At 40.7% G+C, this 57,671-nt stretch carries 49 protein-coding genes and 6 pseudogenes (1 of these 55 running past the window's edge); 22 read left to right on the top strand and 33 right to left on the bottom strand.

Annotated elements, in window-relative coordinates; genetic code table 11:
* From H8S52_RS12480 to mce, 6 genes are all read right to left on the bottom strand, one after another.
* Nucleotides 1-1,478, bottom strand: partial view of a glycoside hydrolase family 13 protein gene (locus tag H8S52_RS12480; RefSeq protein WP_118939827.1) — the 5' portion only. The gene continues 373 nt to the left of window position 1, outside the view; only the first 1,478 of its 1,851 coding nucleotides appear in the window; its start codon is at nt 1,476-1,478; its stop codon lies beyond the left edge, outside the window.
* A 108-nt stretch (nt 1,479-1,586) separates the two neighbouring features.
* The gene (locus H8S52_RS12475) at nt 1,587-2,747 is read right to left on the bottom strand and encodes a sodium ion-translocating decarboxylase subunit beta (RefSeq protein ID WP_005652056.1); all 1,161 of its coding nucleotides are present in this window, start codon (nt 2,745-2,747) and stop codon (nt 1,587-1,589) included.
* A gap of 1 nt (nt 2,748) precedes the next feature.
* Entirely contained in the window at nt 2,749-3,180 is a 432-nt protein-coding gene (locus H8S52_RS12470; RefSeq protein ID WP_016662445.1) for a biotin/lipoyl-containing protein, read from the bottom strand.
* Nucleotides 3,181-3,205: 25 nt separating this feature from the next.
* Nucleotides 3,206-4,138, bottom strand: a complete 933-nt coding sequence (locus tag H8S52_RS12465) for an OadG family transporter subunit (protein ID WP_005652052.1) — start codon at nt 4,136-4,138, stop codon at nt 3,206-3,208.
* Between the two features lie 47 nt (nt 4,139-4,185).
* Complete coding sequence (locus H8S52_RS12460) at nt 4,186-5,739, bottom strand: acyl-CoA carboxylase subunit beta (protein WP_005652050.1); 1,554 nt, start codon at nt 5,737-5,739, stop codon at nt 4,186-4,188.
* Between the two features lie 67 nt (nt 5,740-5,806).
* Entirely contained in the window at nt 5,807-6,223 is a 417-nt protein-coding gene (gene mce / locus H8S52_RS12455; protein WP_117986121.1) for a methylmalonyl-CoA epimerase, read from the bottom strand.
* Between the two features lie 251 nt (nt 6,224-6,474).
* On the opposite strand from mce, the gene H8S52_RS12450 reads away from it, so the two are divergent.
* Nucleotides 6,475-8,742 (top strand): cation:proton antiporter, encoded by a 2,268-nt coding sequence (locus tag H8S52_RS12450; RefSeq protein ID WP_117917901.1) that lies wholly within the window; start codon nt 6,475-6,477, stop codon nt 8,740-8,742.
* A gap of 56 nt (nt 8,743-8,798) precedes the next feature.
* Entirely contained in the window at nt 8,799-9,224 is a 426-nt protein-coding gene (locus H8S52_RS12445) for an HIT family protein (protein WP_005652045.1), read from the top strand.
* 105 nt (nt 9,225-9,329) lie between these two features.
* Here H8S52_RS12445 and H8S52_RS12440 read toward each other — a convergent pair whose 3' ends face one another.
* The 5 genes from H8S52_RS12440 to H8S52_RS12420 all read right to left on the bottom strand — a co-directional run bounded on the left by H8S52_RS12440 (nt 9,330) and on the right by H8S52_RS12420 (nt 12,578).
* Nucleotides 9,330-10,316 (bottom strand): Gfo/Idh/MocA family protein, encoded by a 987-nt coding sequence (locus H8S52_RS12440; protein ID WP_005652043.1) that lies wholly within the window; start codon nt 10,314-10,316, stop codon nt 9,330-9,332.
* Between the two features lie 9 nt (nt 10,317-10,325).
* Complete coding sequence (locus H8S52_RS12435; protein ID WP_186909930.1) at nt 10,326-10,742, bottom strand: RNA-binding S4 domain-containing protein; 417 nt, start codon at nt 10,740-10,742, stop codon at nt 10,326-10,328.
* Nucleotides 10,739-11,302, bottom strand: a complete 564-nt coding sequence (gene pth, locus H8S52_RS12430; RefSeq protein WP_186909929.1) for an aminoacyl-tRNA hydrolase — start codon at nt 11,300-11,302, stop codon at nt 10,739-10,741. Before pth ends, H8S52_RS12435 begins: the two co-directional genes overlap by 4 nt.
* 142 nt (nt 11,303-11,444) lie before the next feature.
* Nucleotides 11,445-12,038, bottom strand: coding sequence for a 50S ribosomal protein L25/general stress protein Ctc (locus H8S52_RS12425; RefSeq protein ID WP_186909928.1), 594 nt, complete (start codon nt 12,036-12,038; stop codon nt 11,445-11,447).
* Between the two features lie 138 nt (nt 12,039-12,176).
* Complete coding sequence (locus H8S52_RS12420; protein WP_005652036.1) at nt 12,177-12,578, bottom strand: PUR family DNA/RNA-binding protein; 402 nt, start codon at nt 12,576-12,578, stop codon at nt 12,177-12,179.
* Between the two features lie 171 nt (nt 12,579-12,749).
* Here H8S52_RS12420 and nusB point away from each other — a divergent pair, with 171 nt between their 5' ends.
* From nusB to H8S52_RS12395, 5 genes are read left to right on the top strand one after another with little or no spacing between them, the layout of a single operon-like run.
* On the top strand, nt 12,750-13,676 hold the full coding sequence (gene nusB, locus H8S52_RS12415; protein ID WP_005652034.1) for a transcription antitermination factor NusB: 927 nt from the start codon (nt 12,750-12,752) through the stop codon (nt 13,674-13,676).
* Nucleotides 13,677-13,714: 38 nt separating this feature from the next.
* Nucleotides 13,715-14,044, top strand: a complete 330-nt coding sequence (yajC, locus tag H8S52_RS12410; RefSeq protein ID WP_005652032.1) for a preprotein translocase subunit YajC — start codon at nt 13,715-13,717, stop codon at nt 14,042-14,044.
* 14 nt (nt 14,045-14,058) lie between these two features.
* Nucleotides 14,059-15,069, top strand: a complete 1,011-nt coding sequence (locus H8S52_RS12405) for a CdaR family protein (RefSeq protein WP_005652030.1) — start codon at nt 14,059-14,061, stop codon at nt 15,067-15,069.
* Nucleotides 15,066-15,680, top strand: coding sequence for a dephospho-CoA kinase (gene coaE / locus H8S52_RS12400; protein ID WP_060385825.1), 615 nt, complete (start codon nt 15,066-15,068; stop codon nt 15,678-15,680). The genes H8S52_RS12405 and coaE overlap by 4 nt, the downstream gene beginning before the upstream one ends.
* Before the next feature lie 28 nt (nt 15,681-15,708).
* Complete coding sequence (locus H8S52_RS12395; protein WP_117906895.1) at nt 15,709-16,152, top strand: DUF5606 domain-containing protein; 444 nt, start codon at nt 15,709-15,711, stop codon at nt 16,150-16,152.
* 80 nt (nt 16,153-16,232) lie between these two features.
* Here H8S52_RS12395 and clpB read toward each other — a convergent pair whose 3' ends face one another.
* Nucleotides 16,233-18,827: an ATP-dependent chaperone ClpB gene (clpB, locus tag H8S52_RS12390; RefSeq protein ID WP_118939828.1), complete on the bottom strand. Its 2,595-nt coding sequence runs from the start codon at nt 18,825-18,827 to the stop codon at nt 16,233-16,235.
* A 192-nt stretch (nt 18,828-19,019) separates the two neighbouring features.
* Between clpB and H8S52_RS12385 the strand changes: the two genes are divergently transcribed.
* The 3 genes from H8S52_RS12385 (at nt 19,020) to H8S52_RS12375 (ending at nt 21,659) form a co-directional block, all read left to right on the top strand.
* Nucleotides 19,020-19,637 carry a DUF6621 family protein gene (locus H8S52_RS12385; RefSeq protein ID WP_022103569.1) on the top strand — a complete coding sequence of 206 codons (618 nt, stop codon included), beginning with the start codon at nt 19,020-19,022 and terminating at the stop codon, nt 19,635-19,637.
* A 20-nt stretch (nt 19,638-19,657) separates the two neighbouring features.
* The gene (locus tag H8S52_RS12380; protein WP_005652020.1) at nt 19,658-20,554 is read left to right on the top strand and encodes a LysR family transcriptional regulator; all 897 of its coding nucleotides are present in this window, start codon (nt 19,658-19,660) and stop codon (nt 20,552-20,554) included.
* A gap of 82 nt (nt 20,555-20,636) precedes the next feature.
* Complete coding sequence (locus H8S52_RS12375) at nt 20,637-21,659, top strand: YeiH family protein (protein WP_117899426.1); 1,023 nt, start codon at nt 20,637-20,639, stop codon at nt 21,657-21,659.
* Here the strand turns inward: H8S52_RS12375 and H8S52_RS12370 are convergent.
* Entirely contained in the window at nt 21,647-21,943 is a 297-nt protein-coding gene (locus tag H8S52_RS12370; RefSeq protein WP_118939831.1) for a transcription termination/antitermination NusG family protein, read from the bottom strand. The genes H8S52_RS12375 and H8S52_RS12370 overlap by 13 nt on opposite strands.
* Before the next feature lie 2 nt (nt 21,944-21,945).
* On the bottom strand, nt 21,946-22,542 hold the full coding sequence (locus H8S52_RS12365; RefSeq protein WP_186909927.1) for a hypothetical protein: 597 nt from the start codon (nt 22,540-22,542) through the stop codon (nt 21,946-21,948).
* 161 nt (nt 22,543-22,703) lie between these two features.
* Here H8S52_RS12365 and H8S52_RS12360 point away from each other — a divergent pair, with 161 nt between their 5' ends.
* Nucleotides 22,704-23,048: a helix-turn-helix transcriptional regulator gene (locus H8S52_RS12360; RefSeq protein WP_186909926.1), complete on the top strand. Its 345-nt coding sequence runs from the start codon at nt 22,704-22,706 to the stop codon at nt 23,046-23,048.
* 38 nt (nt 23,049-23,086) lie between these two features.
* Here H8S52_RS12360 and H8S52_RS12355 read toward each other — a convergent pair whose 3' ends face one another.
* The 5 genes from H8S52_RS12355 to H8S52_RS12335 all read right to left on the bottom strand — a co-directional run bounded on the left by H8S52_RS12355 (nt 23,087) and on the right by H8S52_RS12335 (nt 27,505).
* Nucleotides 23,087-23,383, bottom strand: coding sequence for a transcription termination/antitermination NusG family protein (locus H8S52_RS12355; RefSeq protein WP_118086748.1), 297 nt, complete (start codon nt 23,381-23,383; stop codon nt 23,087-23,089).
* 2 nt (nt 23,384-23,385) lie between these two features.
* Nucleotides 23,386-23,979 carry a hypothetical protein gene (locus H8S52_RS19975; protein ID WP_255470054.1) on the bottom strand — a complete coding sequence of 198 codons (594 nt, stop codon included), beginning with the start codon at nt 23,977-23,979 and terminating at the stop codon, nt 23,386-23,388.
* 746 nt (nt 23,980-24,725) lie between these two features.
* Nucleotides 24,726-25,763 (bottom strand): recombinase RecA, encoded by a 1,038-nt coding sequence (gene recA, locus H8S52_RS12345; protein ID WP_005652006.1) that lies wholly within the window; start codon nt 25,761-25,763, stop codon nt 24,726-24,728.
* A gap of 49 nt (nt 25,764-25,812) precedes the next feature.
* Complete coding sequence (gene bcp / locus H8S52_RS12340; RefSeq protein WP_005652005.1) at nt 25,813-26,259, bottom strand: thioredoxin-dependent thiol peroxidase; 447 nt, start codon at nt 26,257-26,259, stop codon at nt 25,813-25,815.
* Between the two features lie 52 nt (nt 26,260-26,311).
* On the bottom strand, nt 26,312-27,505 hold the full coding sequence (locus tag H8S52_RS12335; protein ID WP_005652003.1) for a saccharopine dehydrogenase family protein: 1,194 nt from the start codon (nt 27,503-27,505) through the stop codon (nt 26,312-26,314).
* Nucleotides 27,506-27,696: 191 nt separating this feature from the next.
* Between H8S52_RS12335 and H8S52_RS12330 the strand changes: the two genes are divergently transcribed.
* Nucleotides 27,697-28,488 (top strand): META domain-containing protein, encoded by a 792-nt coding sequence (locus tag H8S52_RS12330; RefSeq protein ID WP_117985990.1) that lies wholly within the window; start codon nt 27,697-27,699, stop codon nt 28,486-28,488.
* 117 nt (nt 28,489-28,605) lie between these two features.
* Here H8S52_RS12330 and H8S52_RS12325 read toward each other — a convergent pair whose 3' ends face one another.
* Both H8S52_RS12325 and H8S52_RS12320 read right to left on the bottom strand, forming a co-directional pair.
* Complete coding sequence (locus H8S52_RS12325) at nt 28,606-29,196, bottom strand: Crp/Fnr family transcriptional regulator (protein ID WP_022104217.1); 591 nt, start codon at nt 29,194-29,196, stop codon at nt 28,606-28,608.
* Complete coding sequence (locus H8S52_RS12320; RefSeq protein WP_186909924.1) at nt 29,159-30,574, bottom strand: MATE family efflux transporter; 1,416 nt, start codon at nt 30,572-30,574, stop codon at nt 29,159-29,161. Before H8S52_RS12320 ends, H8S52_RS12325 begins: the two co-directional genes overlap by 38 nt.
* A 511-nt stretch (nt 30,575-31,085) precedes the next feature.
* On the opposite strand from H8S52_RS12320, the gene dnaK reads away from it, so the two are divergent.
* From dnaK to H8S52_RS12305, 3 genes and pseudogenes are all read left to right on the top strand, one after another.
* Nucleotides 31,086-33,005, top strand: coding sequence for a molecular chaperone DnaK (dnaK, locus tag H8S52_RS12315; RefSeq protein WP_022104219.1), 1,920 nt, complete (start codon nt 31,086-31,088; stop codon nt 33,003-33,005).
* Nucleotides 33,006-33,218: 213 nt separating this feature from the next.
* Nucleotides 33,219-33,782, top strand: a complete 564-nt coding sequence (locus tag H8S52_RS12310) for a helix-turn-helix domain-containing protein (RefSeq protein ID WP_186909923.1) — start codon at nt 33,219-33,221, stop codon at nt 33,780-33,782.
* Nucleotides 33,779-35,041: pseudogene (locus H8S52_RS12305) on the top strand (site-specific integrase). The gene H8S52_RS12310 and the pseudogene H8S52_RS12305 overlap by 4 nt, the downstream one beginning before the upstream one ends.
* Before the next feature lie 249 nt (nt 35,042-35,290).
* Here the strand turns inward: H8S52_RS12305 and H8S52_RS12300 are convergent.
* The 3 genes from H8S52_RS12300 to H8S52_RS12290 are packed head-to-tail and all read right to left on the bottom strand — an operon-like array spanning nt 35,291 to nt 39,533.
* A complete protein-coding gene (locus H8S52_RS12300) occupies nt 35,291-38,185 on the bottom strand; it encodes a DEAD/DEAH box helicase family protein (RefSeq protein WP_186909922.1) in 2,895 nt (964 codons plus the stop codon).
* 3 nt (nt 38,186-38,188) lie between these two features.
* Nucleotides 38,189-38,881 (bottom strand): DUF3307 domain-containing protein, encoded by a 693-nt coding sequence (locus tag H8S52_RS12295; RefSeq protein WP_186909921.1) that lies wholly within the window; start codon nt 38,879-38,881, stop codon nt 38,189-38,191.
* On the bottom strand, nt 38,874-39,533 hold the full coding sequence (locus H8S52_RS12290; protein WP_186909920.1) for a sigma factor-like helix-turn-helix DNA-binding protein: 660 nt from the start codon (nt 39,531-39,533) through the stop codon (nt 38,874-38,876). Before H8S52_RS12290 ends, H8S52_RS12295 begins: the two co-directional genes overlap by 8 nt.
* A 207-nt stretch (nt 39,534-39,740) precedes the next feature.
* On the opposite strand from H8S52_RS12290, the pseudogene H8S52_RS20170 reads away from it, so the two are divergent.
* From H8S52_RS20170 to H8S52_RS12260, 7 genes and pseudogenes are all read left to right on the top strand, one after another.
* Nucleotides 39,741-39,852 (top strand): annotated as a pseudogene (locus tag H8S52_RS20170) (site-specific integrase); the annotation flags it as partial.
* A gap of 300 nt (nt 39,853-40,152) precedes the next feature.
* Nucleotides 40,153-40,506, top strand: a complete 354-nt coding sequence (locus H8S52_RS12285; RefSeq protein WP_186909919.1) for a helix-turn-helix domain-containing protein — start codon at nt 40,153-40,155, stop codon at nt 40,504-40,506.
* Nucleotides 40,506-41,102, top strand: a pseudogene (locus H8S52_RS12280) (BT4734/BF3469 family protein). The gene H8S52_RS12285 and the pseudogene H8S52_RS12280 overlap by 1 nt, the downstream one beginning before the upstream one ends.
* A pseudogene (locus tag H8S52_RS12275) lies at nt 41,053-42,854 on the top strand (DUF3987 domain-containing protein). The pseudogenes H8S52_RS12280 and H8S52_RS12275 overlap by 50 nt, the downstream one beginning before the upstream one ends.
* 102 nt (nt 42,855-42,956) lie before the next feature.
* A pseudogene (locus tag H8S52_RS12270) lies at nt 42,957-43,325 on the top strand (MobC family plasmid mobilization relaxosome protein).
* On the top strand, nt 43,309-44,208 hold the full coding sequence (locus H8S52_RS12265) for a relaxase/mobilization nuclease domain-containing protein (RefSeq protein ID WP_186909918.1): 900 nt from the start codon (nt 43,309-43,311) through the stop codon (nt 44,206-44,208). The pseudogene H8S52_RS12270 and the gene H8S52_RS12265 overlap by 17 nt, the downstream one beginning before the upstream one ends.
* Nucleotides 44,208-44,862, top strand: a pseudogene (locus H8S52_RS12260) (hypothetical protein). Before H8S52_RS12265 ends, H8S52_RS12260 begins: the two are co-directional and overlap by 1 nt.
* 27 nt (nt 44,863-44,889) lie before the next feature.
* On the opposite strand, the gene H8S52_RS12255 reads toward H8S52_RS12260, so the two are convergent.
* The 9 genes from H8S52_RS12255 to H8S52_RS12215 all read right to left on the bottom strand — a co-directional run bounded on the left by H8S52_RS12255 (nt 44,890) and on the right by H8S52_RS12215 (nt 57,123).
* On the bottom strand, nt 44,890-45,408 hold the full coding sequence (locus H8S52_RS12255) for a very short patch repair endonuclease (RefSeq protein ID WP_186909917.1): 519 nt from the start codon (nt 45,406-45,408) through the stop codon (nt 44,890-44,892).
* Nucleotides 45,409-45,552: 144 nt separating this feature from the next.
* Complete coding sequence (locus tag H8S52_RS12250) at nt 45,553-47,907, bottom strand: AIPR family protein (RefSeq protein WP_186909916.1); 2,355 nt, start codon at nt 47,905-47,907, stop codon at nt 45,553-45,555.
* A 1-nt stretch (nt 47,908) separates the two neighbouring features.
* Nucleotides 47,909-48,916 carry a PD-(D/E)XK motif protein gene (locus tag H8S52_RS12245; protein WP_255470052.1) on the bottom strand — a complete coding sequence of 336 codons (1,008 nt, stop codon included), beginning with the start codon at nt 48,914-48,916 and terminating at the stop codon, nt 47,909-47,911.
* On the bottom strand, nt 48,906-51,686 hold the full coding sequence (locus tag H8S52_RS12240) for a Z1 domain-containing protein (RefSeq protein WP_186909914.1): 2,781 nt from the start codon (nt 51,684-51,686) through the stop codon (nt 48,906-48,908). The genes H8S52_RS12245 and H8S52_RS12240 overlap by 11 nt, the downstream gene beginning before the upstream one ends.
* A 2-nt stretch (nt 51,687-51,688) precedes the next feature.
* A complete protein-coding gene (locus tag H8S52_RS12235) occupies nt 51,689-53,161 on the bottom strand; it encodes an ATP-binding protein (protein ID WP_186909913.1) in 1,473 nt (490 codons plus the stop codon).
* Entirely contained in the window at nt 53,127-54,437 is a 1,311-nt protein-coding gene (locus tag H8S52_RS12230) for a DNA cytosine methyltransferase (protein ID WP_186909912.1), read from the bottom strand. Before H8S52_RS12230 ends, H8S52_RS12235 begins: the two co-directional genes overlap by 35 nt.
* A 7-nt stretch (nt 54,438-54,444) precedes the next feature.
* The gene (locus tag H8S52_RS12225; protein ID WP_186909911.1) at nt 54,445-54,654 is read right to left on the bottom strand and encodes a helix-turn-helix transcriptional regulator; all 210 of its coding nucleotides are present in this window, start codon (nt 54,652-54,654) and stop codon (nt 54,445-54,447) included.
* 251 nt (nt 54,655-54,905) lie between these two features.
* The gene (locus tag H8S52_RS12220; protein WP_186909910.1) at nt 54,906-55,607 is read right to left on the bottom strand and encodes a hypothetical protein; all 702 of its coding nucleotides are present in this window, start codon (nt 55,605-55,607) and stop codon (nt 54,906-54,908) included.
* A gap of 16 nt (nt 55,608-55,623) precedes the next feature.
* Nucleotides 55,624-57,123 carry an RNA-binding domain-containing protein gene (locus H8S52_RS12215; protein WP_186909909.1) on the bottom strand — a complete coding sequence of 500 codons (1,500 nt, stop codon included), beginning with the start codon at nt 57,121-57,123 and terminating at the stop codon, nt 55,624-55,626.
* Between the last annotated feature and the right edge of the window lie 548 nt (nt 57,124-57,671).

The raw sequence follows: 57,671 nt of genomic DNA, 5'->3' as shown, positions 1-57,671 counted from the left end.
TCTTTACGAACATAACCGTCGCTCTTGCTCTTTACGCCGTTCATCATAATCTCCGTTCCGTAGTATAATTGCGGAATGCGTCGGGTGGTGAGCAACAGGGTAGAGGCTTGTTTCAGCATCGGAAGGTTTTCTCCTTCACCCAAAAAGCGGTCGGTGTCGTGATTCTCGATGAAAGCGAGTACCGATTCCGGATTCGGATAAAGAAAATCATATACGAAACTGTTATACACTCGGTCTAATCCTTTAAACCAAGTTTCTGTTTCCTCCGTTTTGGCAATGTTGATTTTATCATAGAAACTGAAATCCATTACCGTCTTCAGATTGCTGTTTTTAGGAGCGGACAGTTTGGAGTCCTTTTGCCACCATGCGGTATATGCCGGTTCGGTTACCCATGTTTCGCCTACGGTGTTATAGTTAGGGTATTCTTCATTCAACTCTTTCATCCAATTGCTCATGGCATCATAGTCGGCATAGGGGTAAGTATCCATACGGATGCCGTCTATGTCGGCATATTCAATCCACCAGAAACTGTTCTGAACGAGATAACGGTATACATGCGGATTCTTTTGGTTGAGGTCGGGCATGGCGGTTACGAACCAACCGTCATTCATCTGGCTGAAATCGTATTTCGAAGCATAAGGGTCTACGTGGGGAGTCAGTTTGAAGGATGTCTGCACAAAGTTATTTTCATGGTCGGGGTTGTTGAACCAATCTTTGCAAGGCATGTCTTTTATCCATATATGCTCTACACCGCAGTGGTTGAAAATCATATCCATTACGATTTTAATGCCGCGTGTATGAGATTTTTCGATGAGCTGCTTATACTCTTCATTGCTGCCAAAGCGGGGATCTACTTTATAATAATCGGTGGTGGCATAGCCGTGGTAGGAACCGCCGGTCATGTTGTTTTCCAATACCGGAGTAAACCACAAGGCGGTTACGCCCAAATCGGAAAAGTAATCAAGGTGCTGTTCGATACCTGCGAGGTCGCCGCCATGACGAGCATTTGGGTCGTTGCGGTCTACCTTGTATTCTGCCATGCCTGCTATTTGGTCGTTGTCCGGGTTGCCGTTGGCAAAACGGTCGGGCATTAACAGATAGAGTGCATCGGATGCATCGAAACCTTTGTGCTCGCAGCCTTTTTTGGCACGTGCCTTTAACTCATATTCTTTGACGAACTTTTTCTTGCCTTGCGTGAAGGTGAGTGGCATTTTACCGGGTTTCACATTTTTATCCAGTCTGAGGTAGACCAGCAGGTAATTATTGCTTTCCAATTTGACTGTGCTGCTCAGTGAGACGCCGGGATAGTTGACAGATACCGTTGCATTGCCGATGCCTTCACCATATACCATTAGCTGAAGTTCGGGGTTTTGCATACCAGTGTACCAAAATGGTGGATCGATTTTGTTTACGTTCATAGCTGCGTACGTACTGAGGGAAAGTAGGAGTGTTCCTAAAATGAAGAATACTTTTTTCATGATATTAGCTTTTCGTTATTTTCTCCGCTAAATTAAAAAAAATAGCGGAGAAGGCTGTTACCTCTCCGCTATTATCCTTTATGCAGGTTATGCAAACGTTTTCACTGCTTACATCAGGAATCCCAACAGAATACCGGCAGCTACTGCTGAGCCGATAACGCCCGCTACGTTCGGACCCATGGCATGCATCAACAGGTAGTTGGTTGGATCATATTCCAAACCTACTACTTGAGAGATACGTGCGGAGTCAGGCACTGCAGATACGCCTGCATTACCAATCAGCGGATTAATCTTGTTGCCTTTCTTCAGGAAGATATTGAATATCTTCACAAAGATTACACCGGAAGCGGTTGCGATGATGAATGAGAATGCACCCAGACCAAAAATCCACAATGAGTCTGTAGTCAGGAATTCGGATGCTTGTGTGGAAGCACCTACAGTCAGACCAAGCAGAATCGTGATGGTATCAATCAGCGGACCGCTGGCTGTGTTAGCCAGACGGCGGGTTACACCACTCTCTTTTAGTAAGTTACCGAAAAATAGCATACCTAACAAAGGCAAACCGGACGGAACAAGGAAACAGGTAAGTAACAGACCGATAATCGGGAACATTACTTTTTCCGTATGAGAAACTGCACGTGGCGGTTTCATGCGGATAAGGCGCTCGTTCTTGCTGGTCAGCAGACGCATGATAGGCGGTTGGATTACCGGTACTAATGCCATATAGGAATAGGCGGACACGGCAATTGCACCCATCAGGTTGGGAGCCAGTTTGGACGAAAGGAAAATGGCTGTCGGACCATCGGCACCACCGATGATACCGATAGCACCAGCTTGCATCGGATCGAATCCGATAGCCAAAGCAGTCATATATGCACCGAAAATACCGAATTGTGCGGCAGCACCGACTAGCATCAGCTTCGGGTTAGAGATTAGAGCGGAGAAATCCGTCATAGCTCCGATACCCAGGAAAATAAGTGGCGGATACCAACCGGAAGTTACCCCTTGATACAGAATGTTAAGTACAGACCCTTCCTCATAGATACCGACTTTTAATCCGGCTTCCATATTGAAAGGGATATTACCGATCAGCATACCGAAACCGATAGGAATCAGCAACATCGGCTCAAATTCCTTGGCAACAGCCAAGTATATGAAGAATAAACCTACCAGAATCATTACCAGATGTCCGCCTGTTGCATTGGCAAAACCTGTATAAGTCCAGAAGTCTGCAAGGTTATTTCCTAAAAATGTGATAAATTCTCCCATATTATTCAATAATTACAAGGTCAGTACCTTCGAGTACGGATTCTCCTTTACTAACATTAATAGCGGTAATTTTACCGTCTTTGTCGGCATTGATATTGTTCTCCATTTTCATGGCCTCCAGGATAATGATAACCTGGCCTTTCTTCACGGTATCACCCACATTGACTTTGATGTCAAGGATAACACCTGGCAGCGGAGATTTTACACCTGACTTGCCGGTTGAAGCAGCAGCCGGTTTTACAACTGGAGCAGTCGGGGCAGCTGGGGCTGCACTAACAGGGCGTACTACCGGTTTGACTGCAACTTTCGGAGCTTTTTCCATTTCTACTTTGTAGGGAGTACCGTTCACTTCTACGTGAGCGATGTTGTCTTCAATATCTCCAATAGTAACTTTATATGCGTTACCGTTGATTTTGTATTTATATTCTTTCATCGTTTTATCTTTATTAAAGGTGACTTTACTTTCTCTGAGGGGTTTCACGCAACGTGTAAATCTTTGAACTCCAAGGTGAATAGCTGCGCTTTACGCGGGTAATGGTGAGTACGGTGTCTTCTACATCGTGTACATCACTCTGCATTTCGTGCAATGCCAGGGAAATGGCTGCGAATACTTCACCCGGTGCTTCTCCCAGTTGTTTTTCTTTAGCCTCTTTTTTATCGGTAATGCCCTTAGCGCGCATTGCGTTACGTTTGCTGAGGTTTACAGAAATCTTGCCTATAATCTTGAAAGAGATATAAAGAAGGAGTAATCCGGAAAATACTACACTCATGGCGGAAATAGCCATACCGATACCTATACTGTCATGCTCTTCAAACTTCTCCATTTTAGCATTGCTGTCAATGGTTTTGTTATTGGTGCTTGGAGTTACATACTTATCGGACGCATCTCCTTTTACTTCCCATTCCGGAGTGGCATCACTGACACGTGCATAAGATTGGTTGGCTTGTAATGTTCCGGCGGGTACCACAATCTGGTCCAGTAATTTCTTGCCGGAATCGTATAAGCCGATCCAATTGGCGTTCTGGCTGTCTAACTTAAAGTTGGTATGGAAAGTACCGCGATTAGGTTCTCCGTCTGCCCAAAACAGCGCGTGCTGACGAGGTTTTACCAAAGTTAGGACATCACCTTTCGGGATGAAATAGGTAGCGGTGTCACCCGGTTGGCTGCTGAATTTCAGATAGCAACCTGCAAGGTCGGCGCTGCCATATGATTTGTTGAATATCTCAATCCATGCGCTGTGAACACCGTAATCATCCTGAAAGTTGCTTTCGTTGGTGATAAGCACTTCATTCAGCAACAGTTTAGAGTTTGACTCCTTTTCTCCACAAGAAGAACAGAACCCCAGCACCAGCATCAATGAAAGGAATATTCCGATTTTTGTTTTATTCATAAATTTGAGTTTTTATTTTTTAATTCTCAACTGTTAATTCTCAATTCTTAAAGAGGAATATTACCATGTTTCTTGGCCGGGTTGGTCAATTTCTTGGTTTGCAGTTGTTGCAGGGCGCGGATAATGCGGAAACGCGTGTTGCGCGGTTCTATAACATCATCGATATAGCCATACTTGGCTGCATTGTAAGGATTGGCAAACAGTTTGGTATATTCAGCTTCTTTTTCAGCCAGGAACTGAGCCGGATTTTCTTGTTCTTTAGCCTCGCGTGCATACAGAACTTCTACCGCACCTGCACCACCCATAACTGCGATTTCAGCAGTAGGCCATGCATAGTTCATGTCACCACGAAGTTGCTTACAGCTCATTACGATGTGCGAACCGCCATAGGATTTGCGTAGGGTGATAGTAACTTTAGGTACGGTAGCTTCACCGTAGGCATACAGCAATTTGGCACCGTGCAGGATAACACCGTTGTACTCCTGACCGGTTCCGGGAAGGAAGCCCGGTACATCTACCAAAGATACGATAGGAATATTGAAAGCATCGCAGAAACGGACGAAACGTGCGCCCTTACGAGAAGCGTTGCTATCAAGTACACCTGCCAGATATTTGGGCTGGTTGGCTACAATGCCGACTGATTGTCCGTTGAAACGGGCAAAACCGATAATGATATTCTTGGAATAGTCTTTCTGAATTTCAAGGAACTCTCCGTTGTCAACGATAGCACCGATAACTTCGTACATATCGTAAGGCTTGTTCGGATTGTCAGGGATAATATCGTTCAGAGAATCTTCCAGACGGTCGATGGGATCTGTACAATCTGTGTAAGGAGCTTCTTCCAAATTATTTTGAGGAATGTAGCTCAGTAGCTTGCGGATAAGTGCAAGACCTTCCTCTTCGGTTTTTGCAGTGAAGTGAGTTACACCGGATTTGGTAGAGTGTACGCTTGCACCACCCAAATTTTCCTGGCTGACATCTTCTCCGGTTACGGTCTTTACCACTTTCGGACCAGTAAGGAACATGTAGGACGTTCCTTCCATCATTAGTGTAAAGTCAGTCAGGGCAGGAGAATAAACCGCACCACCGGCACAAGGACCGAAGATACCGGAAATTTGGGGAATAACGCCGGAAGCAAGAATATTGCGTTGGAAAATCTCGGCATATCCGGCTAAAGCATTGATACCTTCTTGAATACGTGCACCACCTGAGTCATTGATACCGATACAGGGAGCACCCATCTTCATTGCTTGATCCATGATTTTGCAAATCTTCAAAGACATGGTTTCCGACAATGAACCGGCAGAAACAGTGAAATCCTGTGCGAAAATGTAGACCAAGCGACCATCGATGGTACCGCAACCGGTAACTACACCGTCGCCGGGATAGTGTTTCTTTTCCATACCGAAATTCGTACATCTGTGCTCAACAAACATGTCCATTTCTTCGAAACTTCCTTCATCGAGTAACATTGCTATACGCTCGCGAGCTGTATATTTCCCTTTCTCATGTTGCTTTGCAATCGCTTTTTCACCACCACCAAGACGCGCAGCCGTACGGCGGTCAATAAGCTCTTTAATTTTCTCAAGTTGATTACTCATATTCTTTATTTATGATTTATGATTTCAGATTTATGTTTTCGGATTTATGATTTCAAACCATAAATCTTTATTCTCCTTTTTCGCAAAGTTCCGTCAATACGCCGAGTGTGGATTTCGGATGCAGGAATGCGATGTTCAAGCCTTCCGCACCTTTACGGGGAGCTTTGTCAATCAGGCGGATGCCTTTCCCTTCAACTTCTGCGAGAGCGTTTGCCACTCCGTCTTCCACAGCAAATGCCAAATGGTGCATACCGCCGTTACCGTTGTTCTTTTCGATGAATTTGGCAATGGTGCTTTCGGGAGAAGTGGGTTCGAGCAACTCAATTTTCACCTCACCTACTTTCAAGAAAGCGGTTCTTACCTTTTGATCTTCTACGGTTTCAATGTTGTAGCATTTTAAACCTAATACATTTTCGTAGTACGGAAGGGCTTCTTCAATGCTTTTTACAGCAATGCCTAAATGTTCAATGTGCGAAATTTTCATAACAGTTTTTATTAATGTTGGTATTCAATTCCAAATTTTTAAAATCAGCAGTACAAAGAAAGATATTTCTACTTGAATAAAGAAATTTTTCGCCAATTAATTATAAAGGTATTTCTTCTTAAAATGATTTTATAATTGAGACAACCGGTCGTTGTTTAATCTATTGATGGTATTCGTTTTTTGTTATAAAAGAGATTCAAAAGCTTTTTTTGTTATATCTTTGTCAGTGGAAATTCAATCGGACAAATATTATGTCACATTTAGCTCCCTTGATCGCCGATTTGGCATTGATACTGATTTGCGCCGGAATAATGACGCTATTATTTAAAAAACTGAAACAACCGTTAGTCTTGGGGTATGTCGTTGCAGGCTTCTTGGCCAGTCCTCACATGGCTTATACCCCTTCGGTGATGGATACGGCAAACATACAGACTTGGGCGGACATCGGCGTTATTTTCTTGCTGTTTGCTTTGGGGCTGGAGTTTAGCTTTAAGAAAATAGTCAAGGTGGGGGGAGCCGCTATAATCGCTGCTTGTACAATTATATTCTGTATGATATTATTGGGTGTGGCAGTTGGCACGGCTTTCGGATGGAAACGGATGGATTGCATTTTCTTGGGCGGTATGATAGCCATGTCTTCCACTACTATTATCTATAAGGCATTTGATGATTTGGGCATGCGCAAGAAAAAGTTTACCGGGCTGGTGCTCAGTGTGTTGATTTTGGAAGATATTCTTGCCATTGTCCTGATGGTTATGCTGTCTACCATGGCAGTCAGTCATAATTTTGAAGGGACGGAAATGCTGGGCAGTATAGCAAAACTGTTATTCTTTCTTATATTGTGGTTTGTGGTCGGCATCTATTTGATTCCTGTTCTGTTGAAAAAATGTCGGAAGCTGATGAGTGAGGAGACTTTGCTGATTGTATCGCTCGGGCTTTGTTTCGGTATGGTTGTGCTTGCTGCCCATACGGGATTTTCAGCAGCGTTCGGCGCTTTTATCATGGGGTCTATTCTGGCTGAAACGGTAGAAGCGGAAAGTATTGAACGTCTGGTTAAGCCGGTAAAAGATTTATTCGGCGCCATATTCTTTGTTTCTGTAGGTATGATGGTAGACCCTTTGATGATAGTAGAATATGCGGGTCCTATTGTTGTCATCACATTGGCGGTTATTGTCGGGCAATCGTTGTTCGGCACATTGGGAGTATTGCTTGCAGGGCAGCCGCTTAAGACGGCTATGCAATGCGGATTCAGTTTGACGCAGATTGGAGAATTTGCTTTTATCATCGCTTCTTTGGGAGTGTCTTTGCATGTAACAAGTCATTTTCTGTATCCTATAGTGGTGGCTGTATCTGTCATTACTACCTTTCTTACCCCTTATATGATTCGTTTTGCAGAACCGGCTTCCAATTTTGTCGATACGCATTTGCCGGAACGGTGGCAGAAATTTTTGCTGCATTATGCTTCCGGTTCGCAGACTGTGAATCATGAGAGTTTATGGAAGAAACTGATATTTGCTTTGTTGCGTATTACGGTGGTTTATTCCATTGTAAGTGTGGCGGTGATTGCTATCGCATTCCGCTTCCTTGTACCGTTTTTCAAGGGAAACTTGCCTGGGATTTGGGGCTCTTTATTGTCTGCTTTGGTCATTGTTCTGTTTATTTCTCCTTTTCTGCGAGCCATCATGATTAAGAAAAACCATTCGGTAGAATTCGTAACATTGTGGCGCGACAGTCGGGGAAATCGTGCTCCACTGGTAGCTACTATCGTGCTGCGAATTCTGTTGGCAGTTTCTTTTGTGATGTTTGTAATAGCCGGACTGTTTAAACTGTCGGTTGGTCTTGTCTTTGGAGTTGCGGTACTGCTGGTTATAGTGATGATACTTTCCAGACAGTTGAAGCGGCAGTCTATAATGATTGAACGTACTTTTTTTCAGAATTTGCGGTCGCGGGATATGCGTGCGGAATATTTGGGCGAGAAGAAGCCTGAATATGCAGGCCGTCTGCTTTCGCGTGATTTGCATTTGACGGATTATGAGATTCCTGGGGAATCGGCTTGGGCAGGCAAGACGCTGGCAGAGTTGAATTTTGGCAAGCGTTATGGGGTGCATGTCGTTTCTATTCTTCGTGGACGCAGGCGGATAAATATTCCCGGTGCTTCTGTGCGTCTTTTTCCTTTAGATAAGATACAGGTTATTGCTACTGATGAAGAATTGAATGTGTTTGGTGAGGAAATGGATAAGCTCTCAACGATAGCTGCGGACGCCGTGGAAAAAAGTGAGATGATACTGCGTCAGTTGCGTATCGATGCAAATTCTCCGTTCTTGGGTAAAACATTGAAAGATGCAGGCATACGCGAGAAATACCACTGCCTGATTGTTGGAGTGGAGCGAGGAGGGGAAACTTTGCATGCTCCTGACGTGCACGAGCCTTTTGTCGAGGAGGATGTAGTATGGATTGTCGGTGAGAATGTCGATGTGTACAAATTGGTCGGTGAAAATGATGAGAATGTCGACCTGTGATATTGGAATAACGGTTATCTTTGCTTTACGAACATAAACTTTAAAAAAGAAATATCATGAAAAGTGATCCGAAAGACTGTCTGTACTGTCAGAATAATGAAACGTTGCATAATCTGATGATTGAGATTGCGCAGCTTAGTGTGTCACGTGTCTTCCTTTTTAAGGAACAAACTTATCGCGGGCGCTGCCTTGTGGCTTACAAAGACCATGTCAATGACTTGAATGAACTAACGGATGAGGAACGCAATGCTTTCATGGCTGATGTTGCCCGTGTGACTCGCGCCATGCAAAAAGCTTTTAATCCGGAAAAGATTAATTATGGTGCGTATTCAGACAAATTATCTCATCTTCATTTTCATTTGGCGCCGAAATATGTAGATGGTCCCGATTATGGTGGTACTTTCCAGATGAATCCGGGAAAGGTGTATCTGACGGATGTCGAATATCAGGAATTGGTTGAAGCGGTGAGAAGCAAACTTTGAAAGAGAATGAAGTATAAAGTATAAATTGGCAATGAGCATGATTTATGAATGACAAATGGTTATGTAATATCATAGCATAGCCATTTATACCTTATACTTCGTATTTTATATTTTATTTAAAATTTTGTCCATTACCCAGTTTGTCAGTGTTGCGCTTTCGCCATCGCAGTTACAGATTGATTTGCCAAGTAAATGGTCTACAACAGCTTGAATAAGCGGTTGCTGGACGTAAATGGGGTTTTCTACAGGGATTTCTTCCCTTCCTCGTTCGGTGTGTAAGGCTATGGGATCATAGGTAAATACAGAAAAGCATATCATACCTTTGTCTCCGATGATTTCGATACGGTCTTCACGTGCAGACTCATGTGCAACGAAACACCACGAGCCGCTGCCTACCAGACCGCTGTCAAATTGGAAACAGGCACTGAGGGTATCCTCTGCAGAATATAGTCCGCCACGGTTGCTCTTGTATCCGTTGGCTTCAAGAATATATCCGAACATATCTTGCAGTATGTCTATCTGGTGTGGAGCCAAATCATAAAAATAACCGCCACCGGCGATATCGGGCTGTACACGCCAGGGTAGGTTCTCCTTGTTATAGTCCAGATCGCGAGGTGGCTGGGCAAAGCGAATTTGTATATTGATGACATTTCCGATGGCCCCTTCTTCCACCAATGACTTTACTTTCAGGAAATAAGGAAGATAACGGCGGTAATAGGCTACAAAACAAGGTATGCCGGTTTCTTGGGAAATACGGTTGATACGGCAACACTCTTCATAAGTCACTGCCATCGGCTTTTCTATGTATACCGGTTTGCCGGCTTTCATAGACATAATGGCATATGTGGCATGGGAAGAGGGTGGGGTGGCAATATATACGGCATTTACGTCTTCATCATTAATCAGTTCCTGTGCATCATTGTACCATTTGGCAATGCCTCTTTCTTTGGCATAAGCTTTGGCTTTGGAGATATCCCGACTCATCACAGCTACCACTTCGGAGTGTTCAATTTTTTGAAATGCAGGTCCACTTTTGTATTTGGTCACTTCTCCGCAGCCGATAAATCCCCATTTTATTATTTTCTCACTCATACTTGTATATTATTCTTCAAAGTCGAAATCAAAATCAAAGTCATCCACGAATTCAGGCGCAGTGAAGTCTTCCAGTTCACGGCGATCCTTTTTGGTGGGGCGTCCCGTTCCCTTAGCGCGGTTGATAAATCCGCTGATTTTGCTCATTTCCAACAATTCATATTGCTCCGGGGTGGTTATGTTCTCCATCATTTCGGGAACAAGCTTGGCACCTACACGCTTTTCAATAGTCTGTAGTACTTTGAAAGAATAGGTAACCGGCGGTTTGCGTACTTGTATTACATCTCCCGGCTTCACCATTCGAGCTGCCTTTGCAAGTGCACCATTGATACTAATACGTCCTTTTTTGCAGGCTTCGGCTGCAATTGTACGTGTCTTGAATATGCGTACAGCCCACATCCATTTGTCTATTCTTGCTTCACTCATTTCTTGTTGAACTGATTCATTGTAATGTCTATACCGGCGAGACAGAAACTTTTAATGATTTCGCCGGCTGTTTTCAGGCGTCCATCCATTGTTTTCCAGTCTTCGTCCGTAAAGTGTCCCAAAACGAAATCCACTTGTCCGCCGCGGGGAAAATCATTACCGATACCAAAACGCAGGCGGGCATAGTTTTGGGTACCTAATGTGGCTGCAATATGTTTCAGTCCGTTATGTCCCGCATCGCTTCCTTTCCCTTTCAGCCGCAGGGTGCCGAAAGGTAGTGCCAAATCATCTACTACAATCAGTACGTTTTCCAACGGAATGTTCTCTTTTTGCATCCAATAGCGTACGGCATTTCCACTCAGATTCATAAAAGTAGACGGTTTCAGCAATATCAGTTGGCGTCCTTTGACCGACATGGTAGCTGTAAAACCATAGCGTCCGTCATTAAAGGTTATTCCGGCTGCTTGAGCTAAAGCATCTACTACCATGAAGCCTATATTATGGCGGGTTTCGTGATATTCGGGACCGATATTGCCTAAACCGGCAATTAGATATTTCATTTTTATATACTTGGCTTTAATGATAATTCAGATAAAAAGAGAGGAACGCGGATTATCGCAGTTGTCCGCGGATATAAAATCTGCGTCGTCTGCGTTAATCCGCGTTCCGGAATATCTCGTTTGCTTACTAAGAAAGCGCCGATTAGTTGTTTGCAGCAGCTGCAGCAGCACCTCTTGCGGCACGAGTCAGCTTAACAGCACATACAACGGCTTCTTTAGCATTCAACAGTTCCAAACCTTCGTAGCTTAATTCACCTACTTTTACCGTTTTGCCCAATCCCAAATGAGATACATTGACAATCAGTTTTTCAGGAATAGCGTTGTACAAAGCTTTAACTTTCAGTTTACGCATCTGCAGAGTCAGCTTACCACCGGCTTTCACACCTTCTGCCAGACCTTCCATTTGTACGGGAACTTCCATTACGATAGGTTTAGTTTCATCAATCTGATAGAAGTCAACGTGCAGGATAGTATCTTTTACCGGGTGGAATTGAATATCTTTCAAGATAGCATTTACTTTCTTGCCATCGATAATCAGGTCAACCACGTAGATGTGCGGAGTATAAACCAAATTGCGCAGACCTTCTGCCGGTACAGTGAAATGAATGTTTTCACCTGCTCCGTAGAGTACGCAAGGTACACCGTTGTCTTTACGAATAGCTTTCAAAGCTCTTGCTTGTTCCGAAGAACGCTCTGCAATAGTTCTTGCAGTTCCTTTTACTTCAATTGATTTCATTTTAATTTCTTTTTGTGTTACTCTAAATTAAGTAGATTATTGCTTAATTCACCATCACACGATGTGGTTCACCACACGATGTTGCAAAAAAGCGGTGCAAAAATACCGCTTCTTTTTGAATTATCAAAAGGTTTTCCTTTAAAAATCAATATCTATTTTAATTTCTCCGTCAAGCGGAGAATCTTTTTCTTTCTGTTCTTCTGCCGGCTGCACATTGTCAGGTTGTTCTTCATTGTCGTTGCGGCGCATAAAACATCCTTGCTGTTCCTGAATGAAGCCAATAGCCTGTTGCAGGCCATTCATGAATTTTTCAAAATCTTCTTTGTACAAAAAGATTTTATGTTTTTCAAAACTAACCTGTGATTCATCTCCTTCACCCGTTACTATCTTCTTGCTTTCAGTGATAGCAAGGAACATTTCGTCCTTTCTGTTTTTCTTAACGTCTAAATAATAGATGCGCTTGCCTGCTTTAATGGATTGGGAGAATACTATTTCTTTGTCGCTCACGTCCAGTCCGCTTTTCTTTTTAAAGTCTTCCATATTATAGCTATCTTGTTGTAATCGGGTTCAAAATTGACGATTTTTTTTAAACTGTCAAAAGAAAAAGCCCGGATAATGATTATCTGCATTAAAAAATGTGATTTATTTATGTAAACTCATTAAAAATATCTACTTTTGCACCTCGTTAAAACACCAGTATTTACTTTAGTTATGATAAACAGAGTTCTTATTCGTCTTAAGATTATACAGATTGTATATGCTTATTATCAGAATGGCAGTAAAAATTTAGATGCTGCGGAGAAAGAGTTGTTCTTTAGTCTCTCCAAGGCATATGACCTTTACAATTATCTGCTTATGTTGATGATAGCCTTGACGAACTACGCACAAAAGCGCATTGATGCGGCAAAAGCAAAGTTGGCTCCCACTGCCGAAGAGTTGTATCCGAACATGAAGTTTGTAGAAAACAAATTCATTTCCCAACTGGAAGTGAACAGGCAGTTGATGGACTTTATCTCCAACCAGAAACGTACATGGGAGAATGATGAAGATTTTGTTAAAGGATTATTTGAAAAGATTGTAGCGTCTGATATATATAAGGAATATATGGCTTCTTCCGAAAACTCTTACGAGGCAGATCGTGAATTATGGAGAAAGCTTTATAAGACATTCATTTTCAATAATGAGGAACTTGATATATTGCTCGAAGATCAAAGCCTTTATTGGAATGACGACAAGGAAATTGTGGATACATTCGTTCTGAAAACAATCAAACGCTTTGATGAGAAGAATGGTGCGAATCAGCCGTTATTGCCTGAGTTTAAGGATGATGAAGATCAGGAGTTTGCCCGCCGTTTGTTCCGCCGTGCTATTCTGAACTGCGATTACTACCGTCATCTTATCAGCGAAAACACACGTAACTGGGATTTGGACCGTGTAGCTTTTATGGATGTAGTTATCATGCAGTGTGCATTGGCCGAAATATTGAGTTTCCCGAACATTCCCGTCAGCGTTTCGTTGAATGAGTATGTAGATATAGCCAAAGTGTACAGTACAGCCAAGAGTGGCAGTTTTGTCAATGGCACTTTGGATGGAATAGTTAAGGAATTGAAAAAAGAAGGGAAGTTGTCGAAAAACTGATACCTTTGTTGAATAATAAAAATTAAAACGGAATATTTATGAATTTGATGACAGTATTTTTCCTGCAAGCTCCTGCTGCAGGCCCGGACGGAAGCATGATGTGGATTATGTTGATAGCTATGTTCGCTATTATGTATTTCTTTATGATTCGCCCGCAAAATAAGAAGCAAAAAGAAATTGCGAATTTCCGCAAATCTCTTCAAGTGAACCAAAAGGTGATTACTGCCGGTGGCATTCATGGTATTATCAAGGAAATTAACGATAATGATGTGGTTCTTGAAATTGCTTCCAACGTTAAAATCCATATTGACAAGAATTCCATTTTTGCCGCTGCTGCTGATGCAAACAGTAGTCAGGCTTCTAAATAAGCAGATGTGAGCTTATGTTTGATCGTAGGAACATAAGACGTATTTATTTGAATATAACCGGAAAAACAAAGGACTTTCTGCTCAGTGATAAGAGCAGAGAGTTCTTTGTTTTTTTATTTTTCTTCTTTATAGCCGGTGGTTTCTGGTTGTTGCAGACACTGAACAACGATTATGAAGCGGAATTTTCTATTCCGGTCCGTTTGCGTGGAGTGCCTAATAATACGATGATTACTTCAGAGCCGGTTTCCGAACTGCATATAAAGGTAAAGGATAAAGGTACTGTTTTGCTTAATTATATGTTGGGAAAGAGCTTCTATCCGGTTTCGCTCGATTTTTCCGATTATAAAGCTGTTGATAATCATGTACGTATTTATGCTTCTCAGTTTGAGAAAAAAGTGCTGAGTCAGTTGAATGTTTCCACCCGCTTGCTTTCTATGAAGCCAGATACCTTGGAATACATTTATGCAACGGGAATGTCCAAATTGGTACCTGTCAGATTATCGGGGACAGTGGGTGCCGGCCGTCAATATTATTTGTCGGATACGATTTTTAAACCGGACTCGGTTTTGGCTTATGCACCGGAAGGGGTATTGGATACGATAACCGCTGCTTATACCCAGCCTGTCAAACAGGAGAATGTCTCCGATACATTGCGGCAACAGGTGTCTTTGCTTGCGCGACGAGGTGTGAAGTTTGTTCCTGCCTCTATCGAGATGATACTTCCTGTGGACATTTATACGGAAAAGACGGTGGAAGTGCCGTTGCACGGCGTAAACTTTCCGGCTGATAAAGTATTGCGTGCTTTTCCTTCTAAGGTTCAAGTAACTTTCCAGGTGGGGCTTAGCCGTTTCCGTGAGATAACTGCAGATGATTTTCATATCAATGTTTCTTATGAGGAACTGCTGCGTTTGGGGTCGGACAAGTATACGGTAAAATTGCGGAATATTCCCGACGGGGTGAAACAAGTGCGTTTTAATCCGGAGCAGGTCGATTTTCTTATAGAACAAATATCTCCTTCATTATGACTGTCAAGATAGGTATAACCGGTGGTATCGGCAGTGGAAAAAGTGTTGTGTCCCGACTGTTGGAGGTGATGGGAATCCCGGTCTATATTTCTGATGGGGAAACCAAACAGCTTATGATGACAGACTCTTGTATTCGCAGTGAGTTGACTGCCTTGTTGGGTGAGGAGGTGTATGCCGGTGGAGTATTGAATAAGTCTCTGCTTGCATCTTATCTTTTCGGTAATCCCGAGCATGCCGGGCAGATAAATGGCATTGTTCATCCGCGTGTAAAAGAGGATTTCAGGCAGTGGGTTTGTCAGCGTGCGGCATGCCGGATGGCAGGAATCGAGTCTGCTATTCTGATAGAGGCTGGATTTGCAGATGAGGTTGATGTAGTTGTTATGGTTTACGCTCCCGAGGAGATACGGGTACAGCGTGCCATGAAGCGGGATGCTTCCTCACGTGAACTGATAGAAAAGCGCATTCGTAGTCAGATGGGCGATGAAGAAAAACGGAAACTGGCAGATTTTGTGATAGTGAATGATGACGAAACACCGTTAATTCCGCAGGTTTTGGGCTTAATCACTTTTCTGTCTCAAAATAATACCTATCTTTGCCCACCGAAAAAATGAACTACTAATTACAAAAACTGAATATATTATGTTGAAGACTATTTTGTCTATTTCCGGTAAGCCGGGATTGTATAAACTCATCTCTCAGGGAAAGAATATGTTGATTGTGGAGTCACTTGTTGACAAGAAACGTTTTCCTGCTTATGGTAATGAAAAGATTATCTCTTTAGGAGATATTGCCATGTATACAGATACAGAAGAAGTACCTTTGAAAGATGTACTTCTCTCAATGAAGAAAAAGGAAAACGGTGCAGCCGTGGCATTGGATGTAAAAAAGGCTTCTGTGAAAGAGCTCCAAGCTTATTTGGCGGAGGTGTTGCCTAATTTTGACCGCGACCGCGTATATGTGTCTGATATTAAAAAACTGATTTCCTGGTATAATTTGCTGGTGGCAAGCGGTATAACGGACTTTGAGGCGACAGAGACACCTGAAACTGCTACAGAGGAAGTAAAGGAAAAAGTTGTGGAATAATTGTATTCCGTTTTGGAATTAAAAAACGAAGGTGTATGAGAAACTGTTCCCCATACACCTTCGTTTTTTTAGTTTGATTTTCAATTCCTGAATACCAGTCCGCTCTGTGTTGTATCCGCATCTATTGTAATCGGTTTGTTGCGGTCAACTTCCTGTGATAACAGCTTCTTGGACAAATCGTTCAGCAAGTAATGCTGGATAGCACGTTTCACTGGGCGGGCACCAAACTCCGGATCATATCCTGCATTGGCCAGGAAATCTATGGCGGCATCGGTCAATACCAGTTCCACGCCGTTTCCGGATAACATCTTTTGTACGCTCTTGATTTGAAGTACAACAATCTGTTTGATTTCTTTTTCAGTCAGCGGCAAGAACATGATTGTCTCGTCGATACGATTCAGAAATTCCGGGCGGATTGTCTTTTTCAGCATATTCATAACTTCCTTCTTGGTTTCCTCTACAATCTCTTCCTTGTTGGAACCGTTCAGTTTCTCCATTTGGCTTTGAATGTATCCGCTACCCATATTGGAAGTCATGATGATAATGGTATTCTTGAAGTTTACGGTACGTCCCTTATTATCCGTCAAACGTCCGTCATCCAATACTTGCAATAGTATGTTGAATACATCCGGATGTGCTTTCTCTATTTCATCGAACAGTACGACGGAGTAAGGTTTGCGGCGTACAGCTTCCGTCAACTGACCGCCTTCATCATATCCCACATATCCCGGAGGAGCTCCTACCAGACGGGAAACGCTATGTTTCTCCTGATATTCGCTCATATCGATACGCGTCATCATCGTTTCATCATCAAACAGGAATTCGGCAAGCGCCTTGGCAAGTTCCGTTTTACCTACACCGGTAGTACCGAGAAAGAGGAATGAGCCGATAGGACGCTTGGGATCTTGCAGTCCCGCGCGGCTGCGGCGTACAGCATCGGCTACAGCTTCGATGGCTTCATTCTGTCCGATAACACGCTGATGCAGTTCATCTTCCAGATGCAATAGTTTCTCCTTTTCGCTTTGCAGCATTTTGCTTACCGGTATGCCTGTCCATCGGGATACTACATCTGCGATATCCTCGGCGTCAACTTCTTCCTTAATCATTGCTTTATCGCCCTGCATTTCGTGCAGCTTTTGCTGGGTCTCTTCAATTTCCTGATTCAGTGCTTGAAGTTTGCCATAACGTATTTCGGCTACCTTTCCATAATCACCTTCACGTTCCGCTTTATCGGCTTCAAACTTCAGGTTTTCTATTTCAACTTTATTCTGCTGAATTTTGTTGACCAGTGTCTTTTCGTTTTGCCATTTTGCTTTATACGACTTCTCCTGTTCTTTTAGTTCGGCAAGTTCCTTGCCGATTTGCTCCAGTTTGAGACGGTCATTTTCGCGCTTGATGGCTTCGCGTTCAATTTCCAGTTGTTTGATTTTACGGGAAATCTCATCCAACTCTTCCGGTACAGAATCTACTTCCATACGGAGTTTGGCGGCAGCTTCATCCATCAGGTCAATGGCTTTATCCGGCAGGAAGCGGTCGGTGATATAACGGTTGCTCAATTCTACGGCAGCAATGATGGCATCGTCTTTAATCCGTACATGGTGATGGTTTTCATAACGTTCTTTCAAGCCACGAAGGATGGAAATGGTGCTTAACGTGTCCGGTTCGTTTACCATAACGATTTGGAAACGGCGTTCCAAAGCCTTGTCTTTCTCAAAGTATTTTTGATACTCGTCCAAGGTGGTAGCACCGATGCTTCTCAGCTCACCGCGTGCCAGAGCAGGTTTCAGAATATTGGCGGCATCCATTGCTCCCTCGCCTTTACCGGCGCCTACCAATGTGTGGATTTCGTCGATGAACAGAATGATGTCTCCTTCCGATTTCTTCACTTCATTGACGACGGCTTTCAGACGTTCTTCGAATTCGCCCTTATATTTGGCTCCTGCAACCAATGCACCCATATCCAGTGAATAAACTTGTTTGTTTTTCAGATTCTCAGGTACATCACCCCGCAATATACGGTGGGCAAGTCCTTCTACAATGGCTGTTTTACCTGTACCCGGCTCACCTATCAATATAGGATTGTTCTTGGTACGGCGGCTTAGGATTTGCAGAACTCGGCGGATTTCTTCATCACGTCCGATAACGGGGTCCAGTTTGCCGCTTCGGGCTGCCTCGTTCAGATTGATGGCATACTTTTCCAATGACTGATAAGTGTCCTCGCTGGATTGCGAAGTAACCTTTTCGCCTTTCCGTAATTCATTGATTGCATTGCGCAAGTCTTTCTCCGTCATTCCGGCATCTTTCAGGATGGTGGAAGCGGTACTTTTTACAGTGAGCAAAGCGAGCAACATCGGTTCCAGTGAAACGAACTCATCGCCCATTTCTTTGGAATATTGGGTTGCCTTCTGAAAAATTTCATTAGTCTCACGACTCAGGTAGGGTTCTCCACCCGATACTTTGGGCAGGGAGTCAATCTGCTTATCAAGTACGAGTGCGATTTGCTGCCCGTTCATGCCTAACTTCTGGAAGATGAAATTGGTAACGTTTTCGCCCACTTTCATCACGCTTTGAAGCAAGTGTACAGGTTCGATGGCTTGCTGCCCCCGTGCTTGCGTCAAGTTCACGGCTTCTTGTACGGCTTCTTGAGCTTTGATAGTAAATTGGTTAAAGTTCATATTTAGTTCTCCTTTCTATTTTTATCAGTTTCATAACACTTTAAAAGGCGCAAAAGATTTGCCAGCAGCAAAAATGAGACAAAATTTCAGTTAATAGAAGAAAATGAATGTCAAATTGGCTGATTTGCGACAAATGCCTTTTATCTACAAAACTTTTTGTATCTTTACTCCCTCAATAAATAAATGAGTAATATGGAAAATACCCAAATAAAACTTTCCGAAACGGTAATGGTGATTGATGTTGCCTACCTGAATTTTGTTATAAACGATTTGAGGAAGTATTTTGAACCGTTGCTGGGACGTTCTTTACAAACAGTGGATCTGGCGCTTTTTACCATGTATCTGGCTATGGATGCCGGATTGAAAGGGAGTGACAATGATGTGCAGGTACTTCTCGTATATGATAAGCAGTCCGGAAAGCTGGAGCACTGCCTGCCATCCGATTTGAAGAACGAATTGGATGGAGTAGCGTTTAAGGCTTCTTTGGGTGAGTTCAGTTTTATGGCTGTGCCTTCAGAGGGTTTTGTGTCTCGTGGAGACTTGTATCTTGATTTGTTGCAGATAGTATTGAATGCCGCCGAAGTGAAGAAGCTGATTGTTGTTCCTTTTAATGAGGAGTATGGTAAAGAGGTTGAGAACGTTTTGAGGGAATGCGCATTGGAAAATGCCGGACATAAAGAAGAGGCAAAAGACATTGTTTATTTCCGTATGGAGGAGCCTGCCGCTCCGGCTGTATGCCGTTGGGAGATGCTGGGGTATCCGCTGATGTCAGTGTTAGGTATCAGGAGTGAAGATTTGCAGAATAATTAATCAATTTAATTCATTGTGCTGTGAGCGATTTTCGTTTAAAGGTATTCCGGTCTGTTGCGAAGAATCTGAGTTTTACGAAGGCTTCGCAAGAATTGTTTGTCAGCCAGCCTGCTATTACCAAACATATACAAGAGTTGGAAGCTGCTTATCAGACACGTTTGTTCGACCGGCAGGGTAGCAGAATTTCGTTGACGGAGTCGGGCAATTTGCTCTTGGAACATTGCGAGCGGATTTTGGAAGACTATAAACGGTTAGAGTACGAAATGCACTTGTTGCATAATGAATATACAGGCGGTTTGAAGCTGGGGGCCAGCACTACCATTGCCCAATATGTGTTACCTCCTTTGCTTGCCAGCTTTATCGGTAAGTTCCCACAAGTCAGCCTGTCATTGTTGAATGGTAATTCCAGAGAGATAGAGGCCGCTTTGCAGGAACATCGCATTGATTTGGGCTTTGTCGAAGGAGTATTCAGGTTGCCTAATATTAGATATACTACTTTTTTGGAAGATGAGCTGGTGGCAGTGGTGCGTACAGGCAGTAAATTGGCTGTGGGAGAGGAGATAACTCCTGATGAATTGTTCCATTTGCCTTTGGTGCTTCGCGAAAGAGGTTCGGGGACATTGGATGTTTTTGAGCGTGCCTTGCAGCAACATAATATAAAGTTATCCTCTTTACAGGTTTTGATGTATTTGGGAAGCACGGAAAGTATCAAATTGTTTTTGGAACATACCGATTGTCTGGGCATTGTTTCCGTTCGTTCCATTACGCGCGAGTTGTATTCTGGACAGTTGCGTGTCGTTGAGATTAAGGGAATGCCTATGTTACGCGATTTTAGTTTTGCACAGCCTCAGGGGCAAGAAAGCGGTTTGGCGCAAGTATTCATGCAATTTGCCATGCACAATAACCATAAGTTATAGCACATAAGCAGAAACAATTGGCATGATTGAGAAAAGAAGCCTACCTTTGCGGTCGAAAACAAATTAATAAAAATAAAAAAGTATGGCTTCAACTCGAACATTGGCGAAAAGTATCAATATGTCTTTTCTGCAAAACAACAACAAAATTATTTACGTTTCACTTCTTGTCATTCTTTCTTTTTTCTTGTTTCTTGATTATATTCCGGGAATGCACGCTTATTCCGCATGGGTTACCCCTCCGGTAGCTTTATTTCTTGGTCTGTCGTTTGCTTTGTTATGCGGACAGGCACATCCTAAGTTTAATAAGAAAATATCCAAATATCTGTTGCAGTATTCTGTGGTGGGTCTGGGTTTCGGTATGAATTTGCAGGCTTCGCTTGCTTCCGGTAAGGAAGGTATGGAGTTTACGGTTATCTCTGTGGTAGGTACATTACTTATCGGCTGGGTTATCGGTCGTAAGTTTCTGAAAGTAGATCGTGACACTTCTTATCTGATCAGCTCCGGTACGGCTATTTGCGGTGGTAGCGCTATCGCGGCGGTAGGTCCTGTGTTGAAGGCAAAAGACAGTGAAATGTCTGTGGCTTTGGGTACGATTTTTATTTTGAATGCGATTGCATTGTTCATATTTCCTGTAATAGGTCATGCCTTGAATATGAGCCAGCATGAGTTCGGTACATGGGCTGCCATTGCCATTCATGACACCAGTTCGGTAGTTGGTGCGGGTGCTGCCTATGGTGAGGAGGCGTTGCGGGTAGCTACTACTATCAAGCTGACCCGTGCGCTTTGGATTATTCCGTTGGCAATTGCTACTTCATTTATTTTCAAAAGTAAAGGGCAGAAAATCAGTATACCCTGGTTTATCTTCTTCTTTGTTTTGGCAATGATTGTCAATACCTATGTCTTGAATCTTTCCGAGACAGGGGCTTTAATCGGTGCGGGAATCAACAGTATTGCCCGTAAGGCATTGACAATAACATTGTTCTTTATAGGAGCTTCCCTTTCCCGTGATGTCCTGAAAGCAGTAGGTATCAAACCGCTTGTACAGGGTATTCTGCTTTGGGTAGTTATCAGTGTCAGTACACTGGCTTATATTTATTGGTCTTGATATAAGGCTGCAACGGCTTGAGGATTCAGTATGGTATATTCTTTCTGCATTCTCTGTACATTTTCGTCAGTTGCATATACAAATACACATCTTGCTATTGCCGGGATGTGTATTTCTTTTATACACCCTTCCCAGCATCGCCGAACCGAAACCAATGGGACGTAGGTAATAAAACCTTGCTGTTCCAGTTTCTTTTTGGTATTCAGTTCGGTGTGCGGGTTGGTCAACACGATAAACCATGAATGTGGTTTACCTAAGTGATGGATGATATGTTGAAAAGTCATAGTTAGTTGTCTTTTGTTACTATAAAATTGAAAGTGTGGAAAAATTGCGGTTTATTACCGACTGTCATTGGAAAAACGATGGTGACTGAAGTTCTTCCGCTTTTCCTGAGTTTCTTTTTGTGATATATTTTGTTCACACCGTTTTCCGTTATTAAGTTGGTTGCTGTAATTGTGCGGTTTATTTCCCGATTGTGTTTAATGGTTTCCAAAGGAGCTTCTTCACTTGTAAAAGGGTAGAGGCTGACACCTGATGCCCTTCCGTTAACAATGAAACCGGCTTGTTTCCAGTTTAGCCGTACGGTTTCATCGGTGTTGTTTTTGATGATAACTTTCCATGCATTGCTGCTCGGAATGAATTGATAGAAAATGCCCTCTTTACTATATTCCAATTTACCTTGATGGTTTTCATATGATTTGAATGAAATGCGGCAGTTTTCATTGTCGATGTATTGTGCATGTGATAAGGTGGGAAACAGGAATGGCAATAAAACAATGAGATGGGGTATCCGTTTGTATTTTCGGCTGTCAAAGTAAGTCTGCATAAGGATGGCTGATATACAGACCGGGATTGTAATGAGAATGCAACTACTCAATGTCATGGCATTATATGTATTATCTTTTTATTTATATGAATACGCGGCAAAAATATCATAAATTAATTGATAAAACAAATAAATTATGGATTAAAACGAACTTATATACAGACAAATTATTATTCAAGTAGTTTTAGTGTGGCTAATTAATTCGTATCTTCATTGAAATGGAAAAGAGTAATATATATATTGGCGAGGTTATCAGGAATGTTATGGCTGATAACCAGATTACTAAGGCTGAACTTGCAAGAAGATTGGGTGTTAGACCTCAAAGTGTCGATTATATGTTGACACGGAAAAGTATTGATACGGATACGTTATACAACGTTTCAAGAGCATTGAACTATGACTTTGCTATGCTATACTCTTTACATGAAGGACAGACAAATTGTGATATACAAGAATCCTCATATAATGTCGCTACCGCTAAGGTGTTGGTGGAGTTGGAATTAAAACCGGAGGATTTGGCAAAATTGAACTTGAAAAAGAGGATCTCTGATGTGTTGAAATGATTCGTAGGTATATTTATAAATTTGTTTTTAGAAAGAATTTATTGGCTTTGATATAAAGCTGTAACGGTTTGCAGAGATAAGGCGGTATATTCCTTTTGCATCTCTTGCATTTCTTCCTTGGTTGCATATACAAATACACATCTTGCTATTGTCGGGATGTGTATTTCTTTTATACATCCGGCCCAACTGCGCCGAACTGAAATCATTGGAACATAAGTGATAAACCCTTGTTGTTCCAGTTTCTTTTGGATATTGAGTTCGGCGTGTGGGGCGGTCAGTACAATACACCACAAATGCGGTTCATGCAAGTGGTTGATAATATATTGGAAAGTCATAGTTAGTTAGCTGTTACAATAAAATTGAATATATGGAAAAACTGCGGTTTATTGCCGATACCGATTGGCAAAGCAATGTTGACGGACGTCCGTCCGTTTCTCTTCAGATTGCGTTTACTATATATTTTATTAACCTTTTTCCCTTTTATTAAGTTGGATGCAGTAACGGTTCGGGTTATTTCAGATTTTTCTTTGATAACATCCGTAGGGGGATTATCGGATGTAAAAGGATATAAACAGATTCCGGAAGCTTTTCCATTAATGATAAAACTGGCTTTTTCCCAATTTATCCGTGCATTCTTGTTCGTATTATTTTTGATGGTTATTTTCCACGCATTGCTTTCCGGTGTAAAACGGTAAATTATCCCGTCTTGGGCATATTCCAATTTTCCCGCTTGGTTTGCATGCGATGAAAATGAGATTTTGCATTGCGTTTTGTCCATATATTGTGCATACGACAATACCGGATAAAAAAGAAGTATCAGGAGTATGAAATGATTCTTGCGTTTATATTCCCAATAATTGAAATATAGCCATAGAATGACAGCCAGTAGACATACCGGTATCGCAATAAGAATGTACGTTATTAATGCCATACACTATTTATGATTTTTTGTTTGTTGCGTGGCAAAAATATTATAAAATAATTGATAAAACAACAATATTGTAAAAATAAATATATAAATTACTGTTAATGTGAAGTGTATAAGATAATTGATTGCAGACGATTGGTTATAGATTATACGTTTCCGGCTTTTATACTACATATCTTTGTAAATGTGTGATTTCTGCTGATTTCTGAACATTTTCTTCTTTGTTCTATATTTCGTGTATTTTTGTATTTGTAAAAGAGGTGATAGTCACCTGTCAATATACGGATAGCGTATGAAACTAGTAACATAAACACCTCACCTTAGCTCTTCAAATTGCAGGAGTTTGCTCCCTAAACCTTAGGACTTTAGTATGTTATGCTGTGGCATTTCAGTTGTTAAGGTGTGGTGTTTGGGGTGTTAAGGTGGGGGCTTTTGATAACAAAAAATGTTTTGTAAGATGAATAGTTTCATTTTATGGATTTTTCCGATGATGGTATCTTATTTTATGAGGATATTATTTTTTTGAATGAGGATAGATAACAAGAAGAACGAATATGAACCATTTGTCATTAATTGCTTGATATTGTGAATATCTGCTTTCGGAATAGTTATATGGTGTCTCTTCTCATATATGTAAAACAAATTTGGATTTTAAGACAAAAGAACAACCAGGAAGTGTCTAAAGCATATTATAAACAAACCAGTTCTTTGTGTCTTAAAACCCAAACTTTTAACCTTTCAGTTAAGGATTATTTCTCTTTTTTCAATTCCTCGAAAATGAGTCCTTCCAGTTCCTCCGCCAGTTCCGGGTTATCGAGAATAACCTGTTTGGCGGCATCGCGTCCTTGTGCGATTTTAGTATCATTGTAACTGAACCAGGAACCACTTTTCTTGATGATGCCCAGTTCCGCACCCAAATCGATGATTTCTCCAGCACGTGAGATGCCTTCACCGAACATGATGTCGAATTCTGCACGACGGAAAGGAGGAGCTACCTTGTTCTTTACAACTTTCACTTTGGTCTGCTTGCCGATAACCTCCTCGCCATTCTTGATAGCTTGGCCACCACGGATGTCAAGACGTACGGAAGCATAGAACTTCAATGCGTTACCGCCGGTGGTCGTTTCAGGATTACCGAACATTACGCCGATTTTTTCACGGAGCTGGTTGATGAAGATACAAGTTGTACGGGTTTTGCTAACGGCAGATGTCAGCTTACGCAGAGCCTGTGACATAAGACGTGCCTGCAAACCGACCTTGTTGTCGCCCATATCGCCTTCGATTTCGGCTTTCGGTGTCAGAGCGGCTACGGAGTCTACTACGATGATGTCAATAGCGGAAGAACGAATTAGTTGCTCTGCAATTTCCAATGCCTGCTCACCGTTGTCCGGTTGTGAAATCAAGAGGTTATCCACATCTACACCCAATTTGGCTGCATAGAAGCGGTCGAAAGCGTGTTCCGCATCGATGAATGCTGCGATGCCGCCTGCCTTTTGTGCTTCGGCGATGGCATGGATTGCCAGCGTGGTCTTACCGGAAGATTCCGGACCGTAGATTTCAATGATACGTCCGCGGGGGTAACCGCCTACACCCAATGCTACGTTCAGTCCGATGGAACCGGTAGGGATTACTTCTACTTGTTCGACGCTTTCGTCGCCCATTTTCATGATAGAACCCTTGCCGAAACTTTTTTCTATCTTATCCATGGCAGCTTGCAGCGCCTTTAGTTTTTCGCTGCCTGCCATGTTATTTCCGTTTTCAAAATTAAGTTCGTCTTTCTTTGCCATTATTTTAGTGATTAATGATTAGTGTTTAGTGATTAATTATCAATCACTGTTACAGGATTTGTGCAGCGTGGTCTTTAGTCTTTACTTCCTTAGGGGTGATGATACGCTCAATCACTCCTTCCTCATTGATGATGAAGGTGGTGCGGAAAGTACCCATATATTTACGTCCGTACATGCTCTTTTCACCCCATACGCCGAATTGCTCCACCAGCTTTTTGTCTGTGTCTGCAATCAGGGTAAAGGGCAGGTTGTTCTTTTCGATGAATTTCTGGTGCGACTTCTCGTTGTCTACACTGACTCCGATAACTTCGTAGCCGGCCTTACGCAGGTCGGTATAGTTGTCGCGCAGGTTGCAGGCTTGTGCCGTACAACCTGAAGTTGAGTCTTTGGGATAAAAATAGAGCACTATTTTCTTTCCTTTATAATCGCTCAGACGAATTTCTTCGCCTTTTTCATTGATACCCAGTATTTCGGGCGCTTTATCTCCGATATTCACGTAATTCAGTGTTTAGGGGTTGATGATTGGTAATAAATGATTAATCGCTAATTTAAACTTCCAAGTTTCCGTCGATTACTTCATGCCAAGGCAGTCCTTGCTTGTTAAGCTGTTCCATGAACGGGTCGGGATCGAACTCCTCTACGTTCCATACACCCGGTCTCTTCCACAGACCTTTGAGGAACATCATGGCGCCAATCATGGCAGGAACACCGGTTGTGTAGCTCACGCCCTGCATGCCTGTTTCCTTGTAAGCTTCTTGGTGGCTGCAATTGTTATATATATAATAGGTGTGTTCTTTACCGTCTTTCAAGCCGCGGATACGGCAACCGATAGAGGTTTCGCCTTCGTAATTCTCGCCCAAATCCTGCGGGTTGGGGAGTACGGCTTTCAGGAATTGCAGCGGAACGATTTTCATGCCGTTGTATTCTACCTCATCAATGCGGGCCATGCCGATGTTTTGGATAACACGCAGGTGGGTCAGGTACTCTTGTCCGAATGTCATCCAGAAACGTGCACGTTTGATTGTGGGGAAATTTTTCACCAGAGACTCCAGTTCTTCGTGATAAAGAAGGTAAGAGTCGCGCGGACCGATATTGGGGTAGGTGAGTGCTTTGTGGATTTCCAACGGTTTGGTGGTTACCCATTCGCCGTTTTCGTAATAACGTCCGTTTTGGGTAATTTCGCGGATGTTGATTTCCGGGTTGAAGTTGGTTGCAAATGCTTTGTGATGATTTCCTGCATTGCAGTCCACAATGTCCAGGTATTGGATTTCGTCAAAATGATGCTTGGCTGCATAGGCGGTATATATGCCGCTTACACCCGGGTCGAAACCACAGCCGAGGATAGCTGTCAGTCCGGCATCTTCAAAGCGCTTTTTGTATGCCCATTGCCAGCTGTATTCGAAGTGAGCTACGTCTTTCGGTTCGTAATTGGCTGTATCCAGATAATTTACCCCGCTTTTCAGACAGGCTTCCATGATAGTAAGGTCCTGATAGGGGAGAGCTACGTTTATGACGATTTCGGGTTTGAAACTGTTGAAGAGCGCCACCAGTTCGTCTACATTGTCTGCATCTACCTGAGCGGTTTTGATGTTAGGGTTGCCGATTGCTTTTACAACAGCGTCGCATTTGGATTTGGTGCGGCTGGCAATCATGATTTCTGTAAACACATCCGGATTTTGAGCTACTTTGTGCGCAACAACGGTACCTACACCGCCTGCACCGATAATAAGAACTTTACCCATTTTTCTACTTACAAAAGTTTTAAATATGATTATTTTTTTCAATGAGCAAATATAAGGCTTAATTCTCAGATAAACATTAAAATCCTGCTAAATACTTTGACCAAGTATTGCTATTTCTAAACAAAAGGTTTGCTTTTGGATTATTTTGTATATATTTGTGGTGATAAAATTAACTTAAACAAAAAGTAACAATGAAGAAAGTATTTGTTTCCCTTTGTATGGCGGCTACTGTGGCAGGGCTGTCATCTTGCGCTTCGACTAAAAATGCCGCAACGCTCTCTTCCTTGAGTGGTGAGTGGAATATTATTGAAATAAACGGCAGTGCGGTTGTACCTGCTCCGAATCAGGAATTTCCTTTTATCGGTTTTGATACAAAGACCGGACAGGTATATGGCAACAGTGGCTGTAACCGTCTGATGGGTTCGTTCGATGTGAACGCCAAACCCGGACAGATAGACCTTGGCGCATTGGGAAGTACCCGTATGATGTGTCCGGATATGACAGTGGAGAAAAACGTGCTGGCTGCTTTAGGACAGGTAAAGAAGTATAAGCAACTGGGCAAGGAGAATATGGCATTATGCGCTTCTTCCAATCGTCCTGTCATTGTGTTGCAGAAAAAAGAAGCTTCTGCTAAGTTGGCCGATTTGAACGGCAAATGGATGATTAGCGAGGCCGGTGGAGAGACCATCCCGTCGGGAATGGAAAAGCAGCCGTTCATCGAGTTCAATATTGCAGAAAAAACTCTGCATGGTACTGCCGGATGTAATATCATTAACGGTTCATTTAATGTGGATGATGCAAATCCGGTAGCCATATCTTTCCCGCAGGTTATCAGTACCATGATGGCATGTCCCGATATGGAAGTGGAGAGCCGTGTGTTGAAAGCATTGAATTCCGTTCAGTCTTTCGGTAAGCTGGCAGGCGGCGGTATGGGCTTTTATGATGCGGACAACAATCTGGTAATGGTATTGGTGAAGAAATAACGGACATCGGTCATTATTCAGCATAAGATTACACGGATTTCACAGATTTATTTTATTCTTTTTCTGTGAAATCCGTGTAATTTTTGTTTGATAAAGAAACAAACAGCGGGCGTTTTGTTATTTTGACACATCCTCTTTTTCCCTCAGTCCGGCACGTATGCGGCTTAATGATTGCGGAGTGATATACAGGTATGAGGCCAAGTATTTCAGCGGTACATCCTGCAATAGTTCCGGATTCTCTTCCATTAATGTCAGATAACGCTCTTTGGCGGTGGGTGGTGTCCCATAAGCCAGTGTCGAAGCATCCACTGACAAAATTTCACGTTCAAAAATCTTTCTGCCGAAGTTTGCCATTTCGATAGAGTGTGCAAACAGAGCCTCTAATTTGGCTTTGCTGATGCAATAGGCTGTACTGTCGTTTACAGACTCGATATTGACCTGAGAAGGTTTGTCGTCCACATACCCCCATGAAGAAAATGCGGCATCGCCGGGAGTGGCAAACCATAAGGAATTTTCTGTTCCGTCTGCCAGGTAGTATGCCCGCCATATACCTTTCTTTATAAGGTAGAAATTAGAATTCCGTTCTCCCTTCTCTATTATAAGCTCTCCTTTGGAAAAGGATATTTCTTCCATATGAGACAACAGCTCAAACAGGCTTTTTTCGGGTAATTTATACTTCTTGCAGAATTTCTTTAGCATGATTTCCATGTTGCAAAGATATTGAATTTTCCTTGCCATTTCTTTTCCTGCCCATATAAATAATGAGTATGAAAAGAGTGGTCAATAATTCTGCCAGCGGGGTAGCCAGCCAAATTCCCGGTTTACCCAACAGTAGCGGAAGTCCGTAAAAGCAAAGTGTCAATAAAATAAATCCGCGCAGCAGCGTGATGACAGTGGCGTACTTGGCGCGTTCCACGCTCTGAAAATAACCGATAGAAACTATGTTGATTGCAAAAAACACGAAACCGGATGCATATAAAGGCAAGCCTTGCACTGCTATATCATAGGCGGGATAACTCCGGTCTATGAACATGGCAACAATCTCCTGGCTGCAAAATATTGTAACCAAGGCAAAGCATATCCCGCAGCCAACGGCTGTCTTTAAGGCAAGCAGATATGTCTTGCGTACGCGCAACGTTTCGTTAAGCCCATAGTTGAAACTGATAATAGGCTGTGCAGACTGCGCAATGGCATTGTATACCATAAATATGATAGGAAAGAAGTAGCAGGCGATGCTGAAGGCCGCCACACCGTCTTCTTTCAGATAATGGATGAATACAAGATTGCCTACAAACATCATGCAGGCAATAGCCACTTCACACAGGAAGGCAGATGAGCCCAGCCGGCACATATACCCCACATTGCGCTTCATCAGCTTCATGCTATTACGGCTGAACTTCACCGGATAGAAACGCAGCGCACAGTTGCGCCGTGAAAGATAGATGATAATCATTAACGCTCCTACCGTTGTTCCTATGGCACTTGCGAAGGCCGCACCGAACATTCCCCAGCCGAAAGGGAAGATAAACAGATAATCGAGTATGATGTTCAGAACGGAGGCAACTATATTGCAGAACATGGCGAAGTTGGGCGAACCGTCCAGTCGCAGGAAAAACATGCCCGAATTAAGCAGGGCCGTAAAAGCGGAAAAAGGTACAAACCAGCACATATATTCTACAGCCAAAGGTCTGAGCCGTTCCGAACTGCCTAACAGATGTACGACTTGCGGTGCAAACAGGCAAAATAGGGTAGAAGTGCACATCAGCAGCAGGGAGGATACCACTATGGATTGCGTAATGTTGATACGTGCCGTTTTGGGTTTATTGTGTGACAAGTGGATGGAAGCGACCACAGATGCTCCTACGCCGAACATCAGGCCGATGCCGGTGGAGAACAACCATAGCGGTGCCACGATATTGACGGCGGCAAGGGCATCGCTGCCTATACCTTTTCCCACAAAGATACCGTCGGTAATGACGAACAATGCGGAAAATATCATTCCCAGTACGGTTGGGAGCAGTAATTTGCGGAATAATGCCGCAATGTCCATGTGCTTGAAGTCAATACTGTCTCTCATCTTTTCCATAATCTTTAGTCTTCTATGTTTTATTGTAATCTGTTTCTTTGTTTAAGAGGTTTGGCGGCTAATGCTTATTCGTTCCGCCATGAGGAAGTTTTTGTTCCACCACGGAGAAACTTTTGTTCCATCACGGGATACATTTTGTTCCACCATGGTGGAACGGATAAATATTGGCAATGCTCCTTTTTAGAAAGTGTTTTGGTTTTATATCAGCTTTCTTTAGAGAAAATCTGATAAAGTCTGAAACAAGAGAACCAACATACTTTCTTGAATCCCTCAAACAATATCTTTTCTTTTTCGGGGGCAAAAGTAGGATTTTTGAGTGGGATAGAAATTAACAAATGGTAATTTCCGACAGAAAAAATATATTTAACTCTGCCAAACTGACAGACAAACTGTCACATTCATAAATCTGCCGCCGCCTTGAACAATTTGGCACGGCGTTTGTCTTTTTATTGGCGTCTGCCAACGAGGCGGACACCGAAACTGAATAATAACAAATAAAAAAATAACGATCATGGGAAAAATTATTGGTATTGACTTAGGAACAACAAACTCTTGTGTTTCTGTATTCGAAGGAAACGAACCTGTAGTAATTGCAAACAGTGAAGGTAAGCGTACAACTCCTTCAGTAGTGGCATTTGTAGACGGCGGCGAACGTAAGATCGGTGATCCTGCAAAGCGTCAGGCAATCACAAACCCTACAAGAACCGTGTTCTCTATCAAACGTTTCATGGGTGAGAACTGGGATCAGGTTCAGAAAGAAACCGCTCGCGTACCTTATAAAGTGGTAAAAGGTGACAACAATACTCCGCGTGTGGATATTGACGGACGTCTCTATACTCCGCAGGAAATTTCTGCAATGATTCTGCAGAAAATGAAAAAGACCGCTGAAGATTATCTGGGACAAGAAGTAACGGAAGCCGTAATCACCGTTCCGGCTTATTTCTCCGACTCTCAGCGTCAGGCTACGAAGGAAGCCGGTCAGATTGCCGGTCTGGAAGTAAAGCGTATCGTGAACGAACCGACTGCCGCAGCTTTGGCCTATGGTATCGACAAGGCGCATAAGGATATGAAAGTTGCCGTGTTTGACCTTGGTGGCGGTACATTCGATATTTCTATCCTCGAATTCGGTGGCGGTGTGTTCGAAGTATTGTCAACCAACGGTGATACTCACTTGGGTGGTGACGACTTCGACCAGGTTATCATCGACTGGCTGGTTCAAGAGTTCAAGAACGATGAAGGCGCCGACCTGACTCAGGATCCGATGGCTATGCAACGTTTGAAGGAAGCTGCCGAAAAAGCTAAGATTGAATTGTCTTCTTCTACGAGCACGGAAATCAACTTGCCGTACATTATGCCGGTAGGCGGTGTGCCCAAGCACTTGGTTAAGACGCTGACCCGTGCCAAATTCGAAGCTTTGGCCCACAACTTGATTCAGGCTTGTCTTGAACCGTGTAAGAAAGCTATGAGCGATGCCGGTTTGGGCAACTCCGATATAGATGAGGTTATCCTTGTAGGTGGTTCTTCACGTATACCGGCTGTACAGAAACTGGTTGAGGATTTCTTCGGTAAAGTGCCTTCTAAAGGTGTAAATCCCGATGAGGTAGTAGCTGTAGGTGCTGCAGTACAAGGTGCCGTATTGACGGACGAAATCAAGGGTGTTGTACTGTTGGATGTTACTCCGCTGTCTATGGGTATCGAAACCATGGGTGGTGTAATGACCAAGCTGATTGACGCCAATACGACTATTCCTTGCAAGAAGAGCGAAACATTCTCTACTGCCGCCGATAACCAGACGGAAGTTACTATCCACGTATTGCAGGGTGAACGTCCGATGGCTGCACAGAACAAGTCAATCGGTCAGTTTAACCTGACAGGTATCGCTCCGGCACGTCGTGGTATTCCTCAGATTGAGGTGACATTCGATATCGATGCCAACGGTATCTTGAAAGTATCTGCCAAAGATAAGGCTACCGGCAAGGAACAGGCTATCCGTATCGAGGCTTCCAGCGGTTTGAGCAAGGAAGAAATCGAAAAGATGAAAGCCGAAGCCGAAGCAAATGCCGAAGCCGATAAGAAAGAACGTGAGAAAGTTGACAAGCTGAACCAAGCCGACTCAATGATTTTCACTACTGAAAATCAGTTGAAGGAACTGGGCGATAAGCTGCCTGCCGACAAGAAAGCTCCGATTGAAGCTGCCTTGCAGAAACTAAAAGATGCTCACAAAGCACAGGATTTAGCTGCTGTTGACTCTGCGATGGCTGAACTGAATACCGCTTTCCAAGCTGCAAGCGCTGAGATGTATGCCCAGAGCGGTGCTCAAGGTGGTGCACAGGCCGGTCCTGATATGAATGCAGGACAGCAAGGCGGTGCTCAGGATAATGGCAAGCATGGAGATAATGTACAGGATGCTGACTTTGAGGAAGTGAAATGATTCCGATAAGTAAACAAATAACAAACAATAAGCAAAAGCGTGCAGCTCAACGAGTTGCACGCTTTTTGCGTTTGTAGGGTTCATGGTTGCTATGTGTTTTCTATGGGCTTTTTTATCTCTTATTTGCGACATATTTGTGACAAGACAAAAAAGTAGATAATGTGGGACTAAATTCTACTTATCTATACTAATACATACTTAAAAGTAGATAATATGCCAACAATCGGATTTGAGATCAAAAGGAAGTGCAAAGTCTGCGGCAAGGTTTTCGTCGCAAAGACACTTGACAGCTATTATTGTTCCCAAAAATGTGGTAAAGTAGCTTGGAAGCGCAAAAAGGATGTAAAAGATAGAAATGCAAAATTGGGAGCTATTGCCCAACAAGTACCAGACATCAGAGAATATATTTCTGTAAAGGAGGCAGTAGCAATGTTTGGGCTAGAACGTAGTACTCTCTATCGCTTAATCAAATTGGGATGTATTCCAGTCATCAATTTGGGTACAAGGCTCACGCGTATCAAACGCTCCGAAATGGAACAACTTTTCCTAAAGAGACCGGAATGTATTGCCGAAAAAGAAAAACCTGTTCCTAAAACATATAGCTTAGAGCCAGAGGAGTGTTATACCATTACAGAGATTTGTGAGAAGTACCATATTAATGATAGTTCAGTATGGGCGCATGTTAGAAAATACTCTATTCCCTCACGACAAATAGGAAACTATGTATATGTACCCAAACAAGAAATAGACAATCTATATAAATCTGAAGTAGAATGAAGAAAGCATTACCAAACACCAAAGTGACCGTCAAACTCAGAAAATCAAATTATAAAGATGAGTGGTATCTGATTATAGAATCATATCCGGTTTACAAGCGAGGCTCTAAACGGGCAAGCCGTGTGGTTGAATCAATTAACCGGACTATATCCACACCAATTTGGGACAAGTCGTCCATTGCACGCATCTTGCCGGATGGAACATTCAATTACAAACCTAAGCGTGATTTGAATGGAATCATCCAATGCCGTTCAACGATAGAGCAAGAGGCTTGTATCTATGCTGACAATGTGCGTAAGTTACGGCAACATGAATACGATAGTGCAATTCTATATACTGATAAAGAGAATGAAATCGCTGCACAAAATGAACGAAGCGAACAGGACTTTATCAAGTATTTCAATAGTATTATCAGCAAACGGCATCCTAATAGCTCCAATTCAATTATAGTTAACTGGAGGTGAGTGGGTGAATTATTGAAGATTTATTCTCAAGGACAACCAATCCCATTCAAGGACATATCCGTTAAACTACTTGAAGATATTAAGATGTTTCTGTTACGTGCTCCCATGGGAGGAAATAAAAAAGGAACGATCTCACAGAATACTGCATCTACCTATTTCTCTATACTCAAGGCCGGATTAAAACAAGCGTTCGTTGATGAATATCTTACCGTTGATATAGGTGCAAAAGTAAAGGGGATAACAAACATTGAGAAGCCTCGTGTTGCGCTTAGTATGAATGAAGTGCAAATGTTGGTTGATACTCCTTGTAAGGACGATGTTTTAAAACGTGCGTTCTTATTCTCTATTCTCACAGGATTACGGCATAGTGACATCCAGACTTTGAAATGGAAACAGATTCAGCAAACAAGTAAGGGTACATGGCAAGCGGTTATAGTTCAGCAGAAGACAAAAAGACCAGATTATAAGCCAGTCATACAACAAGCTCTCCAACTCTGTGGAGAACGCCCAAACGATGAAGAAACTCTCGTTTTTGAGGGATTGACAGATGCCTCCTGGATTTCACGTCCTTTGAAAGTTTGGATAGAAGCATCCGGTATAAAGAAGCATATCACCTTCCATTGCGGCCGCCATAGTTTCGCTTCGCTATTGCTGGAAAATGGTGTTGATATATATACAATAAAAGATTTAATGGGTCATACAAATGTCAGAACCACGCAGATTTATACGCACATCGTAAACGAACAGAAAGAAAAAGCAGCTAATACATTACATATAGACAACCTGAATTTATAAGTCATGTAAAAATACAACTATTGAAATTCAGCAACTCAGGTTAAGAAAATTACATATTTGTCGTTATTTGCCCCTCATTAAGTATCAGCTTTTTGAGGGGGATTTTGTTGCAAAGCGCTCTAAAATTGCAGCGCGCTAAAGAGTTTTACAATTTAGCAGTAATTACATCTGTTCTGCAAGAATTATTACACTTATAATACTGTCATTAGAGAGTAAAACGATGATTATTTTCTACTTATTTGCATTCCCCTATTTGGGGCTATCGTAAATGACATCAAGTAGCTCATTTGCAAGTTTACCATCTGTGATTTTAATAATATTGTCTTCCTCTGTTACATAGCCAAGTATATTGATACTGCCATACCAGACCGTGGACCTATCTATGATACACGAGGATAAAGATAGTTTAGGTACAATCTTTACATATAATCCCAAACTTTTTAGATAATTCGTCTGACTGCTTTCCTCTGATGTAAGAATTGCAACTTGAACACCACTTGCATGAAGTTCTCTGAGCATTTTAACAAATGTGTTTCGTTCTGTACGATAGAGTTTTGGAGAGGATATGACAATAGATTGTCTTGAACTTTTCAAATTTTGCATAAATGCCAAACGGAATGTGTTACCATTGAAAATCTGTCCTTCATATGATGATATTTGTAAGTCATCTGTATTATCAAACAGCGTCTGAGTATCTCTTGACAGTACACGATAACCGATGGCAGAGTATCCTTTTAGGCGTTTACGATACATATTCTCACAAACAGGTTCGTGTATATCAATATAGTCATAAATACGAACATCTTTCTTGCCCTCATTCTCACGGTGCAAACGTCCGGCATATTGTGCAACCAATCCTTTCCATGAGATTGGTAGTGCCAAAAACAGTGTATCAAGTCGTGGATAGTCAAATCCCTCTCCCACATATTTTCCCGTGGCTACTATTACAAGAGGGGCATCTTTGGGTATATCCTGTAACTTTTGCAGCGTTTCTCTCTTGTTCTTTGCAGTCCCTTCTCCTGTGAGTTGTATGATGTTGGCTACATGCTGCTTCAACATTTCGGCAAGCAATTCTACATGAGAAGTTCTGGCAGTAAGTATTATAGGTGTTCGGCCTGCAGCCACGACATTAAGGACATCCTCTATTATAAGATTATTCCGTATTTCCGATTCAGCGAGGGATTGTGATAGTGTCGTAAACGATTGTTTGTCATCGGTAACAGGTCTATAAGATGTAAATCTCGGCACAAGATAACGCTGGAACGACTGCTTCTTTATCTGTGCCTTGGCATCGGCAGAAAAACGAATTGGACCGCATTGCATAAAGATAATAGGCTGCAAACCATCTTTACGGATTGGAGTGGCAGTAAGTCCATAGACATAATGTGCCGTAACGTGTTTTAATACATTCTCAAATGTTATGGAAGATACGTGATGACACTCGTCTACAATGACCATCCCGTATCCTTTTACAAAAGGCTTGACTTTGTCATTTTCAAAACACGACTGCATAAGGGCTATATCAATAACACCATGCAACGTGTTAGAGGTAGAATCAAGACACCCGACCGGAGAAAAAGCCTTCTTCCTGCCTCGTTTCTTGGAAATCTCATCTTCTGTGAAATCTATGTCAAGAAATTCAGACAGACGTTCATGCCATTGCATAAGCAATGCCTTGGAGTGTACCAGAATAAGTGTATTTGTCTTTCTTCGGGCAATCAGAGCCGCGGCTGTAACAGTCTTTCCAAAGGCTGTCGTTGCAGACAACACACCGTTGGAAAATGGCATGAGGGCATTGATCGCGTCCAACTGTTCATCGCGTTCTTTTCCTTTGAATGTTACGCCAATAGGTTTACCATGATTTGTATTATCAACTATTTCATAATCAATTTTGAGGGAATACAGCATGTTGATAATGGCATCCTCACACCCCCGAGGCATTGCAAGATATTCATCGGTAAAATCTGCACGGCAGATAATACGAGGAATGTTATATGTGGAAATACGCATCGCCTGTTTGCTGTAAAATTCAGGATTTTTAAACGCCGCAATATGTTTCAAATGATTACTAACCTTATCTGAAATAGATTTTAAAAGAATATATATCCTGTCCGATTTATGTATTATAAGTATGCCGTTAAAGTCTTCCTTGGTCACATCTTGTATGATTGGTATTTCCCACGGTTTATTTTCCGAAGATGTGACCAATGTTCCAAAATCTTCCTGCTGATGCTGTGTCAATAATGCATCTACGGTTCCTTCATCTATTTTTCTTACATTGTATAGGTATGCCCATTGATCCTGGAACGGAAGAAACTGATCATCTACAAAAACGCTGTTTCCTGCTTTCCTGGCTTTTCCCTGCAATGGTAACGCAATGAGATTGCCGAATCCGCCTTCCGGTACTTTATCCTGATTGGGAAAGAAACGATCGTATGAATCGAATGTAATCCGTCCATTGCGCTTCATGGCTTCCGTAAGAATTGTATTGCCTAATTTCCTTACTTTGCAAGCCGGTATGGGTTCATTAAAGAAAGTCCACACATGCGCACCATTGCCGGAGCGTGAGCGTTCTATACTGAACGGAATTCTCCACTCTCTACAAATGGAAATAAATGCCAATACATCGTTCTTATATCCATGAGTGCAATTTTTGTCATCAAAATCAGCACACAGGAAAGAACATTTATTATCAGAAGTAACGACGTACAGACCTATAACATCGCATCCGTTCTCATCTTTACCTTCCAGATGTCGGTATATGTCTTGATTGGTTAACGTGGCAAAATTGCGGTTGGGACACTCTGCACATTTATGCTTTTTCTTATCGCATATTCCTCTGCGCCATTCGTTGATACATACTGGTTGGTAACCACCCTTTTCTGTGGCTTTGTTGAACCATCGTCGTGCAAATACATCATCTCGTCCCTTGAAAAAGTTACGGAACAATGCAATTTTCTCATCAAGAGAGAGTTTGATTGGAGGATATGTTATGGAAGAAAATGCCGTACTTTCATCAGCACGTTTGATGGAGGAATACACTATACCATGCTGTGAAAGTATTGACTTCAGTTCTTCATTTTCGGCAAGCAGAGCATTGTATTTAATGACAAGCGCATTGTATTTCTCTTGAAAACTGTCCATCTGTTATTTTGTTGCCATTAAACCACACAGCAATGCAATTCCAAAACTCAGAAACGTTCCAGCAAGGACATATTCTGTTTTTGCTGTATCCGTGTCTTTGAATCGAAGTATGGATTTTGCCGCTATTATAAAACCAATTGCTTCATATTGTCCAATGATAACGAATATGATTGTAAGAATACGCTCTAAATTTCCAATTAACGCTCCTGCATTTTTGATATTTTCACAAGACTGTGTCTCTCCAACTTGATATTTCTTTAAGACCAACTTAATCAGGATGTTTGCAGGCTTGATACACAATAGTAACGCCAATATGAACAGAGGTATAGAGTAGCTGCCATTGCAATCCATCGATTGAATTGGCAGCTTTGTTGTAGTGTCAAAGGAAAATATCACTATAATCAATATCGCCAAATGAGCAACCTGATCAATCACAAAATTCCATAATCCTTTGGGGCTATATGTTTTGATAACATCTATCACCAGATGAGAAAAAGCAATGGCAAGGGCATAAAATCTGAATTCATAAACAGGAACAACTACCCATGATACCACGCCGATAATAAGCGAATGCACATACAGGAACCAGCTTTTGAATTTCCTTTCCTCTTTCTGTGCACAGTATTTATCATTTTGCAGGTAAAAATCACCTATAACATGTGCCAATAACAGACTTAAAAACAACCAACTATTCATATCCTTCAAAATTTATCTGTTCAAAATACTTTATGGATTCTTCTATACAATACCATTTTGTAGCTGTAGAAGCATTATTTACACTGGCTTGGGATATACCCAGTTTCTTGGCAATGTCTGCCTCTTTGAAACCAAGCAGTTTATAGTAAACGACTTCACTTTGGCGCACAGTCATATTATTTAATATGGCATCGGTCAATAGGGCTATAGTTTGTAAAGGGGCAGATAATTGCTTTTTACTTGTATGAACAGACATTGTTCCCTTATTAAGGGAACTCATTTCCTCAAGCGCACGTCCTGACAGATATATGGCTTCACCATCCCAAATGCCTTGTTCGGTATTCACTATTCTCATATCTCCAATACCAATGGCCATCCGTATTCCGTATGTATGGAAATTTTTCGTCTTTTCATTTTTAGCTGTGGAAAAAGATTTGATGCAGGATTTGATTATAAAGGCTATCCGGAATACGTTTGATACATTTTGCATTACACACTCTATATAGTCCCCTTTTATTTGGCGACCTTCAAAATCAGGATAACTCACTTTTAACAAGTCAAATAATGATTCTATCCTTTGCTTTAATCCTATAGTTTCATTCACAGACAAGGAAGTGGATGCTACTATATCCGCTGAAATTGTTGCAAACATATTATGGTTCATTGATTCGATGACAAATGTATGAATTTTCTTTTATTTCGCCAATGATTATAGGTAAAATAATCTATAATAATAAAATATAGATAAATAAATCTATAATAATAATTTATATATAATATAGCCTATAATCGAGTAGAAAGAAAACTACTTCGTTTTTCCACCTACTTGATTCACTATAAAAAATTTTACCGGATAGCTAAATCTTTAATGTGGCATACAAACATTAGCCCACCAGATTTATATGCCCAGCGTGAACGAACAGAAAGAAAAAGCAGCTAATACATTACACATCGAAAATTTGACTTTGTAGGTCATGGTGGAAACTTCCACCATTGAGCATCAATGACTTATAACAAAGAATCATAAACACATCATAATTTACCCCTCATTAAGCACCTGCTTTTTGAGGGGTATTTTGCATCATAGACACTCTCAATGGAGAGTATTTTACTATAAAAAGAGTTTGCTCCCTCTTTTATTATCCTTTTGTGTTAATGAAATTAAATCTATCGGTGGTGAATGAGTGGTTAATTGGTGGCTTTCAAGCACCTATTTAGCACCCATAAACATCCATATACTTTTGTGGTATTAACTCCAAAATACGAAAGATATGGCTTATAAAGTAAATTCGTTGGAGGAGATGCCAAATGCATTGTCCTACCTGATTGAGTCCGTAGAGGCTCTACAATCTAAAGTAAATGCCCTGCAGAATAAGCAGGCAAGTAATTCACCCAAGTGGATGGATATAGACGAGCTTTGTGCTTACCTACCATCGCATCCTGCCAAGCAAACGGTTTATGGATGGGTTTCAGCTAAACAAATCCCCGTACATAAAATAAATAAGGCTCTGGCTTTTCTACAATCAGAAATTGATGACTGGTTGAAGAACAAATCGCATAAGACACAGGATGACTTGATGGAGGAAGCCAGACGATTTATTGAATCCAAAAAGATTATCAGATAATGGGAACGACTGATTATTGTTTTTCATTCTTTCGCAAACCCATCCAGAACATCGAACCAATAAGAGCTGTAGGTATTGTGGATGTGTACCGCTATATCACCGGGCATTATGCACAACCACAAACCGAAGCCTTACGTCTGATGGCAACTTCTCCTGAAGCCCAAAGGTACAAAGCCACCCATTTTGACTATTGTACCTTTTCTGGACTATTCCGTAAGCGGAATGAGAAGGAACTGATAATGCACTCCGGATTGATGTGCCTGGATTTTGATCATGTGGAAAATATTATGGAACTAAAGCAAAAGTTACTCAACTATGAGTATTTCGATACGGAGCTATTATTTGTCAGTCCATCCGGTAATGGATTAAAATGGATAATACCTGTTGATTTGAAAGGCTGGTAACATTCCCGGTACTTTAAGGCTGTTACCAACTGTATCAAAGCAACAGGCTTGCCGTTGGTAGATATGTCCGGAAGTGACGTTGCTCGTTCATGTTTTTTGCCACATGATCCACAAGCATATATTAACCCTAAATACAAAGATAATGTCAAAGAAAATATTTTCCGCCCAAGATTGGGAGAATGTCCCTTCTGAAATACAGCAAACACATACGCCTGATATTGCTCCTATATATAATAAGGTAAAAGACGATGTAGAAAGTGTTGTTCAGGAGATGGAACAACGTGGCATTGATATAGCACCCAATTATAAAGATTGGGTGGAGTTGGGTTTTGCACTTGTTAATGGATTAGGAGAGAACGGACGGGAGTATTATCATCGCATCAGCAGATTTTACCCTACCTATCAAAGGGAAGAAACAGACAAACAATATACGCATTGTCTGCAATCCAAAGGACAAGGTATTACTGTCCGTTCTTTCTTCCATTTGGCAAATCAAGCTGGAATCTCATTGGCTCTGTCCGGCAAGGAACATTTATCCATTTTGCCAAATATCCAAAATGGCAAAACGGGCAAATGGATAAAATCAGAAGAAGAACTTCCTGCATTTCCTGAATGTGTGTTTGAGCATCTTCCTCCTTTTCTAAATGAGGTTGTCAACAATTCCATCTCGGAGGATGACCGTGACACGATATTGATTGGAACTATTGTGTGTTTGTCGGTATGCTTTCATAATGTTTGTGGTGTGTATGATGAACGCATTGTTTATCCGAATCTTTATCTGTTTGTTGTGGCAGATGCAGGTATGGGAAAAGGGGCATTAACCCTATGCAGAGAACTGGTGGTACCCATTAACCGCAATTTGCATGAACTTTCAAAGCAATTGGAACAGGAATATAAAGAAGCTATGGCGGCTTATATCAAAGGTAAGAAAGATAGTGGAATGACTATGCCGGCCGAGCCGCCCATGCATATGCTTGTTATTCCTGCCAATAGTAGCGCAAGCTCTTTCTTGAAAATATTGGGAGATAATGACGGAGTTGGACTGTTGTTTGAGTCGGAGGGCGACACGTTAAGCCAGACATTGAAGTCGGACTATGGCAATTATTCCGATGTGTTGCGAAAGGCATTTCATCATGAGTTGGTCAGTTTGAGCCGTCGCAAGGATAGGGAGTATTGTGAAGTAGCTAATCCAAGAGTGTCAGTAGCTTTGGCTGGAACTCCCGAACAGGTAAGAAGATTGATACCTGACGCGGAGAACGGATTGATGAGTCGCTTTTGTTTCTATATCATTCGCTTCAAGCGAGGTATAAGAAATGTGTTTGCTACAAGCAATATTTCTCAATCTAAAAATGCCATGTTCAAACTGTTGGGAGATAAATTCTGCCATCTGCATGAAGATTTTGTACGGCAGGGAAATTATTCCTTTTCCCTTCCTTCCGATTTGCAGGAACACTTTATTGAATATCTCAGCCGTGTGAATGAAGAGTGTTGTGACGAAGTGGATAACAAGATGCAGGGAGTAGTCAGACGGATGGGGCTGATTGCTTATCGTATAATGATGGTGCTGACCGCTGTCCGGAATTTGGAGAATGTACATCGTAATTCTTCCTTACTTGACGGGGCAGAACGATTGGTTTGCCATGAGTATGACTATTCTATAGCCATGAATATGTGCGAGACCTTACTTTATCATGCCGTATTCATTTATCAGAATTTGTTAGGAAATCAGTCCAAACGATTCAATTTCGCTTCGCAAGAAACTGGCATTTATGCACGAAGGAATACCCTTTATAATATGCTGCCTGAAACATTCACGAAGAAGGATTATGATGCGGCAGTCATGGCTTTAGGTGAGAATGGAAGTACGGCAAACAAGTGGATACCTTTATCAGAGATGGTAAGCTATACCGAATAGAGCAAGGGAAATATAGGAAGATTTTTTGAGTGGCAAGTTTGTGTTTTAGTGTCACTAAAACCTATGCGGCAAGCGGATGAAACTGCCACTCTCAAAAAATCAATTTATGAACATCGAAAGTTAAGATAAATATGAAGGAGAAGAAACTTGGCGGTCGCCCTAAGTTGGCGAACTATCAGAAACGTACCAAATGTTTTCGGGTAATGTTTACCGAGAACGACTATATCTATATACAATCCAAAGCCCAATAGGCAGGATTGTCTGTCAATGAATTTTGCCATCAGGCGGCAATGGATTGTCTGGTCTGTCAGCGCATCAGTCCAGAAATGGCATCGGCAATCCGTGACCTTTCCGGCATCGCCAATAATGTCAATCAGATTTCCCATCAGATGCACACTTATGGTTTGGATGCAGTCAAGCAACAATGCTTTTCAATCATATCAGAAGTCAGTAGAATTATCAACCAAATAAAGAACAATAGTCATGATAGCAAAGATTAAAACAAGAGCAGATTTCGGAGGAATAGTGAATTATGCCAATGACCAAAAGAACAAGAAGAAGTGTGCCACACTTTTAGCATACGAAGGTGTCTGTGCCATCAGCAATAAAACCATAGCCGATTCTTTTCAGATACAAGCGTCCATGCGCCCGAAAGTAAAAAGTCCGGTGAAACACGTATCACTTGCTTTTTCTTCGCAGGACATTAGCCGTTTCCCTGATAACGAAGAAGGAGATGTGCTGATGGTAGAGATAGCCAAGAAATGGATGGAACAAATGGGGATTCGCAATACTCAATATATCATAGCCCGACATCACGACACGAAACATCCTCATTGTCATTTAGTATTTAACCGGATAGACAATGATGGCAATCTCATTTCTGACAGCAATGAAAGAATACGTAATACTAAAGTATGTCGGACTTTGACTAAAGAATATGGACTGTACTTTGCTCCTAAGAATAGTAAAGCCAGAAACAAGAGTCGTTTGCGTCCTTATCAATTACGGAAGTATAATCTACGTTCTGCAACTCTTGATGCACTGGTTGTATCTCGCTCATGGAATGATTTTCTTGGCATTCTCAAAGGTCAGGGTATTGATATGCGTTTTAATCGTACAGATAACTCTGATAAAATTCGTGGCATATCATTCTGTCAAAATGAGTATAGTATAGCTGGTTCTAAACTTGACCGTGATTTAAGTTTTAACAGTCTTTGTGCTACATTGGGCAATGTGGCAACGGAACTGGTTGTTCAACCTCATCAAGCTATAACTTCCGGTGGAGGTGGAGGAACAAGTAATGAACTGGGATGGCGAGACGACAAAGACAAGGATAACCAAAGAAACGAATCTTTTTATAAGCACTCAAAACGTAGAAGATAATGAAAGAAGATGTAGTAGCAGCAAATCTTGCAAATTTGCGCCAAAGTATCAACGAGCTTAAAGAGTGTATTGAAAAAAAAGAATACCACAATTTCTAAATCAGAGCAATCTGTAAAAGTGGACTTTGACAAAAAGACCATTTATAATGGAGTCGCCAAAAGTTTCTGTGCTTGCTGGAACGAAGCCTTATCTGTGGTAAAGCAACATGTCTGGAAACAGCAACCGGACACATTGCCGTTTTCGCTGTGGTTCCCGAAACTCATTGAATTATTCAAGCAGAAGTCTAAATTTCTTGAATATCTTTATCGACACGTTTGCGATTACAATCTCAATCGTATGGCTATCGAGGCAAATACCGAAAGCATATTAAAACGGCAGGATGAGATATTTGCCAAAATCAATGAGTTGAAAAATCCAGTAACGGTTATTCCACCCAATATCAATGGGATGTTTATACGTGGCTATCATATAAAGTTCCGATATGTTGTAGTCTTTATTGTCATCATTGTTACGTGGGCTGTTACTGCGTCGGTTAGTAGCGTGAAGTATAAGGAAGAATCCTTTGCACATTATTCGATGTATCGGGCGGTGAAGGAACAGCATCAGTACTTGATAGAAAAAGTAGGAATAGAGCTAAAAAGAAATATGGAATAGTCATCGGAGAAAATAAGCAATAGTTCTTTATTGTTGCTTATTTCTTCCATAAGTCACTTCTGGTTCTGCTGCCACAAGTGTACTGTCAGTATCAGATAACTCGTATGTTTTTATTTTCCTGTCTTCAAGAAAAATATGGTTCAATGTATAAGCTAACGATTCAAGTGTTTGTATCTGGACTTTTGGTTTTAGTTGGCACTCCCAAATCGTGATACAATGCCAGCCCATGGCAGCAAGCTGGCATTGTTCTTTTTTATCTCGTTCTTTATTCCTTTCTATCTTGTTTGACCAAAATTCAATATTGGTTTTAGGTAAGCGGAAATATTTGCAATTATCATGACCATGCCAAAAGCAGCCGTTCACAAAAATGACCGTCCGGTATTTGCGAAGTACCAAATCGGGATGACCGGGAAGACAAGGATGATTTAGCCGATAGCGGAAGCCACGGCTAAAAAGGAATTTTCGCACCAATAATTCAGGTTTCGTATTTCTCCCTCTTATTGCGGACATGCATTTATGACGCTGTTCTTTGGTCAGTTTGTCCATATTGATGATAGGAATTGCATATCATTTATAATATTCAATTAAGTTTGGTTTAATATTCTCGTAAATTTTCTCTATTGCTTTTGTTTTATTGTGGATTTTTTCTTTGCCAAATGAGCACTTCGTTTTTGAATCTACACAATCTTTTTATTCAGTAAACCCTCTTTTTTTGAGAGTTATATAGTTTATATACATACCTCTTTTCATTCTTTCATCCAATGGACGTTTTCCCTTGGCAATCTCATCCATAACTTTCCATTGCCAATCTTTTAGAATTCTACGTCTACGATCCCACTCAACCATTTTTTGAACTAGCTCAATAGTGATATTATCGTTATCATAATCAGTAGAGGAGGCATGAATTGCGCTAGATGCCCTATTGGTTTCGGAAGCAAGTTTGTCTGCCTCAAACAATAAATCGATGTTTTTTTCACAAACGATATTATAGATATTTATGGCTTTTCTTCTATCTGAATCAGTGAACTTATGATTAAACTTCAACTTATGAGCAGTTTCTTGGGCAGCAGATTGATAGTTGATAGATAAATAATCTGTTTCTTTTCCCCATTCTGCAATTTTTCTCCACAGCGGATATGGAATAGATTCTATGATTTCCATATCATGCGCAACATCTTCGTCATTTTCGTCAGAACTCAGTGAAAAAACTTTTCTGGCTGGAGTCGAAGAATTAATAAGATCTGATTTTATATCATTCAAATCGTAAGACCATGTATATGCCTTAACTTTTTCCCAACACTCTTCTTTCTTAGACCACTCAATATAGTGCGATATAGGTGATTCTTTGAGAATGAAATCATTAATTTGTTTCATTAGCTCATAGATGAAATCTGAAAGAGCATTAGAAAGGCATTGGTTCTTCCATATTTTGTAGAGGTTTAGTTTGCCCTTTGTTATAGTAGTTAATAAAGATATAGCATATGGAACAACAACCTGTTTTAACTCACCAATATTATTTCCTGATACCTTGGTTCCATATCTTTTATCGGCAGTTCTGAATAATATCGTTTTTGCAATGGCATCTTCATAATATATGCTATTGAGGTTTTTAATATTTTCAGGTAAGTTGTTGTTAATGAACTTGCTGTAGTTCTTTTCGTTACCACGTACCACTATAAACGGACCGATGGCAATTTTTTTCCCATCATACACATCTTCGTATGCGTTTATATACTTAGCTAGCTCAACCTTTGTTATAACCTGCTTCTTGGGGTATTTTAAGTCAAAGGCGGCTTGGCGAGATTTGGTAAATCCCTCCTTCTGACGAAGATTCTTATATTGTCCTCTTGCTCTTTCGAAGAACCAGTACGTCTGGATGTTTGAATCTTCTGTTATTGGCGTCAAGATATATCGAGACAATTTTTCGAAAGCTACAAGATGTGCATTATTGGCAGTAAAATCAGCATCATTTACCTTGTTTTGAGTATTTGCATATCGAGAAATGCGTGACACAATATCTGCAAATTCTTCTGCTCTTTTGATAACAGATATTTTTGCTTGAACAAAAATGCCAGATATATCAGCCTTGTCTTTTTTCCATGTGTGATAAATAGACGCTGTTGTTTGACCGCCATTTACTATCTGTAAATTAGATATTTTGACAATGTTTCTGCCGGTAGAATCTAATTCGATGTGATCAGCAGTAGCCGCTAATCCGTTGTTGAAAGCCAAAAACATATGTGGCTCTTTTTTTATTGTATCTCTGATACCTTTATTGATTTTTCCTGTAAACTGGAGGAAAGAACGGACATTTTGCTCCAATAATCTGGCACCAAATCTTTCATATAAATTGGCTAAACAAGTTCCTGGTATTATAGCTACATATGCTTGATAATCGGGATTTTCAGAAGCGGCAGATAAACATGGAACAGTATATCCTTCTTCCTTGAAATTAATTTCAATAGGCACACGCGATTCTACAGTCATCTGGTAAAGATAGCGAAGGTCTATAACACGGAAGAATATCTTATATCCACATATATCTACATTGGCAGGAAATTCGCCTTTATACTCACCATTCGTAAGAATAAATGCATTAACTCTTACCAAATTATTTTTTAGCTCTTGGTATGAAGATAATGTATTTGCAAATTCAAATATTTCAGATGATTCTGCTACTTCGTTTGCATAATCTCCATATACAGCCTTCCTGAAGAAATTAATAATTCTAGTGGAAGCTCTATCTATTTCTGATTTAGATGTTGAATAAATACTTTCTTCACATCCATAAATAGATATGAATAAGTCAACAGTCTCATAATTATCTGCTATTGCATAGCCATTAATTTTATGCTGTTTTTTGGTTCCTAGGTCTTTTTCATCAAAAGCTACTGTTGCATTCTCAGTTTCTCCAGCTTCAGATAATACATCAAGAACATATCTTGTGAATGTCTGTTCTTGATTATCGCCATCTTCATTAGATAATTGGCGGGACGAAATCTCCTGAATAAGAGATAGATAATATTTATTTATATCATTATGCATATCATTTAATGGTATTAAATAAGACCCCTTCAGAAACTAAATATTCATCGCACATACCGATAGAAATGGCATAAACAACATTACTTACTCCTTTTCTAAGATCATTTTCCATGATTCTTGGGAAATCAGCTAATACTTTATAGTACTTTTCGTTCCTTTTTTTATAAAAATGTTCAGCATACAAGGATTCATGATTAGCTATGTACTTCGCTTCAATAAGTTTTTCCTCAAAGATACATAATGCAGGTACATTGCTACTGAGGAGATTTTTTATTTCTGCTACAATCATAGGTAAACTCTCTCCATTAATTTTGGATACTTCCAATACTAAATGGTAGATAAACAAATGGGCTACAAGTGAATTATCTAATTGTCGTTCTCCGTTTATGGTTATGAATTGAGCATTATTAGTAGAAGATGTTGTTTTAACTTCAACAGCCCAATTATCACCTTGAAAGTCTTTATTTGTCTTCTCAACTCCTGTCCAAAGCTTTAATGTAGACGCATAGGCATCATTAGTACTTCGACTTAGCATTTTTCTAAGGAATACTAATTCTCCATATAAACCTTGTTGTTCTTCTTTTGATAAGCCGTCAAATTTCATCTTATCAAACAAGTTTTTCCATTTATATAGTTGATTTGTAAATTCTTGTGCCATTCCTTTTGGATCGGATAGTGGTTTAAGTGCATTTACCAGATCCTCACATAATGCAGCAAAGACTCTTTGGTTCTCATTCCTCATTAGCTGAACATGGAGCATTTTTTGTCCAGGCATTGATGTGTCGATGAGCTGCCTAATTTTTAGCTCACTTAAATTGCTTAAAGATGTGACATCAATCTTGAATTCTTTCGAGAAAGAGACAGCAATACCTATTATGTCATCGGGATAGCTATATGTGGCATATACCTGTATAGGTAATGTCGTGTCGTAAAGCTTCTTCACAAGCCCTATTGTCGCAAGACTTTTTAACGAGCTCCACAACTCTATAATCTGATATTTATTCTCCATACTCATTATCGTTTTCGTTATCGAAATTATCCTCAATATCAGCATATTCTCCTACCATATTCACTTTATAATTTACAGCAAACGATGTATCTGTTGCTGGGAAGGAAATGGCAAACCCAACAAATGGATCATCACTTTCGACAAATATAGTTGAACCTTCAGCTGGCACACCATTCTTCATGACGTTAGCACCTATTGGATTTAATGGATAAATTATGAGTAGTGGTTGAGTTTTGGGTCTAAAACTACTACGTACAACCAATGGTTTTGGATATGCCTTAGACCAAATTTTACCATTATCTATAGCTTCTTGCTTTGTTGTTTCTAAAGCTTCATTTAGCACATCTTTTTCTAAATCTACAAATTCATCAGCTTGATTACCGACGATATGATTCTTTCGAATAAAGTATGTTTTGTAATCTGTATCAATAGCTCTATTACGATAGAAACAATTAACTTTATATTTGTTGCAGAAACAATATTTCTTATTAGGACCACTTACAGCCGACTTATTCATCAGAGCAACGCTCCAATTCGTCAACTCGCTATGTCCTTGTAGCTCATCGATGTACTTAACAATTAATTCAAGATTTACCTTTTTGAGAGATTCTGCAACAGTAAATTCATTGAAATAATCACAGATTTGATTTGCTGGAACATTCTTCCAAAGATAGTCTCCATTTTTGATTACGGGTTCACCTAATCCGGCCAGAAACTCATCAGTAGCAACAAGATTTCTATTCATTAATCCCTTATCAATCGGCAATTGATAAGTTTCAATGAGTCGAGAAGCCCATGATACTTGAATTTCCTTAGTATTTCTCATCTTATTAAGAGCCGTGATTTGTAGGCATCCAGGATGTGTACGTACTTTGAGAGCATACTTATCTGGTGTACTTCTTGATTCTGCAAGATAGTTGAATTCTTCACGTAACTCAGCACTAGCGATGGCAATGTGTCGATACCATTCATTGAGTTCAGCACTTGTAAATAGACGGCATAAATCAACATATCCTGGACGAAAACCAAACCATCTACCCATCTGCATTAGTGTATCATACATTTTAGAAGCACGTAAGAAATAGCTTATAGAAAGTCCTTCCAACGTCAGACCTCGAGATAGTTTGTCTCCACCTATAGCGATAACAGAAACTCCATTTTTAGAATTCAATTGATAATCAACAACATCTCCAGAAGACCCGTTAATGGATTTTACTTCTATTTTCTGAACGACTTTGAAAAGCAAAGGCTTAATATCTTTCCATTGGTGGACTTGTAAGCAGTGATTAATACCAGAAAGCGTTGAATTCTTAATTTTATTCGTTGTTTCAGTATAGTCATGCTCAAGCAAATCTTGAAATTCCCTAAGCACAGATGGATCGTTAGCTTCTATCTCTTGCTTATAATAAGAAAACTGTTGGGCTACCAATTCTTTTATTTCATTTTGCCATAGCTGATAGCGAGAAACGTGGATAAGCATAGAGTTATGCTTGTTTTCTTGACCTCTTGCTAAGCGTATGGCACATGTCAATATAAAGCTCTTAATAGCCGTTTTTAACGACTCTGGTATATCTGCAAATGTTGGTTTGGGATCATTCTTTTTGTGCCCCTCGGGTATGAAAGTCGAATAATCGCTAATTGGAACGACAATCGGCAATAAGTCTTCTTCCTCCTCAACATCCATACTTGTCCCAAATACTTTTTCAGGACCAATGTAATTAGTTGGTGCAGGGAGATTGATAATAAAGTCACGTGGAAACAAATCTGATTCATCTTGTGCTATAAATATATTAGCAAAAGGTGTGGCTGTATATCCAACATAGGCAGACCTATTGAATTGTCCAATCAACGTTCTAATACCTTTATTTATTGCTGTAGGATCTAAATCTTTGTCTTTCTTCGTGTTGATTGAAGCATTATCTGCTTCATCATCAATCAGCAGCAGAGATTTATTTGCAATCTTGTGGCCTCCTGCTTGAGCTTTCAGCCAAGTGTTTAAGCGTTTTAAAACTGCTGCGTTCTTTTTCACTACCAAAATAATGGGTTGTGGTGCATTGAAGTTGAACCCAGCTGTATTTGCTGCCCTACTATTGAAATCTCCAGAGTCCAGACTTGTTGTATAGGAATTAGCAATAGCAGAATCAAAACCCGGAATCAGTCCTACACCGATTTTTGTTGTATTATTAATATTGTATGCTCGTTCGTATTGGGTGTCAAAGCCTAGAAAACCTTCATCAATTCGACTTTGAGTCTGACTTCTCAGGTTATTCAATATGCCTGCTAATACAACGATAAAATTGAATCCTGCATCAGCTGCTTTGCAAATCAAGCCTGTGTAATTGGCTGTTTTACCAGATTGGACTTGACCTACAACTAATCCTTTTTTATCAATTGTGATGTTGGTTGATTGAGGATTAAACAAATTATCCAAAATTCGGTCACTCATTTCGTCTAACTTCTGAATAACAAGTGGGGCAAATCCTTTCTGTTCAGATAAATACTGTTTATATCTCACCCAAAAATCCCATGTAGATTTGCGCTCAGCTTTGAAATCTCTAAGCCAAGGTTGTCTTCTTTCGTTCCCTTCAAGTATTTGAAAGTCCTGAATTCTAACTCCATACAAGGATAGTAATTCGTTTTTTATTTGCGCAACATCCATATTGGGAAAGATTAGTGATACTCTTTCTATAGCATCATTAATCTGATTGTCTGTAACAACGGCATTTGGACCGATAAGAACTCGGCACATGTTAATAATCTGATTCTGCATAGTTATAAATTATCGATTAAATCCTCAAAGAGGTTAAAAGGTTCAACTGTTTTTAGATATGCTTTGGCTTGTTCTGATGATTTCCCCATTTTAATTTGGTTATCATACATAGTCCGCATAATATCAGTAATAATAGAAGGATTGATACCTATAAAAGGTTCAAGTTGAGATTCTTCTCCTTTTGCTTCGTTGATATAAATAGTTTTAGTAGGTAATGTCTCCTCTATAAAGCAAAGAAGTGTATTGATTGCCTTCTCAGGATTGTCAATGGCCATACTTTTTATCTGCTTGATCATGTCATGGTCACGATTAACCACAAAAAACCATTTATTATCTTTCTTCTTCTCGCACCATAGAGATTGAAAAGTTGTACCAGCTTTCTGTTTTATTATCCTTCCTCTATGTCTATAAACTTCACAACCTATTGATCTTACAGCTTTAGCATAAGATTCTAGTTGACTTCTATTTTGCATTGGAGGGTAAGCTCTTGATTTTTTTATATCAATCTGCCATTCGGTATCCAATGTGTTTGGTAAATCTATTCTGATTCTCACTAACTTATAGTGTTCTTCCTTTCGAAATAGACCAAGCCAATCACCAGCTAAAAGTAACCTTTTCCCTCTATATACATAGAATCCTTGCTGAGCTGCCCATCCATTAATACCTTCTGCTTTAAGATAGGCTGCTTCGCTAGAAAAAGCACTTTTATGAGGCAAAACATACCCCTTGACAGATATTCCACCGATAATGTTTTCGGTGGGTCTAATCTGCGTCTTTGGCTCATTTTCACAGAATGGATTCCAAGGCTCAATTTCATGTTCGCACCAGAAAATTTTCACAGCCTTTTCTTCTATAAAACGGTGAAAAGTCATTGAAATGTGCCGTTTCACCTTATCTAATAGTGAAGAAAATTTGGTCTTTGAGTTAATATCAATCTCACTTGTATCTGGGTTAATGATTCGGTCTAAATCTGACCATATAACCAAAGTACCATGAGAAACATCATCAAGAGCATTGATGTATTCTTCAGGAATCCATTGAAGAAGTTCCCATTGGTTTGTTTTTGCAACGTAGTCCAAGTCCCAAGTCCAATAAACGGGTTTGTAATCAGCCTTTTTACTATATACGGTAAGTATTCTACATTGAGAGAAAGAGGCGGTTTTCAACCCCAAGCCAAATCGACCTAAATCGCTTTTTGAACGTTCTTCCAAAGGATTCTGAGAACCAGGTCTCATAGCTTCAATCAGTTCCTGATGATTCATTCCAATACCGTCATCTTTAATAGTGATTATGGATTGGCCACCTTTCCAGATTCTCGAAATCCAGATATTATTCGCTCCAGCTGATATAGAGTTATCTAATATATCAGCCATTGCTGTTTCCAAACTATAGCCCATGGCTCGAAAAGTCTCAATCATGGACGCAGCAGCAGGTGTAGCGTTAGCGGTTTTGAGTTCTTCGTAATTCATCTTCATGAGCTAATATTTTTTTTATCTCTAAAGCTATCTTCTCTGCAAATACTACAGGAACAGCGTTACCAATTTGTTTAAATGCAGCAGAGCGACTTCCTTCAAAGAAGTAGTCATCAGGGAATGATTGAATTCTTGCAGCTTCACGTATTGTAATAGAGCGTACATTATCTGTAGTGGGATTAGGTGTTGGATAAATGTAATAATGTCCGTCCATAGCAATATGCGCAACAACAGTGTGGCATATACCGTTTGGAGCTACAACACAAAACCTATTCAAGAATGTCTGTGTATTTTTATGTTTCTGTAGTGATGGATCAAGTTTGTCATACCGTAAACGTTTTCCCTCATTCCACAGCTCAACAGCTTGCCTGTAGATTTCTCTATCTGTAGGGTTATTAGGACGTGCAATGTGTTGAGTTGTAAAGCTCATAACTCCCCTTATTCCTGATGCCTTGAGGTATTCCATATCGGCCAAAGGCTTTGTATAATGAACAATTCCACAAAGTGTACCCTCACCTGCTTTTATTATAGGCAAGTCACAAAACAAATCTTTCATTATCTTGTAAGGCATTTGTTCTTCAAGAAGATATGGATAGTGATATGAGGTATTTTCTTGTGTATCTCGTTTATTTTGCCAACCAACAATAATAACCCGATGACGCTTTTGTAAAACGCCATGCTGAGATGCTATTTGTTCGCGAAAATCAATGTCATAATCTAGTTCACGCACCAAACGTATAAGATCTCTGAATGGTTCACCACCTTTGGCTGTAAGAATTCCTAAAACATTCTCGAACACAAACATTTTGGGTCTATAACGCTTAAGGAATTCTACATAAAATTTATATAAGTCATTACGAGGGTCCTCTTCTATTTTCTTACCTAATCTGGCACGACCAGCTACAGAATATGCTTGGCACGGTGGACCTCCAATTATTATATCAATGGGCTTACCATTACATAGCTTATCTACTCTTTCAAAAAGGCTTGGTAATGTTTCTTTTCCTATAGCTTCTTGAATAACCGAGTCAATGACATGTTTAGGAACTTGATTCCATAACCAGCTTCCATCTGTTTTTTCCTTCTTGCTTTTGAGATAATCTTCGTATATATCAAGCTTTTCGTTCTCCTTTAAATAATGAAATGCCGCACGGGTTTTTAATGTGTCACAAGCATAGTGATCCATCTCAATATGTGCTATGGCTTCATAACCAGCTCTAATAAAACCTTCTGAGAGTCCACCAGCACCTGCAAACAAGTCTATAAATCTGTACTTCATACGTTAATCATTTAGTTCTATTAAGCAGTTCTGATACATCAACATCTAAGAGATTAGCTATCTCTATCAATTGGTGGACAGAAGGTTGTGAGCGGTTAGTACACCATCGGGAAACCGTCATATCTGATTTTCCTAACTGATCAGCAAGCCATTTGCTTGTCTTGTTGTTATCGGCCAATGCCGCTTTTAATCTATTGGGTATTTGTTTAACACTCATAATCTAATCTCTGCTATTTCTTACTTAGATCGATAAAAATACTCATTTATTGTGTATTTTTCCACATGTTTTTAATATTTAGTTAGAATTTACTTGTTTTTAAAGTTTATCATGAACTTATTACCCATTAATAAGTATGAATTGTTGTAGGTAATGGTTTATAAACGTCATCATCGAGACGACGCAAAATGAATGGACTGTTTTTGCCTTTCTCCGAAGAAATCACAAGTATCGGTACCATAGCAGCAGTATCATTCTTCTTTTCCCCTTCGCTCTTTTACTTTTTCCAACCCCGGCATCTTTTTAGCCAATACACTTTCTCCTGCAGGAAAGTAAAGCGGAAAGACCTGAGATAAGAAACTTACAATATCACTACGCTTCTTACCCATGTTGAAAAAAGCAGAACAAACAAAGTACATAAGATCTTGCTGACTACATGTATTTGTTAGCTGAATGGTTATTGAGGGAGTGATTATCAAACCGTGTTCTGCAAATGCGCAAGCATTGGCAAGAATAGCTTTCTGCTCTTCCTCTGTGAACATTTTGATTTTATCTGCTAACCATTCAAGTTCTCTTTGCTGAAGTGCTTGCTGCTTTTCATTCTGATGTTCCAATAGAATTGCTACATTTTCTTGTTGCTTTTCGGTCAAGGCATTTTCCAATGCTTGATTCTTTCGTTTAAGGACATTGAATTTCAGCAATGCGGCAATGTACATACAGAAATAACCTACTGCAATGTCGAATATTAGTACAAGCAGATAATTGCTGTTTGGATTTTTGGTATTCTCAGACATATACTCACTGATAGGAATAACGGCAAATAGCATGATGATGGCTATTGCATAAAGTACTCTGTATCGCGTTTTATGGTTTATCTGCGGTAAGGAAGCAAACAAAAAGGCGATAATCAAGACGACAATTATTGCACAAAGTGGAATGAAAGATGTTCCCATAGGTTTATTGCTCGGCTTATGGTTTAACAATTATACGCCAATAACCAGCCTTGTCAGAACCTTCATGGATGAGAATGCCTCTATCTCGAAGGTTCTTTATCTGTTTCTTGACACCATCCAAAGAGATACCCAATTCATTTGCCATTTTCTCACGAGTTATCATTGGGTTAGATATAACCATATCTATAATACGTTGAGCCGTTCTACCAACAGGTTTGTTGACATTTCGTTTTACAGGGTACTTTTCGAGGGTACTATTTTCGTTTACAGGGTACTTTCCATCCGAACTTTCTTCGTTTACAGGGTACTTTTCGAGGGTACTATTTACTCTGTTAGCCACTTCCTCAATTGGTATTCTGCCGTTCTCACTCCAGTTCAAATTATAGAAAGTCGTGTAGAAAGAAGTTGCTTCCGTTTGATATTGAGGTTCTTTTCCTTGCAGGAAATTGGGTAGCTTCTCCGTAAGTTCCCGCATTTTGCGTAAGCCGGAGCCACGTTTCTCCATATAATCCAACTGTGTGAACATATCTGCAATAACAGGATTACGGCGCATGGATGGTACTTTGTATATGTCACGGTCTTGAATTTGTGTGCCGTCAAGCATAGCGCCCGGTGATACTAGTTCTACGCGGTCATCATAAATGTCAATATGTACTTCACCGCCCATTACGGTATAATCTCTATGGATAAGATGGTTTACCAACCCTTCAAAGATGGCACGGTCAGAATAGTCGGGGAGATTCAGACGATAGTTGGGCATCTTCACCCATCCACTCATGGTGTAGTTCTTGATGAAGTCCATGCCGTATTTCAAGAGCAATACGAGGTTATCCCGATGCTCTACAGAACTGATGGCATCATCTTTATAGAGTCCAGTCCAACGGGTACAGAAGATACGTGATTGGAATGCAGTGCAGTTATCCACGAACAATAATCCGGCATTGGTCAGTTTACCGTCAGGAGTAACCAGACCGAATGATTCCAGATACTTGTCATTCCATTCCTGATGGGTTTGCTCGCGGAAGGTATTGGCAAGGATGATGAACGAGTGCTTGCTGGCATCCACTTGTGTAGGTAGTGAATCCCATGTCATGTGTGTACCTTTCAATACCAACGAAAGAAGTTGTTGTGAATTACACTCCACGCTTTCATTGCCAACCCGTACATATGCGGTACGTGTTCCGTCCTGATAATAGTAATAAGGTGTAAGTGTTCCTGCCTTTACTTTCACTTCAAGCAAAGAGTGCCCTTCGTGTTCTATCGGAATAAGTTGTATTTCCGGTACAGGGTCAAGTCTTGCCTTTATCGTTTCGCTGATAAAATCGGCATCGGCTTGCGGATTCTCCAAACCAACAATCACTCCGTCATCGTTCACTCCATAGAACAAACTGCCACCATCCGTATTGGCAAAAGCCGATACAGATTTAAGCCATGACTTCACCTTCTTACGTTCTAGCATTTCCTTGAAATCGTAAGCCGAGCATTCCGCTATCAATGTATTGTTATGAATTTGCATCGTTTCCTTATAATTGTTAGGGTACAATTCCCCAATATCATGTACAAAGGTAAGGATAAAAGTGGAGATTCTGTTAAATTCGTGCCATGCTTTTGATTATTATGCGTTTATATCACGATATTTATTGGAAAATTTTATATTTTTGCAGCCAAGAGCTGTAGTTGCTTATGGATGCTTATTTTCGGATTTGCGATATAATTGCAACACGTGTACGCAAGTTGCTCATACAGAGATGCTGTTGATTTTGAGGAAGTCAAGTAATTCCGATAAGGATACAAATAACAAACAATAAGCAATAGAGGTTGTGTCAAAACGTTGGCACAACCTCTTTTATATTTTAAGTTCTGCTATATTTTCTTTTGGCTATGCTGCTTTTTCCTCATGCATTTGGCAGCAAGTTGCTATATTCCAATTATATCGGGTTATAAATAGGGACATTCATTAAATATTACAAAATTAGCCAACTAATTCATACACAAATTATTGCGAATTAGTTGGCTTTTTTGTATCTTTAGGTATTCCCCCGAAAACAAGGTTTGACGGCCAAA

The sequence above is a fragment of the Bacteroides sp. NSJ-48 genome (genome assembly GCF_014287405.1).
GTDB classification, from domain to species: Bacteria; Bacteroidota; Bacteroidia; order Bacteroidales; family Bacteroidaceae; genus Bacteroides; species Bacteroides stercoris.
The sequence above is the reverse complement of the archived record's forward strand: the minus strand, read 5'-3'. Positions and strand labels throughout refer to the sequence as shown.

What these genes read in the sequence shown, in the direction of transcription:
- H8S52_RS12470 (WP_016662445.1), bottom strand. Translation starts at nt 3,180, where the DNA reads ATGAAAGAATATAAATACAAAATCAACGGTAACGCATATAAAGTTACT.
- H8S52_RS12220 (WP_186909910.1), bottom strand. Translation starts at nt 55,607, where the DNA reads ATGGGAACATCTTTCATTCCACTTTGTGCAATAATTGTCGTCTTGATT.
- H8S52_RS12425 (WP_186909928.1), bottom strand. Translation starts at nt 12,038, where the DNA reads ATGAAATCAATTGAAGTAAAAGGAACTGCAAGAACTATTGCAGAGCGT.
- H8S52_RS12290 (WP_186909920.1), bottom strand. Translation starts at nt 39,533, where the DNA reads ATGTTTGCAACAATTTCAGCGGATATAGTAGCATCCACTTCCTTGTCT.
- H8S52_RS12295 (WP_186909921.1), bottom strand. Translation starts at nt 38,881, where the DNA reads ATGAATAGTTGGTTGTTTTTAAGTCTGTTATTGGCACATGTTATAGGT.
- H8S52_RS12230 (WP_186909912.1), bottom strand. Translation starts at nt 54,437, where the DNA reads ATGAAGTACAGATTTATAGACTTGTTTGCAGGTGCTGGTGGACTCTCA.
- H8S52_RS12285 (WP_186909919.1), top strand. Translation starts at nt 40,153, where the DNA reads ATGGCTTATAAAGTAAATTCGTTGGAGGAGATGCCAAATGCATTGTCC.
- H8S52_RS12360 (WP_186909926.1), top strand. Translation starts at nt 22,704, where the DNA reads ATGGAAAAGAGTAATATATATATTGGCGAGGTTATCAGGAATGTTATG.
- H8S52_RS12460 (WP_005652050.1), bottom strand. Translation starts at nt 5,739, where the DNA reads ATGAGTAATCAACTTGAGAAAATTAAAGAGCTTATTGACCGCCGTACG.
- H8S52_RS19975 (WP_255470054.1), bottom strand. Translation starts at nt 23,979, where the DNA reads ATGGCATTAATAACGTACATTCTTATTGCGATACCGGTATGTCTACTG.
- H8S52_RS12215 (WP_186909909.1), bottom strand. Translation starts at nt 57,123, where the DNA reads ATGCAAATTCATAACAATACATTGATAGCGGAATGCTCGGCTTACGAT.
- H8S52_RS12325 (WP_022104217.1), bottom strand. Translation starts at nt 29,196, where the DNA reads ATGGAAATCATGCTAAAGAAATTCTGCAAGAAGTATAAATTACCCGAA.
- H8S52_RS12475 (WP_005652056.1), bottom strand. Translation starts at nt 2,747, where the DNA reads ATGGGAGAATTTATCACATTTTTAGGAAATAACCTTGCAGACTTCTGG.
- H8S52_RS12300 (WP_186909922.1), bottom strand. Translation starts at nt 38,185, where the DNA reads ATGGACAGTTTTCAAGAGAAATACAATGCGCTTGTCATTAAATACAAT.
- mce (WP_117986121.1), bottom strand. Translation starts at nt 6,223, where the DNA reads ATGAAAATTTCGCACATTGAACATTTAGGCATTGCTGTAAAAAGCATT.
- H8S52_RS12370 (WP_118939831.1), bottom strand. Translation starts at nt 21,943, where the DNA reads ATGACTTTTCAACATATCATCCATCACTTAGGTAAACCACATTCATGG.
- dnaK (WP_022104219.1), top strand. Translation starts at nt 31,086, where the DNA reads ATGGGAAAAATTATTGGTATTGACTTAGGAACAACAAACTCTTGTGTT.
- H8S52_RS12265 (WP_186909918.1), top strand. Translation starts at nt 43,309, where the DNA reads ATGATAGCAAAGATTAAAACAAGAGCAGATTTCGGAGGAATAGTGAAT.
- H8S52_RS12385 (WP_022103569.1), top strand. Translation starts at nt 19,020, where the DNA reads ATGGAAAATACCCAAATAAAACTTTCCGAAACGGTAATGGTGATTGAT.
- H8S52_RS12335 (WP_005652003.1), bottom strand. Translation starts at nt 27,505, where the DNA reads ATGGGTAAAGTTCTTATTATCGGTGCAGGCGGTGTAGGTACCGTTGTT.
- H8S52_RS12450 (WP_117917901.1), top strand. Translation starts at nt 6,475, where the DNA reads ATGTCACATTTAGCTCCCTTGATCGCCGATTTGGCATTGATACTGATT.
- nusB (WP_005652034.1), top strand. Translation starts at nt 12,750, where the DNA reads ATGATAAACAGAGTTCTTATTCGTCTTAAGATTATACAGATTGTATAT.
- H8S52_RS12245 (WP_255470052.1), bottom strand. Translation starts at nt 48,916, where the DNA reads ATGGAGAATAAATATCAGATTATAGAGTTGTGGAGCTCGTTAAAAAGT.
- H8S52_RS12365 (WP_186909927.1), bottom strand. Translation starts at nt 22,542, where the DNA reads ATGACATTGAGTAGTTGCATTCTCATTACAATCCCGGTCTGTATATCA.
- H8S52_RS12225 (WP_186909911.1), bottom strand. Translation starts at nt 54,654, where the DNA reads ATGAGTGTTAAACAAATACCCAATAGATTAAAAGCGGCATTGGCCGAT.
- coaE (WP_060385825.1), top strand. Translation starts at nt 15,066, where the DNA reads ATGACTGTCAAGATAGGTATAACCGGTGGTATCGGCAGTGGAAAAAGT.
- H8S52_RS12330 (WP_117985990.1), top strand. Translation starts at nt 27,697, where the DNA reads ATGAAGAAAGTATTTGTTTCCCTTTGTATGGCGGCTACTGTGGCAGGG.
- H8S52_RS12435 (WP_186909930.1), bottom strand. Translation starts at nt 10,742, where the DNA reads ATGAGTGAAGCAAGAATAGACAAATGGATGTGGGCTGTACGCATATTC.
- H8S52_RS12255 (WP_186909917.1), bottom strand. Translation starts at nt 45,408, where the DNA reads ATGGACAAACTGACCAAAGAACAGCGTCATAAATGCATGTCCGCAATA.
- H8S52_RS12420 (WP_005652036.1), bottom strand. Translation starts at nt 12,578, where the DNA reads ATGGAAGACTTTAAAAAGAAAAGCGGACTGGACGTGAGCGACAAAGAA.
- H8S52_RS12405 (WP_005652030.1), top strand. Translation starts at nt 14,059, where the DNA reads ATGTTTGATCGTAGGAACATAAGACGTATTTATTTGAATATAACCGGA.
- yajC (WP_005652032.1), top strand. Translation starts at nt 13,715, where the DNA reads ATGAATTTGATGACAGTATTTTTCCTGCAAGCTCCTGCTGCAGGCCCG.
- H8S52_RS12465 (WP_005652052.1), bottom strand. Translation starts at nt 4,138, where the DNA reads ATGAATAAAACAAAAATCGGAATATTCCTTTCATTGATGCTGGTGCTG.
- H8S52_RS12320 (WP_186909924.1), bottom strand. Translation starts at nt 30,574, where the DNA reads ATGGAAAAGATGAGAGACAGTATTGACTTCAAGCACATGGACATTGCG.
- H8S52_RS12235 (WP_186909913.1), bottom strand. Translation starts at nt 53,161, where the DNA reads ATGAAGATGAATTACGAAGAACTCAAAACCGCTAACGCTACACCTGCT.
- H8S52_RS12445 (WP_005652045.1), top strand. Translation starts at nt 8,799, where the DNA reads ATGAAAAGTGATCCGAAAGACTGTCTGTACTGTCAGAATAATGAAACG.
- H8S52_RS12375 (WP_117899426.1), top strand. Translation starts at nt 20,637, where the DNA reads ATGGCTTCAACTCGAACATTGGCGAAAAGTATCAATATGTCTTTTCTG.
- H8S52_RS12395 (WP_117906895.1), top strand. Translation starts at nt 15,709, where the DNA reads ATGTTGAAGACTATTTTGTCTATTTCCGGTAAGCCGGGATTGTATAAA.
- recA (WP_005652006.1), bottom strand. Translation starts at nt 25,763, where the DNA reads ATGGCAAAGAAAGACGAACTTAATTTTGAAAACGGAAATAACATGGCA.
- H8S52_RS12310 (WP_186909923.1), top strand. Translation starts at nt 33,219, where the DNA reads ATGCCAACAATCGGATTTGAGATCAAAAGGAAGTGCAAAGTCTGCGGC.
- H8S52_RS12355 (WP_118086748.1), bottom strand. Translation starts at nt 23,383, where the DNA reads ATGACTTTCCAATATATTATCAACCACTTGCATGAACCGCATTTGTGG.
- pth (WP_186909929.1), bottom strand. Translation starts at nt 11,302, where the DNA reads ATGAAATATCTAATTGCCGGTTTAGGCAATATCGGTCCCGAATATCAC.
- H8S52_RS12250 (WP_186909916.1), bottom strand. Translation starts at nt 47,907, where the DNA reads ATGCATAATGATATAAATAAATATTATCTATCTCTTATTCAGGAGATT.
- H8S52_RS12240 (WP_186909914.1), bottom strand. Translation starts at nt 51,686, where the DNA reads ATGCAGAATCAGATTATTAACATGTGCCGAGTTCTTATCGGTCCAAAT.
- H8S52_RS12440 (WP_005652043.1), bottom strand. Translation starts at nt 10,316, where the DNA reads ATGAGTGAGAAAATAATAAAATGGGGATTTATCGGCTGCGGAGAAGTG.
- clpB (WP_118939828.1), bottom strand. Translation starts at nt 18,827, where the DNA reads ATGAACTTTAACCAATTTACTATCAAAGCTCAAGAAGCCGTACAAGAA.